Annotated in this window: 54 protein-coding genes (2 of these 54 running past the window's edge); 29 read left to right on the top strand and 25 right to left on the bottom strand. The window is 59.9% G+C overall.

The features are described 5' to 3' along the window. The 4 genes from ada to J1G35_RS09160 form a co-directional block, all read right to left on the bottom strand. Window positions 1-790, bottom strand: the 5' portion of a protein-coding gene (gene ada, locus J1G35_RS09175; protein ID WP_223014733.1) for a bifunctional DNA-binding transcriptional regulator/O6-methylguanine-DNA methyltransferase Ada. The gene continues 257 nt to the left of window position 1, outside the view; the window shows 790 of its 1,047 coding nt (coding positions 1-790); it begins with the start codon at window positions 788-790; its stop codon lies beyond the left edge, outside the window. 76 nt (window positions 791-866) lie between these two features. Then, window positions 867-1,532 carry a DNA oxidative demethylase AlkB gene (gene alkB, locus J1G35_RS09170; protein WP_223014732.1) on the bottom strand — a complete coding sequence of 222 codons (666 nt, stop codon included), beginning with the start codon at window positions 1,530-1,532 and terminating at the stop codon, window positions 867-869. A gap of 4 nt (window positions 1,533-1,536) precedes the next feature. Beyond that, window positions 1,537-1,704, bottom strand: a complete 168-nt coding sequence (locus J1G35_RS09165; protein WP_163001886.1) for a hypothetical protein — start codon at window positions 1,702-1,704, stop codon at window positions 1,537-1,539. Window positions 1,705-1,729: 25 nt separating this feature from the next. Continuing rightward, window positions 1,730-2,032, bottom strand: a complete 303-nt coding sequence (locus J1G35_RS09160; RefSeq protein ID WP_034105160.1) for a DUF1883 domain-containing protein — start codon at window positions 2,030-2,032, stop codon at window positions 1,730-1,732. Between the two features lie 212 nt (window positions 2,033-2,244). Here J1G35_RS09160 and J1G35_RS09155 point away from each other — a divergent pair, with 212 nt between their 5' ends. Then, a complete protein-coding gene (locus J1G35_RS09155) occupies window positions 2,245-2,595 on the top strand; it encodes a hypothetical protein (protein ID WP_053129677.1) in 351 nt (116 codons plus the stop codon). Between the two features lie 21 nt (window positions 2,596-2,616). Beyond that, window positions 2,617-2,847 (top strand): hypothetical protein, encoded by a 231-nt coding sequence (locus tag J1G35_RS09150; protein WP_053129680.1) that lies wholly within the window; start codon window positions 2,617-2,619, stop codon window positions 2,845-2,847. 7 nt (window positions 2,848-2,854) lie between these two features. Here the strand turns inward: J1G35_RS09150 and J1G35_RS09145 are convergent, their stop codons facing one another. Continuing rightward, window positions 2,855-3,136: a hypothetical protein gene (locus J1G35_RS09145; protein WP_053129683.1), complete on the bottom strand. Its 282-nt coding sequence runs from the start codon at window positions 3,134-3,136 to the stop codon at window positions 2,855-2,857. A gap of 142 nt (window positions 3,137-3,278) precedes the next feature. Then, window positions 3,279-3,464: a hypothetical protein gene (locus J1G35_RS09140; protein ID WP_003191311.1), complete on the bottom strand. Its 186-nt coding sequence runs from the start codon at window positions 3,462-3,464 to the stop codon at window positions 3,279-3,281. 310 nt (window positions 3,465-3,774) lie between these two features. On the opposite strand from J1G35_RS09140, the gene galU reads away from it, so the two are divergent. Together galU and gorA are read left to right on the top strand one after the other, a co-directional pair. Beyond that, a complete protein-coding gene (gene galU / locus J1G35_RS09135; protein ID WP_003212579.1) occupies window positions 3,775-4,614 on the top strand; it encodes a UTP--glucose-1-phosphate uridylyltransferase GalU in 840 nt (279 codons plus the stop codon). A 115-nt stretch (window positions 4,615-4,729) separates the two neighbouring features. After that, on the top strand, window positions 4,730-6,088 hold the full coding sequence (gene gorA, locus J1G35_RS09130; RefSeq protein WP_223014731.1) for a glutathione-disulfide reductase: 1,359 nt from the start codon (window positions 4,730-4,732) through the stop codon (window positions 6,086-6,088). On the opposite strand, the gene J1G35_RS09125 is transcribed toward gorA, so the two are convergent. After that, window positions 6,089-7,096: a DNA-binding protein gene (locus J1G35_RS09125; protein WP_223014730.1), complete on the bottom strand. Its 1,008-nt coding sequence runs from the start codon at window positions 7,094-7,096 to the stop codon at window positions 6,089-6,091. A 170-nt stretch (window positions 7,097-7,266) separates the two neighbouring features. On the opposite strand from J1G35_RS09125, the gene J1G35_RS09120 reads away from it, so the two are divergent. The 3 genes from J1G35_RS09120 (at window position 7,267) to ahpF (ending at window position 10,592) form a co-directional block, all read left to right on the top strand. Continuing rightward, entirely contained in the window at window positions 7,267-8,199 is a 933-nt protein-coding gene (locus J1G35_RS09120; RefSeq protein ID WP_223014729.1) for a site-specific integrase, read from the top strand. Window positions 8,200-8,332: 133 nt separating this feature from the next. Then, window positions 8,333-8,896, top strand: coding sequence for an alkyl hydroperoxide reductase subunit C (gene ahpC, locus J1G35_RS09115; protein ID WP_003173835.1), 564 nt, complete (start codon window positions 8,333-8,335; stop codon window positions 8,894-8,896). Window positions 8,897-9,026: 130 nt separating this feature from the next. Next, entirely contained in the window at window positions 9,027-10,592 is a 1,566-nt protein-coding gene (gene ahpF / locus J1G35_RS09110) for an alkyl hydroperoxide reductase subunit F (RefSeq protein WP_223014728.1), read from the top strand. Between the two features lie 62 nt (window positions 10,593-10,654). Here ahpF and gloA read toward each other — a convergent pair whose 3' ends face one another. Further along, window positions 10,655-11,176 (bottom strand): lactoylglutathione lyase, encoded by a 522-nt coding sequence (gene gloA, locus J1G35_RS09105; RefSeq protein ID WP_053129696.1) that lies wholly within the window; start codon window positions 11,174-11,176, stop codon window positions 10,655-10,657. A gap of 198 nt (window positions 11,177-11,374) precedes the next feature. On the opposite strand from gloA, the gene J1G35_RS09100 reads away from it, so the two are divergent. Further along, window positions 11,375-11,911 (top strand): DUF4946 domain-containing protein, encoded by a 537-nt coding sequence (locus J1G35_RS09100; RefSeq protein ID WP_223014742.1) that lies wholly within the window; start codon window positions 11,375-11,377, stop codon window positions 11,909-11,911. Window positions 11,912-12,021: 110 nt separating this feature from the next. Here the strand turns inward: J1G35_RS09100 and J1G35_RS09095 are convergent, their stop codons facing one another. The 3 genes from J1G35_RS09095 to J1G35_RS09085 form a co-directional block, all read right to left on the bottom strand. Then, complete coding sequence (locus J1G35_RS09095) at window positions 12,022-12,387, bottom strand: histone-like nucleoid-structuring protein, MvaT/MvaU family (RefSeq protein ID WP_053129702.1); 366 nt, start codon at window positions 12,385-12,387, stop codon at window positions 12,022-12,024. Between the two features lie 198 nt (window positions 12,388-12,585). Further along, window positions 12,586-14,127: an EAL domain-containing protein gene (locus J1G35_RS09090; protein ID WP_223014727.1), complete on the bottom strand. Its 1,542-nt coding sequence runs from the start codon at window positions 14,125-14,127 to the stop codon at window positions 12,586-12,588. Window positions 14,128-14,171: 44 nt separating this feature from the next. Then, window positions 14,172-15,083: a LysR family transcriptional regulator gene (locus tag J1G35_RS09085; protein ID WP_053129708.1), complete on the bottom strand. Its 912-nt coding sequence runs from the start codon at window positions 15,081-15,083 to the stop codon at window positions 14,172-14,174. A gap of 77 nt (window positions 15,084-15,160) precedes the next feature. Between J1G35_RS09085 and J1G35_RS09080 the strand changes: the two genes are divergently transcribed. From J1G35_RS09080 to J1G35_RS09050, 7 genes are all read left to right on the top strand, one after another. Then, window positions 15,161-16,084 (top strand): DMT family transporter, encoded by a 924-nt coding sequence (locus tag J1G35_RS09080; RefSeq protein ID WP_223014726.1) that lies wholly within the window; start codon window positions 15,161-15,163, stop codon window positions 16,082-16,084. 245 nt (window positions 16,085-16,329) lie between these two features. Continuing rightward, window positions 16,330-17,406, top strand: coding sequence for a 4-hydroxyphenylpyruvate dioxygenase (gene hppD / locus J1G35_RS09075; protein WP_053129715.1), 1,077 nt, complete (start codon window positions 16,330-16,332; stop codon window positions 17,404-17,406). Window positions 17,407-17,640: 234 nt separating this feature from the next. Continuing rightward, the gene (locus J1G35_RS09070; protein ID WP_032885692.1) at window positions 17,641-18,204 is read left to right on the top strand and encodes a fimbrial protein; all 564 of its coding nucleotides are present in this window, start codon (window positions 17,641-17,643) and stop codon (window positions 18,202-18,204) included. 93 nt (window positions 18,205-18,297) lie between these two features. Next, a complete protein-coding gene (locus J1G35_RS09065) occupies window positions 18,298-19,089 on the top strand; it encodes a molecular chaperone (protein WP_262417203.1) in 792 nt (263 codons plus the stop codon). 68 nt (window positions 19,090-19,157) lie between these two features. After that, window positions 19,158-21,842 (top strand): fimbria/pilus outer membrane usher protein, encoded by a 2,685-nt coding sequence (locus J1G35_RS09060; RefSeq protein ID WP_223014725.1) that lies wholly within the window; start codon window positions 19,158-19,160, stop codon window positions 21,840-21,842. 44 nt (window positions 21,843-21,886) lie between these two features. Continuing rightward, complete coding sequence (locus tag J1G35_RS09055; protein ID WP_223014724.1) at window positions 21,887-22,936, top strand: fimbrial protein; 1,050 nt, start codon at window positions 21,887-21,889, stop codon at window positions 22,934-22,936. After that, window positions 22,933-23,682, top strand: a complete 750-nt coding sequence (locus tag J1G35_RS09050) for a molecular chaperone (protein WP_223014723.1) — start codon at window positions 22,933-22,935, stop codon at window positions 23,680-23,682. Before J1G35_RS09055 ends, J1G35_RS09050 begins: the two co-directional genes overlap by 4 nt. A 7-nt stretch (window positions 23,683-23,689) precedes the next feature. On the opposite strand, the gene rarD is transcribed toward J1G35_RS09050, so the two are convergent. The 3 genes from rarD to J1G35_RS09035 form a co-directional block, all read right to left on the bottom strand. Beyond that, the gene (rarD, locus tag J1G35_RS09045) at window positions 23,690-24,571 is read right to left on the bottom strand and encodes an EamA family transporter RarD (protein ID WP_223014722.1); all 882 of its coding nucleotides are present in this window, start codon (window positions 24,569-24,571) and stop codon (window positions 23,690-23,692) included. Window positions 24,572-24,779: 208 nt separating this feature from the next. Then, complete coding sequence (locus J1G35_RS09040; RefSeq protein ID WP_223014721.1) at window positions 24,780-25,790, bottom strand: aldo/keto reductase; 1,011 nt, start codon at window positions 25,788-25,790, stop codon at window positions 24,780-24,782. An 81-nt stretch (window positions 25,791-25,871) separates the two neighbouring features. Then, a complete protein-coding gene (locus J1G35_RS09035; RefSeq protein WP_223014720.1) occupies window positions 25,872-26,774 on the bottom strand; it encodes a LysR family transcriptional regulator in 903 nt (300 codons plus the stop codon). Between the two features lie 102 nt (window positions 26,775-26,876). On the opposite strand from J1G35_RS09035, the gene J1G35_RS09030 reads away from it, so the two are divergent. Continuing rightward, complete coding sequence (locus J1G35_RS09030) at window positions 26,877-27,581, top strand: SDR family oxidoreductase (RefSeq protein ID WP_223014719.1); 705 nt, start codon at window positions 26,877-26,879, stop codon at window positions 27,579-27,581. Between the two features lie 50 nt (window positions 27,582-27,631). Here the strand turns inward: J1G35_RS09030 and J1G35_RS09025 are convergent, their stop codons facing one another. Next, window positions 27,632-28,942, bottom strand: a complete 1,311-nt coding sequence (locus J1G35_RS09025) for an MFS transporter (RefSeq protein ID WP_223014718.1) — start codon at window positions 28,940-28,942, stop codon at window positions 27,632-27,634. Window positions 28,943-29,115: 173 nt separating this feature from the next. Here J1G35_RS09025 and J1G35_RS09020 point away from each other — a divergent pair, with 173 nt between their 5' ends. The 6 genes from J1G35_RS09020 (at window position 29,116) to J1G35_RS08995 (ending at window position 35,248) form a co-directional block, all read left to right on the top strand. After that, window positions 29,116-30,222, top strand: a complete 1,107-nt coding sequence (locus tag J1G35_RS09020; RefSeq protein WP_223014717.1) for a sugar diacid recognition domain-containing protein — start codon at window positions 29,116-29,118, stop codon at window positions 30,220-30,222. Window positions 30,223-30,313: 91 nt separating this feature from the next. Continuing rightward, the gene (locus J1G35_RS09015; protein ID WP_223014716.1) at window positions 30,314-31,453 is read left to right on the top strand and encodes a glycerate kinase; all 1,140 of its coding nucleotides are present in this window, start codon (window positions 30,314-30,316) and stop codon (window positions 31,451-31,453) included. A 102-nt stretch (window positions 31,454-31,555) separates the two neighbouring features. Then, window positions 31,556-32,830 carry an AAA family ATPase gene (locus tag J1G35_RS09010; RefSeq protein WP_223014715.1) on the top strand — a complete coding sequence of 425 codons (1,275 nt, stop codon included), beginning with the start codon at window positions 31,556-31,558 and terminating at the stop codon, window positions 32,828-32,830. Continuing rightward, window positions 32,827-33,546 (top strand): hypothetical protein, encoded by a 720-nt coding sequence (locus J1G35_RS09005; protein ID WP_053129748.1) that lies wholly within the window; start codon window positions 32,827-32,829, stop codon window positions 33,544-33,546. Before J1G35_RS09010 ends, J1G35_RS09005 begins: the two co-directional genes overlap by 4 nt. Window positions 33,547-33,609: 63 nt before the next feature. Then, window positions 33,610-34,674, top strand: coding sequence for a DUF1176 domain-containing protein (locus J1G35_RS09000; RefSeq protein ID WP_223014714.1), 1,065 nt, complete (start codon window positions 33,610-33,612; stop codon window positions 34,672-34,674). A 61-nt stretch (window positions 34,675-34,735) separates the two neighbouring features. Continuing rightward, window positions 34,736-35,248 carry a GNAT family N-acetyltransferase gene (locus J1G35_RS08995; protein ID WP_053129754.1) on the top strand — a complete coding sequence of 171 codons (513 nt, stop codon included), beginning with the start codon at window positions 34,736-34,738 and terminating at the stop codon, window positions 35,246-35,248. Here J1G35_RS08995 and J1G35_RS08990 read toward each other — a convergent pair. From J1G35_RS08990 to ccoN, 3 genes are all read right to left on the bottom strand, one after another. Further along, complete coding sequence (locus J1G35_RS08990; RefSeq protein ID WP_223014713.1) at window positions 35,245-35,937, bottom strand: aspartate/glutamate racemase family protein; 693 nt, start codon at window positions 35,935-35,937, stop codon at window positions 35,245-35,247. The two genes, J1G35_RS08995 and J1G35_RS08990, sit on opposite strands and share 4 nt — an antisense overlap. A 90-nt stretch (window positions 35,938-36,027) precedes the next feature. Continuing rightward, window positions 36,028-36,237 (bottom strand): cbb3-type cytochrome c oxidase subunit 3, encoded by a 210-nt coding sequence (locus J1G35_RS08985; RefSeq protein WP_223014712.1) that lies wholly within the window; start codon window positions 36,235-36,237, stop codon window positions 36,028-36,030. A 1-nt stretch (window position 36,238) separates the two neighbouring features. After that, entirely contained in the window at window positions 36,239-37,666 is a 1,428-nt protein-coding gene (gene ccoN, locus J1G35_RS08980) for a cytochrome-c oxidase, cbb3-type subunit I (RefSeq protein WP_223014711.1), read from the bottom strand. A 194-nt stretch (window positions 37,667-37,860) separates the two neighbouring features. Between ccoN and J1G35_RS08975 the strand changes: the two genes are divergently transcribed. Both J1G35_RS08975 and J1G35_RS08970 read left to right on the top strand, forming a co-directional pair. Beyond that, a complete protein-coding gene (locus tag J1G35_RS08975) occupies window positions 37,861-38,355 on the top strand; it encodes a hypothetical protein (protein WP_223014710.1) in 495 nt (164 codons plus the stop codon). A 133-nt stretch (window positions 38,356-38,488) separates the two neighbouring features. Continuing rightward, window positions 38,489-39,160 (top strand): DUF3313 domain-containing protein, encoded by a 672-nt coding sequence (locus J1G35_RS08970; RefSeq protein ID WP_223014708.1) that lies wholly within the window; start codon window positions 38,489-38,491, stop codon window positions 39,158-39,160. On the opposite strand, the gene J1G35_RS08965 is transcribed toward J1G35_RS08970, so the two are convergent. The 5 genes from J1G35_RS08965 to J1G35_RS08945 form a co-directional block, all read right to left on the bottom strand. Beyond that, window positions 39,157-40,173, bottom strand: a complete 1,017-nt coding sequence (locus J1G35_RS08965) for a DUF3829 domain-containing protein (RefSeq protein WP_223014706.1) — start codon at window positions 40,171-40,173, stop codon at window positions 39,157-39,159. The genes J1G35_RS08970 and J1G35_RS08965 overlap by 4 nt on opposite strands. Further along, on the bottom strand, window positions 40,170-41,717 hold the full coding sequence (locus J1G35_RS08960) for a J domain-containing protein (protein WP_223014704.1): 1,548 nt from the start codon (window positions 41,715-41,717) through the stop codon (window positions 40,170-40,172). The genes J1G35_RS08965 and J1G35_RS08960 overlap by 4 nt, the downstream gene beginning before the upstream one ends. A gap of 131 nt (window positions 41,718-41,848) precedes the next feature. Beyond that, window positions 41,849-43,249 carry a DUF1254 domain-containing protein gene (locus J1G35_RS08955; RefSeq protein ID WP_223014702.1) on the bottom strand — a complete coding sequence of 467 codons (1,401 nt, stop codon included), beginning with the start codon at window positions 43,247-43,249 and terminating at the stop codon, window positions 41,849-41,851. 186 nt (window positions 43,250-43,435) lie between these two features. Beyond that, the gene (locus tag J1G35_RS08950; protein WP_053129783.1) at window positions 43,436-43,801 is read right to left on the bottom strand and encodes a response regulator; all 366 of its coding nucleotides are present in this window, start codon (window positions 43,799-43,801) and stop codon (window positions 43,436-43,438) included. A 193-nt stretch (window positions 43,802-43,994) separates the two neighbouring features. Beyond that, window positions 43,995-47,522 carry a hypothetical protein gene (locus J1G35_RS08945; RefSeq protein ID WP_223014700.1) on the bottom strand — a complete coding sequence of 1,176 codons (3,528 nt, stop codon included), beginning with the start codon at window positions 47,520-47,522 and terminating at the stop codon, window positions 43,995-43,997. A gap of 263 nt (window positions 47,523-47,785) precedes the next feature. On the opposite strand from J1G35_RS08945, the gene J1G35_RS08940 reads away from it, so the two are divergent. The 5 genes from J1G35_RS08940 to J1G35_RS08920 all read left to right on the top strand — a co-directional run bounded on the left by J1G35_RS08940 (window position 47,786) and on the right by J1G35_RS08920 (window position 54,353). Then, complete coding sequence (locus tag J1G35_RS08940) at window positions 47,786-51,283, top strand: response regulator (RefSeq protein WP_223014698.1); 3,498 nt, start codon at window positions 47,786-47,788, stop codon at window positions 51,281-51,283. A 15-nt stretch (window positions 51,284-51,298) separates the two neighbouring features. Further along, on the top strand, window positions 51,299-52,114 hold the full coding sequence (locus tag J1G35_RS08935) for a protein-glutamate O-methyltransferase CheR (protein WP_053130118.1): 816 nt from the start codon (window positions 51,299-51,301) through the stop codon (window positions 52,112-52,114). Then, window positions 52,111-52,710: a chemotaxis protein CheB gene (locus tag J1G35_RS08930; protein ID WP_223014696.1), complete on the top strand. Its 600-nt coding sequence runs from the start codon at window positions 52,111-52,113 to the stop codon at window positions 52,708-52,710. Before J1G35_RS08935 ends, J1G35_RS08930 begins: the two co-directional genes overlap by 4 nt. Beyond that, entirely contained in the window at window positions 52,704-53,897 is a 1,194-nt protein-coding gene (locus J1G35_RS08925) for a hybrid sensor histidine kinase/response regulator (protein WP_053129794.1), read from the top strand. Before J1G35_RS08930 ends, J1G35_RS08925 begins: the two co-directional genes overlap by 7 nt. A gap of 78 nt (window positions 53,898-53,975) precedes the next feature. After that, window positions 53,976-54,353 (top strand): response regulator, encoded by a 378-nt coding sequence (locus J1G35_RS08920; protein ID WP_003217591.1) that lies wholly within the window; start codon window positions 53,976-53,978, stop codon window positions 54,351-54,353. A 73-nt stretch (window positions 54,354-54,426) separates the two neighbouring features. On the opposite strand, the gene J1G35_RS08915 is transcribed toward J1G35_RS08920, so the two are convergent. Beyond that, window positions 54,427-56,097, bottom strand: coding sequence for an ATP-binding protein (locus tag J1G35_RS08915; protein ID WP_053129797.1), 1,671 nt, complete (start codon window positions 56,095-56,097; stop codon window positions 54,427-54,429). Beyond that, window positions 56,094-56,234, bottom strand: partial view of an ATPase domain-containing protein gene (locus J1G35_RS08910; protein WP_053129800.1) — the 3' end only. Its footprint extends 1,362 nt past the window's final position; only the last 141 of its 1,503 coding nucleotides appear in the window; its start codon lies off the right edge, out of view — the gene reads right to left on this strand; it ends in the stop codon at window positions 56,094-56,096. Before J1G35_RS08910 ends, J1G35_RS08915 begins: the two co-directional genes overlap by 4 nt.

The raw sequence follows: 56,234 nt of genomic DNA, 5'->3' as shown, positions 1-56,234 counted from the left end.
GAAGGTCCAGTGGCAGGTCCAGGCCCAGGGCAGGGGCCTCGATAAATCCCACCACTTGGGCGATCAGTTGTTCAAAGCGGCGGTCAGCGCCCACCAGATGGGCCTTGGGGAACTGATCCTGCAGGTCGTGCACCAGTTTGTCCGGCTCATCCCCCAGCAAAATTGCGCAAACGCCACGGGCACTCTGTGCCACCAGGATTGCCCCCAGCGAGCATTGCCCGACGGCAAACAGGATTTCGTTGTTGAGGCCGCCGGCTTTGTAGTCACTGGGCGTCATGCCGAGCACGTGGTCGGCTGACTCATAAAAGCGGCTGTTGGAGTTGAAGCCAGCGTCGTAGAGCGCCTCCGTCACCGAGTGCTGGCCTTTGAGCCCATCGCGCACCTTGCGTGAGCGGTGGGCGCTGGCGTAGCCCTTGGGGGTCAGGCCGGTCACGCCTTTGAACACCCGATGGAAGTGGAAGGGGCTCAGCCCGGCGCGTGCCGCCAGGGTGTTAAGGCTGGGCGGGGTGTCGGCCTGTTCGATATGTCGACAGGCGTCGGCGACCAATTGCGCATGGTGCGCCGCCAACTGGGTCTGGTCCCCGGTCGCTCGTTTGCTGGCGCGATAACCTGCCGCTTCGGCGTGGGCCGGGGTGTCGAAAAACTCGATGTTTTCGCGGCGCGGTATCCGCGACGCACTGCTTGGGCGGCAGTACACGCCCGTGGTCTTCACGCCATAGACGAACAGCGTATCGGCGGTAGGATCGCGGGCGAGGATGGCAGCCCAGCGCGGGTCTTGTTCGGTGGTCATGGTCTGCACTCTTGAAGGCACCCGGGCAGATTAGCGGTGCCTTGGCGACCTGGCACTCCGAAGCTTGCGGTCAAAATCAGCCGGCGGTGCGAAACGTGAGGTTGATACGTTGCGGGCCCATGATCGGGTGTACGCCTTCCTTGATCGGCATCACCCCATGAAAGCGCAGGCGATCAACGCCGCCCCAGACCACCACGTCGCCGTGGAACAGCGAGATCTTTTGGGGCTTATCGCCGCGCTCATGGCCACCGAACAGAAAAATCGCCGCCAAGCCAAGGGACACGGAGACCACCGGTGCGTTGTAGCAGCGTTCATTCTTGTCCTGGTGCAGGGACATTTTCGCCCCCGGCACATAACGGTTGATCAGGCAGGCATCGGGGGCGAAATCGCTGAAGCCGGCGTCGGCCGCGGCCGAGACGGCCAGTTCGCGCAGAGCGTCGGGAAGGGCCGGCCAGGGTTGCTGGCTGCGGGGGTCCAATGGGCTATAGCGATAGCCGTGGGTGTCGGTGGTCCAGCCCAGCGCGCCGCAGCTGCTCAACGCCGCCGACATGGTAAAGCCACCTGGCGTGACCATTTGCCGAAAAGGCGATTGAGCCAGCACGCGGCGTAACTCTGGCAGCAGTCGGTCAATCCAGGGCAGGGCAAAGCCCCTTAGTACGTAGGACTGTTCGCCAATTTGCTCGCGCCTTGGGGGTTTTTGCAAGGCGTCATCGGCGAACAGGTCGGCAGTCGGGCCGGACATTGCCTTACAGCGCCTTGCTCACGTTGATGTCGGTGATTTCATCACTGGCATCGTGGATTTTCGCCAAGGCTTGCTTGGCCTCTTCCACGCTGTTGCTCGTAAGTTGGGCGAACTCAAAGCGGCGTTCGCCGTTGAGCTTGTACTTGATGACGTATTTGGTGGTAGCAGTCACGGCGATTTCCTCTGGCGTGTTCGAGTCAGCTCAGCTTGCTGCTGGTGCGACGTACGATGCGAATCTTGTGGGACAACGCGGGCTTGCGCGTGACGCTGATTGCGCGGCGTGTCACCACGTCCAGGGTGATATTCCAGAACCCGGTGCTGGGTGCCGTGATCTTGGCGGGGAACGTGTCGAACGCGCCACCGTGGTAGGTGTGGCGGCCGCCATTCTTGAAACTGCGAAAATTCGCATCGCTCATCAGGCGGATATTGCAAGTCTGCGAGCATTCGATGACGACGATATCTCCCTCGTTGAGGTGCTCGCGCTGGTGGATGAATTTCATGAGGGTGTCTCCAGAAGGGCTTTTTCTGAAAAATCAGAACGATACGTAGGTTAAGATAGAGTTTATCAGCCCCAGCGCGTTTATTATCGGCTCGTCTTCAACGACGTCGACAATTTAAAACAGTTATTTACCGAGTTATCAGGGATAAATCCTACGTGGGCGGGAGAAAATTACCATCCCCGCTGTCGTAGGGTCTTTATTGGAGGTTTTATATGAAGTGGAGTGTGTTGGTTCTGGCCTTGGCGATAGGTGGGTGTGCTTCGGTTGCAGATATCAAGCAGACCCCGCCGACGTTGGTGGTCATTTCCGGGAAAAAACCCCAGGAGTACGCCGCGTGTGTGATAAACAAATTGTCCGCCACCCGCCGGCCGCCGCAGATTGAACCGCATAAAGACGGCGTACGGGTCATCGTGCCGCAGAAATTTTCCGCCGACCCTTCGGCTATTTTCGAAATTGACGAGCGCTCCAGCGGTAGCAGTATCAAGCTCTACGAGAGCATGTCTAACGTGCCGATCCGCCCGGGTGATGTGAAAAAGGCCGGGGAAGAATGCATTTCCGGCTGATGCCGCTGCGGAAAATCAGATATGAAACGTGAACACGTCAAAGCCCGTCACGCTGATGGGCAAATCTCAGCGACCCATATCATCCAGAACCCCGCCGACCTTGGCGAGTGGATCGTCTTCTTCAAAAAAAGCGGCGGGCGCAGTTTTTTCCTGGTGGACGATCAGGATGAAGTCGAATCCTTTGCTAGCCTGGATGAACTGACCGATATCCTTCGGGAGTTCGGGATCAAGTTCGCCGAGATCCATTTGTAGTCTGCTGTTACTTGCAGACCACCACCACACTGCGACTTTTGAAGTTGCCCACATCCTGGCCCAGGGTCTTGTCGCTTTCTTTCAGCGACGGCGTGCCCTCGGTGCCAACAATGCGATAGCCGGTGCCTGCGCAGGAGGCATCGGCTTTTTCGTAGCAACTGGCCCAGGAGTTGGCTTCGCCTGAACAGTCGATGGTCAGGCCTTGCTCGCCGTTTTTAAGGTAGACATCAGAAGTGGTGGTGCAGCCGGCAAGCGCCAGTACCGCAGTCAGTGCCAGTAGTTTGTTCATGTGTGATCGTCGTCGAGGGTGTGGAAGGGGCGCTGACACTGTCGTGGGGCGTTTTTGGAAGATTATAGCGAACTGCCATCTAGGTACAGGCAAACGCAAAAAAAGCCCCTGACTCGGGGCTTTTTGCGCAGGGCCTGGAGACTTACTTAGTCTTCGGTCGTTTGCTCGACGCGTGGCCCGCTTCATCCACAAACACTTCGGCTACGGCGATCGCCATGCTTTCAGTCTCGAAAACGCCCGCAACGCTGTCACCATGGAAATTGATCAAATGCCAGCCGTCTGCTCGCTTCGTGATCAAGTAGCCGTTTACGCCTTTTGGTTCTGACATCTATTAACAATCTCGTGGTCTGGTTCAAGGGGGTAATGATAGCGCCAAATGTCACGGGGTCGCGCAAGTTATTCCAGGTCGGTGTTCTGTGCTCAAAAGCGTGCTAAAAGGGTTGCAGCCCCTTTAGGGATTAGGAAACGGCCTTTTTGTGCCGTAACCGTTGCATCGCTCTTTGTAAGATCAGCGGAACTTACGCCGACATTTTTTCTCTATGATGACATCGCAACGCCAGCAGGACCCATTGTAAGGTGACTGCGGCCTGATTAGACTGCGCCGAATTCCGTACGCACAGCCCTTTGTAAGGACTTATATGATCAAGAAATGCTTGTTCCCAGCAGCCGGTTACGGCACTCGCTTCTTGCCAGCGACCAAGGCCATGCCCAAAGAGATGCTGCCGGTGGTAAACAAGCCACTGATTCAGTACGGCGTCGAAGAGGCATTGGATGCCGGTCTGAACGAAATCTCTATCGTCACCGGTCGCGGTAAGCGCGCACTGGAAGACCACTTCGATATCAGCTACGAGCTGGAAAACCAAATCAAGGGCACCGACAAGGAAAAATACCTGGTCGGTATCCGCAAGCTGCTGGACGAGTGCTCGTTCTCCTACACCCGTCAGACCCAGATGAAAGGCCTCGGCCACGCCATCCTGACCGGTCGCCCATTGATCGGTGACGAACCGTTCGCCGTGGTACTCGCGGATGACCTGTGTGTGAACCTGGAAGGCGACGGTGTACTGACCCAGATGGTCAAGCTGTACCAGAAATACCGTTGCACCATCGTTGCGGTTCAAGAGGTCGACCCTCAAGAAACCAACAAGTACGGCGTGATTGCCGGTGACGACATTGGTGATGGCCTGATCCGTGTTCGCGACATGGTTGAGAAACCGGCGCCTGAAGATGCACCGTCGAACCTGGCGATCATCGGTCGTTACATTCTGACCCCGGACATCTTCAAGCTGATCGAAGAGACCGAGCCAGGCAAGGGTGGCGAGATCCAGATCACCGACGCGCTGTTGAAGCAGGCTAAAGACGGTTGCGTGATCGCGTACAAGTTCAAGGGTCGTCGTTTTGACTGCGGTGGCGCTGAAGGCTACATCGAAGCAACCAACTTCTGCTACGAGCACTTCTACAAGACTGGCAAGGCTTACTGATACACGGTTGCCTGCCTGCTGTACGCAGCGTAAGTAAAAAGCCACCTTCGGGTGGCTTTTTCGTTTTTCAGCCCCATGTAAGTCGGTATGCTGATGTCCTGCCGAGGAGAGTGAAATGGCCTACGATTTTGACCTGTATGTAATTGGCGCCGGTTCCGGCGGTGTTCGCGCGGCGCGCTTTGCTGCGGGCTTTGGTGCCAAGGTGGCCGTGGCGGAAAGCCGCTACCTGGGCGGTACCTGCGTTAACGTTGGCTGTGTACCGAAGAAACTGTTGGTATACGGCGCGCACTTCGCCGAAGACTTCGAACAGGCCAGCGGCTTTGGCTGGTCACTGGGCGAGGCGAATTTTGACTGGGCGACCCTGATCGCCAACAAGGATCGCGAGATCAACCGCCTCAATGGCATCTACCGCAACCTGCTGGTCAACAGTGGCGTGACCCTGCACGAAGGTCATGCGCGCCTGGTTGACCCGCACCAGGTGGAAATCAATGGCGAGCGCTTTACGGCCAAGCACATCCTGATTGCGACCGGCGGCTGGCCGCAGATTCCGGACATTCCGGGGCGTGAGCACGCGATTGGCTCCAATGAAGCATTTTTCCTTAAAGAGTTGCCCAAGCGTGTGCTGGTGGTGGGCGGCGGGTATATCGCTGTTGAGTTTGCCGGGATTTTCCATGGCCTGGGCGCGCATACCTCGTTGCTGTATCGCGGCGATCTGTTCCTGCGCGGCTTTGATGGCTCGGTGCGTACGCACCTCAAGGAAGAGCTGACCAAGCGCGGCCTCGACCTGCAATTCAACGCCGATATCGAACGTATCGACAAACAAGCCGATGGCAGCCTCAAGGCCACCTTGAAAGACGGTCGCGTGCTGGAGGCTGATTGCGTGTTCTATGCCACTGGCCGGCGTCCGATGCTGGATAACCTGGGGTTGGAAAATACCGGCGTCAAGCTGGATGAGCGCGGTTTCGTCCAGGTGAACGACCAGTACGAGACTACCGAAGCGTCGATCCTGGCGATCGGTGATGTGATCGGCCGCGTGCAGTTGACGCCGGTGGCGCTTGCCGAAGGTATGGCCGTAGCGCGTCGTTTGTTCAAGCCAGAGCAATACCGCCCGGTGGATTACGCAATGATCCCGACCGCGGTATTCAGCCTGCCGAATATCGGTACGGTCGGCCTGACGGAGGAGGAGGCGAAGAAGGACGGGCACACGGTGCAGATCTTCGAAAGCCGCTTCCGGCCGATGAAGCTGACTTTGACCGACTGCCAGGAAAAAACCTTGATGAAGCTGGTGGTCGACGCCGACACCGACAAGGTCTTGGGTTGCCACATGGTCGGTCCGGACGCGGGCGAGATCGTCCAGGGGCTGGCGATCGCGCTCAAGGCGGGCGCGACCAAGCAGCACTTCGATGAAACCATCGGCGTGCACCCGACGGCGGCGGAAGAGTTCGTCACCATGCGCACGCCTGTGGCGGACTGATCAGGCTGGCGGTGTTGTGTCTGGCGCCGCTGCAACGGCGGCGGCCAGGCGCAATGCTTCGATAGTGGCATGGGCCTTCATCAGGTCCAGTTCCAGGCGCTTGTTGGTGTGTCCGTGCTCAGTCAGCGCTTGTTGGCGTGACTCATTTTCCAGCAGGGCTACCCGCAGGCGCTCCTGAAGCAGCGTGCGCTCGCTGTCGATCTGGCTCACTTGTTCGCTCAGTTTCAGTTGCTGGGCGCGGTCTTTACGGATGTCTTCCTGCAGCGCGGCCAATTCTTTTGCTGTCACTCGATGCTCGATCAATAACCGCTCGTTGTCGCGATGCAGTTGGGTGATCTCGTCCTGGCGAACCATCGCGCTTTGCTGGGCTTGGCGCAGTTCTGCCTGTACCTGCTGCAACTGGCCTTCGTGGCGTCGCTGTTCCTGCTCGCGCTGCTCCTTGATCGCATTGCGGTAGTGCTCCAGCGCCTCGCGGGCGTGCAGGTGCTTTTCTTCCAGCGAGCGAATCTGTTCGTCCTTGTCGTTGATCCGTAGCTCGTAATCGCTGCAGGCCTGGCTGAGCCCGGCGTTGCGGGTTTGCTCGGTTTGCAGGCTGGTGCTGGCGGTTTGCAGCGCGGCACTTTCCTCTGCCAGGGCGGCGGCCTGGATATCGAACTGCTGCTTGAGTTCGCCGTGAGCTTCTTCAAGCGCTTCTATCTGGGCGAGCAGGGCGGTTTTTTGCTGTTCGAACTGCGCCTGGGCCAGGTCAATCGGCTCTTGAGCCTTTTCTTTCAAGCGCTGGGCCAGTCGCGCAACCAGTTCGCCCAGCTCGTCGTCAATCGGGGCTTCGGTGATGGTCAGGCGGGTTTCGCTGTCGTCCAACTCCTTTAAATAGCGGTGGATCGTGGTTTTCGAGCCGGTATTGCCCATCTCGATGCGTACCGCGTCGATGCTGGGGTTCTCGCCGCGGGCAAGGATCGCCAGGCGTGCCGTTTGAACTACTGCTTTATTGATGCCGCCGCGAGCCATGGGGTCTCCGTCGATTTAGTACTGTGGTATGTATTATGTAGATACGTACCATATCACGAATAAAAATCCGTTTAAATTCATGATTTAACAGATGGGATATTGGCGTATTATCCCGTGTCATCAGCGTCTGCAACGCTTATACCTCTGCCAGCAGTACGAATAGGCCTCCCATGAGCGATCTGGATCGTTACCTCAACGCCGCCACCCGCGACAACACGCGCCGTAGCTACCGTGCGGCCATCGAACACTTCGAAGTCAGTTGGGGCGGATTTCTGCCGGCTACCAGCGACAGCGTGGCGCGTTACCTGGTGGCGCATGCCGGCGTGCTGGCGGTCAACACTCTGAAGCTGCGGCTCTCCGCCTTGGCGCAATGGCATACCAGCCAGGGCTTTCCCGACCCGACGAAAGCGCCGGTGGTGCGCAAGGTGCTTAAAGGGATTCGAGCGGTGCACCCGGCGCAGGAGAAGCAGGCCGAACCATTGCAGCTCAGGCATCTGGAGCAGGTCGTGGCTTCCCTTGAAACGGAAGCGCGCGAGGCAGGCGAGGCGCAGGACTCACCCCGATTGCTGCGCGCCAAACGTGACACTGCGCTCATCCTGCTGGGCTTCTGGCGCGGTTTTCGTAGCGATGAATTGTGTCGATTAAGCGTCGAGCACGTGCAAGCCACGCCCGGTGCCGGCATCAGCCTGTACCTGCCGCGCAGCAAAAGTGACCGCGATTACCTTGGCAAGACCTATCACACCCCGGCACTGCTACGCCTGTGTCCGGTGCAGGCCTACAGCGAATGGCTCAGCGCGTCGGCCCTGGTGCGCGGTCCGGTATTCCGGGGCATTGATCGCTGGGGCAACCTGGGCGAGGAGGGCTTGCACCCCAACAGCGTGATCCCGCTGCTGCGCCAGGCGCTTGAACGTGCCGGCATCGCCGCCGAGCAATACACCAGCCACTCGTTGCGCCGGGGCTTTGCCACCTGGGCCCATCGCAGCGGCTGGGACTTGAAGTCGTTGATGAGTTACGTCGGCTGGAGCGACATGAAATCCGCCATGCGCTATGTTGAAGCGACGCCCTTTCTCGGCATGACATTGGCCACTCAACCGCTGCTTTGAGATTTCTTCTATTAATACCGTCACCTGATAGGGAAAACCAATCGTCAGCATCAGGTTTGCCAATGAGCCATCCGCCGAGAGAGTGGGTAGGATTCACCTCATCAACTTCTTAACCCCTGACGGAGAGTCAACGATGCCTATCATCAACAGCCAAGTAAAACCGTTCAAAGCTACCGCATACAAAAACGGCAACTTCGTAGATGTGACCGACGCTGACCTGAAAGGCAAATGGTCCGTGGTGTTCTTCTACCCAGCCGACTTCACCTTCGTTTGCCCAACCGAGCTGGAAGACCTGGCTGACAACTACGCCGAATTCCAGAAACTGGGCGTCGAAATCTACAGCGTGTCCACCGACACCCACTTTGCCCACGCTGCCTGGCACAACACTTCGCCAGCCATCGGCAAAATCCAGTACACCATGATCGGCGACCCAACCCTGACCATCTCCCGCAACTTCGACGTACTGATCGAAGAAGCTGGCCTGGCTGACCGCGGTACCTTCGTGATCAACCCAGAAGGTCAGATCAAGATCGTTGAACTGAACGACGGTGGTGTTGGCCGTGACGCTTCCGAGCTGCTGCGCAAAATCAAGGCCGCTCAATACGTGGCTGCCCACCCAGGCGAAGTCTGCCCAGCCAAGTGGAAAGAAGGCGAGGCCACTCTGGCTCCGTCCCTGGACCTGGTCGGCAAGATCTAAGTCTGTGAAGACGTATCAAGGGCGGAACTCCGCACTTAAGTAAGCTGCATCCGCCCTCAAAACGCCCGGGCGAGAGTCGCTCGGGCGTTTTTTTGTCTGCAATAAACCGAATTAATAGGAAATCGCCCGTATGTTGGACGCCAATCTTAAAGCTCAGTTGAAGTCATACCTGGAACGGGTCACCCAGCCGATCGAGATCGTCGCCTCCCTCGAAGACGGCGCGAAATCCCAGGAAATGCTTGCCCTTTTGCAGGACGTAACCAGCCTCACCACGCTGATTACCCTGAAGACCGATGGCGATGATGCGCGCAAGCCATCGTTCTCCATCAACCGCCCGGGTGCCGATATCAGCCTGCGTTTCGCCGGCATCCCCATGGGTCATGAATTCACTTCGTTGGTGCTGGCCCTGCTGCAAGTCGGTGGCCACCCGTCGAAGGCCAGTGTCGAAGTGATTGAACAGATCCGCGCCCTTAAAGGCGAGTTCAGCTTCGAGACGTACTTCTCGCTGTCCTGCCAGAACTGCCCGGACGTGGTCCAGGCGCTGAACCTGATGGCCGTGCTCAACCCGAACATCCGCCACGTTGCTATCGACGGCGCGCTGTTCCAGGCTGAAGTCGACGAGCGCCAGATCATGGCAGTGCCGAGCGTCTACTTGAACGGTGTGAACTTCGGCCAGGGCCGTATGGGCCTGGAAGAGATCCTCGCCAAGCTCGACACCAGCGGGATTGAAAAAGCCGCCGAGAAAATCAGCGCCAAAGAGGCCTTCGATGTGCTCGTCGTCGGCGGTGGTCCAGCCGGTTCCGCAGCCGCCATCTACGCCGCACGTAAAGGTATTCGCACCGGTGTTGCCGCCGAGCGCTTTGGCGGCCAGGTGCTGGACACCATGTCCATCGAGAACTTTATCTCGGTACAGGAAACCGAAGGGCCGAAACTGGCCAGCGCCCTGGAAGCCCACGTGCGTCAATACGACGTGGACATCATGAATCTGCAGCGCGCCAGCAGCCTGATCCCAGCGAAAAACGCCGGTGACCTGCACGAAATTCGCTTTGAAAGCGGTGCGACCCTCAAGTCCAAGACGGTGATCCTGGCCACTGGCGCCCGCTGGCGCGAAATGGGTGTGCCGGGCGAGCAGGAATACAAGGCCAAGGGCGTGTGCTTCTGCCCGCACTGCGACGGGCCGCTGTTCAAGGGCAAGCGTGTGGCGGTGATCGGCGGCGGTAACTCCGGCGTTGAAGCGGCCATCGACCTGGCCGGCATCGTCAGCCACGTGACCTTGCTGGAGTTCGACAGCAAGCTGCGCGCTGATGCGGTATTGCAGCGCAAGCTGTACAGCCTGCCTAACGTTGACGTGATCACCAGCGCGCTGACCAGTGAAGTCAAAGGCGATGGCCAGAAAGTCACCGGCCTGGCCTATAAGGACCGCGATACCGGCGAGTTCAAGACCATCGACCTGGAAGGTATCTTTGTACAGATCGGCTTGCTGCCCAACACAGACTGGCTCAAGGGCACTGTGGAGTTGACCCCGCGTGGCGAGATCATTGTCGATGCCCGTGGCGAGACTTCACTGCCAGGTGTGTTCGCCGCTGGTGACGTGACGACCGTGCCGTACAAGCAGATCGTGATCGCAGTAGGCGAGGGCGCCAAGGCTTCCCTGAGTGCTTTTGATCACCTGATCCGTACCTCCGCCCCGGCGTAAATACTGGCCCGCAAATGAAAACCCCATGAGTGATCATGGGGTTTTTTGTTGTGCGCTAAACCTTACAGCGGCGCTGGCTGGATGATCTCTACCCAGTACGCATCCGGGTCCTTGATGAACGCCAGGCTTTTCATGCGGCCATCGGTCAGACGTTTCTGGAAGTCGCAGCCCAGGGCTTCGAAGCGTTCGCACGCGGCGACGATATCGGGCACCGAGATGCAGATATGACCGAAGCCGCGTGGGTCGGTGTTGCCGTTGTGGTAGGCGAAGTCGGCATCGTTTTCGGTGCCATGGTTGTGAGTCAGTTCCAGGATGCCTGGGATCGACTTCATCCATTGGGTGCGCGCGGCGGCGTCGGCCGGGATCTGGGATTTGTCCACCAGGGCCAGGAAGTACAGGCTGAATTCGGCTTCCGGGAAGTCGCGCTTTTCAACCAGGGAAAAACCCAGGACGCGGGTGTAGAAGTCCAGGGACTTGGTGATGTCCTTGACCCGCAGCATGGTGTGGTTGAACACGAAGTTCGAGGTGGCGGTGTCAGGTTGGGCGGTAACGCCCGGGAAGGTGTTCAGTTCGTGCAGGCTCATGGGCCCTCCAGAAAAAATGGGGCAAACGCGGCTCCAGGTGAGAGGAGCGTTCCCTTGGCTTGCGGCTGGCGTCCGTGCAGCCGGGCCATGATACGCAAGGCTCGCCTGCTGCGCCAAATGAAAAAGCTCACGCGGCGCTTGCGAGCGGCAGGTGGCGGGGCTCACACTTTGTCGCTTGAACCTTGGGTGTCTTTTGCAATGATCGAATCTCGTACAGCACTGCTGGGTGCTCTGTGTTTGTTGTTGGCCAGCCCCATTGTGTGGGCGGGCGACCCGGAAATTCATTGGCCCAGCGGCTGGCAAGTCGAGGAGGTGATGCCCGACGGGCAAGCGCCAGTGACGCCGCAGCCGGTTTCGCGCCAGCGTGCAATCAAGAACGATGAAAATGGCAACACCCTGATGGTCATGGAGTTGACGGGCACGCCCATTGCGACGGGGCATAACGTTAATCTTCAGGGCGTATTGCTGGAGATGCGCAAGTCCATCCAGAAAGATTTTGCCCGGGGCGGTTACCAAAGTGTATGCAGCAAGATGCACCCGACAACATTGAGTCGTCTTGAGGCCGTGGAAACTACCTGTGTGATTACCGAGAACGGCCGGCACGTGCTTTCACAAACATTGGTGGGGGCTGTTGATAGCGATAAGGCGTATGTCTTTTCATACGCGGGTCAAGCCGACGCTTACGAAGCCAGCAAGGATGAAGTCAGTTCGGTGCGCGACAGCCTCAAACTTTAAGTGCGTCTTGCCTGTCGATTTTGAACAAAATGAAATGTTATTTAAGTTCAGTTTCGAACCCTTGAATAAAAAGCCCCGCATGTGCGGGGCTCTTTTTTAGTGCGCTGTGATCAGCCGCGAAGCCAGGAATCTACAGTGGCAGCGCCGTACTGTTCTTTCCACGCTTTGAGGCCACGATGGTTGCCACCCTTGGTTTCGATCAGCTCGCCGGTATGTGGGTTGTGATACACCTTGATCACCCGCGCGCGGCGCTGTTTGGGGGCGCTGGCGGTGGCGGCGCTGGTCTTGCCCGGGTTTGGATCAAGGATCAGGATAATGTCACGCAGGCCTTTGCCGTAGGTTTTCATCAGCCCTTGAAGCTTTTCTTCAAATTCGATTTCTTTTTTCAGGCCGGCGTCGTTCTTCAGGGATTCCAGCTGGGCCAGCTGCTCTTGAAGGGCTTTTTCTGCTGCGCGAAATTCGGCGAGTCTGGACAAAATCTGTACTCCAATAGTGTAGTTGGCTGATATCAACTGCAGACAAAGCTATAAGCCAATAGCGTTAAGGCGACTCACAGAAGAAGTCGTCCTGCGAGTTCTGCACAGGCCAGAAAAATTGTAGTAGTTAATCCGCTACGAGTAAATCAAGTCTTTTGTCTTATTAACATTATTTCAACCCTGCAAGTGCGTGGCTATTCAATGGCTGGCCAGGGTCTTAATGAATTCATCGCAGGGTAGTGGCCTTCCAAACAGGTAACCCTGGAGGAAATCCACACCATGAGCGGCCAGGTATTCACACTGTTCGGCGGTCTCCACGCCTTCTGCAACGACGCCCAGGTCCAGCTTGCCGGAGAGTTCGATGATGCTGTCCAGAATATGCCTCGATAGTGCATCTGCACCGATCATGGCGACAAAACTCTGGTCGATCTTCAAGTAATCAACATTGAAGTTACGCAAGTAACCCAGACTGGAGTGGCCGGTACCAAAGTCATCGATAGCGATCATCACGCCCAGTGCATGCAACGCATCGAAGAGTCTGCGGGTGATATCGGTGGGCTCGATCAGCTCGCGCTCGGTCAGTTCCAGCACCAAGGTCACCTGGCCTGGCGCGAAGGCGGCGAGGAATTCACGGCAGTCCTCCACCAGCGCAAGGTCGTGGCAATGGCGTGCAGTGATATTCACACCGATATGGAACCCAGGGCTGAACCGTGTTGCATGGGGCGCCAGCTGTGCTGCGGTCTGGCGCAGCAGGGCGCGGGTCATCGGCACGATCAGGCCGGAGTGTTCCGCCAGCGGGATAAACAGGTCGGGCCTGACCAAGCCTTCCTTGGGGTGCTGCCAGCGCATCAGCACTTCGCAGCCGGCCCATTCGCGGGTATCACCGCGAACCACCGGCTGAAAGTACGGGATGAACTCATTGGCGCCCAGCGCCCGTTGCAGCTCATGGGTGGGGGCAGAGGAACGCTTTTGCAGCCAGTGCGCAAACAGCCCCGCGAGTACGCCAAAGAACACCACCAGGCTGAACAGGGCGGGGTAGCGAGCCTGCATATAGCGCCACACTTCCCCGGCCGGCATGCCGGCGTCGACGCTGTAGGGGTAGCGCTCGGACGCCAGATGATGATGGGCCACGGCAAATACCGGGACTGCGGTCTCGTGCACTTTGCCATCGGCGCCGAGCCAGTGAGGTCCCACTTGCAGTACAAGCTGCGCATAGCGGCTGATCAGGCGCAGGGCGTTGGTCAGGTGATAGCCGTCAATCGAGGCAAACGCGGCTTTGTCGCCTTCGACCAATCGGTAGACCAACAACGCGGTATCCGGCGTAACCGGATTGCCGCTCATTAACCACAGGCGCCCATCGACGTAGTCATCCGGGTTCACCGGCGATTCGTAATTGCTGCCGAACAGCGAGCTGCAATAAATGTTTTTCTGCCAGGATAAAATCGTCGCCCGCACAAACGGCCAGCGCGTGACCTGCTCACGCAGCGCCAGTTGCGCGGCACTGTCACACGGTTGTCCGGCCAGTGGCAGCAAGGCCTGGGCGGCGAGGGCGGTATTGTCGAGCATCAGGTCGAATTGACGTACGGCTTCCTGGGCGGTTTGCGCCGTGCTTTGTTCAAGGGTGCGCTCGGCTTGCCAATACAGGATGACCACGCCCAGCAGGATCGGCAGCAACCCTGACAGCACACTGATCGAGTAACGGGTGAAGGGCTTTCGCGGGCCTTTGACGGTGAAGGGCATGAGTTCCAGGCCGTTTTGCGCAGAGGGGTTGACCGGCAGGCCGGTCAGGAATGCTTCGATGATAGATGGCCCGGTTGAAATTTGCTCGCCTTACCCAGGCTTTGCGCAATCTCGATAAACGCCAGGGTGGCCGGTGACGACTGCCGGCGATCAAGCACCGCCAGGCCAATCTGGCGCGGGACTCGGGGTGAAAGCGCTCGCCTCACATAGCGCGAGTCCTGTGCCTGGGGCAGCGACGCTTCGGCGACGATGCTCAGGCCGTCCCCGCGGCTGACCGCTTCCAGGGTGCTCAGCAGTTGCGCGCAGCGGTAACGGACCTTTGGCCGCAGTTGGCTGGCGTCGAACAGGCGGGTGACCAACTCCGAGGAGCCGGCTTCGGTCAGGATAAAGGCATCGCCACACAGGTCCTCCAAGGCCAGTGTGTCCCGCGCAGCCAATGGATGATCTGCGGGCAGCAGCGCCACCATCTGGTCCTCGAACAAGTCAAAGGTGTCAAAGCGCTCCTGTTCCAGCACCACAAAGCCCACATCGATCCGTCGCTCATCCAGCCACTGCAGCACCTGGCGGTCGGGGCCTTCGTCCACATGCACCTCAATCCCCGGATGCGCGGCGCGAAATTCGCTGAGGATGGCGGGCAGCAGGCGAATCGACGCGGTTGGTCCGAATGAGCCGATGCGCAACGTACCGCGCCTCATGCCGCGGGCATCGGCTGCCTCCTGTTGCAGGGTATTGGCCAGGCCAAGCATGGCACGCGCACGTCCCAGTAATTGCTGGCCGATGTCGCTCGGTTCTACCAGCGACTGATGGCGCCGAAACAACTCCACACCCAGTTCCTGCTCCAAGGCCTTGATGGCATGGGATACCGCCGATTGGCTGATACCCAAGCGGTGGGCCGCACTGGTGAAACCTTGCAACTCGGCAACCAGTGAAAAGATTTCCAATTGGGTAAGTGTCATGAGTAAAAGCTCATTTTACGATGATCGGTTATTAGCTGAAGAATACGCGAATTCTCCCGTACCTTGAGCCCATCCTCATGCGCCCTGCCTCTGATCGCCTGACTTATTGCAAACTCGCCGCCGTCACCATGATCTGGGGCGGCACCTTTGTCGCCGGTCGCTTCCTGGCCGATCACCTCAATCCGCTGCTGGCCGCCAGCCTGCGCTTTATCCTCGCCAGCCTGGCGTTGTTGCTGTTCATGGCCTGCGCGCGTATTCGCCTGGCACGCCCGAACCTTCGGCAGCTTGCGCAATTGGCGGTGCTGGGGTTCTTCGGGATCTTTTTCTACAACCTGTGCTTTTTCTACGGGTTGCAGTACATCAATGCGTCGCGGGCTTCGCTGATCGTCGCGTTGAACCCGGCGGTGATCGGCCTGGCGAGCTGGCTGTTATTCAAGGAGCGGCTCAGCCGGATCAAGCTGCTGGGTATCCTGCTGTGCCTGGGCGGTGCCGGGACGGTCATTGTCAGCCGTAACCCGCAGTTGTTGCAGGCCACCGCCGATGCCTGGATCGGCGACCTACTGATCCTTGGCTGTGTGGCAGGGTGGGGCGTCTATTCGCTGTGTGCCCGTGGGCTCAACCAAAGCCTGGGGCCATTGCAGACGGTGACCTGGTCGGTGCTGTTGGGCACGTTGATGCTGACCATCAGCGCATGGGCCACGGCAAGCGTCAGCCTGGAAGCGCTTGGTCACATAGCGATGACCCAGTGGTTGAGCCTGGCCTACCTGGGCGTTTTGGGCTCGGCGCTGGCGTACATCGGTTACTACGACGGCATCCGGCGCATCGGCGCGACGCGCTCCGGCGTGTTTATCGCCCTCAACCCGCTGACCGCCGTGATCTGCGGTGCGCTGCTGCTGGGCGAGCAACTGACCGCGCCCATGCTGGTGGGCGGGGCCGTCATCCTGCTGGGCATCTACCTGTGCAACAAACCCCTTGCACAGGCCAGGGCAATGGGGATTTGATAAGAGTACGGACAAATACAGTTACGCTGTGTAGAATCGATTTACGCATACAAGAATATGGACTTGCGCTCACGCAAGCCTCGGCCGTCAGAGACTGATGTAATCATGAAGCTACTCGGCTCCCCCCTCATCTTTGGTGACTTTCTCGCCCGCAGCGTGCGAGGCCTGTCTTGTGCGCCGCCGTTCGACCTCATCCTTGCGCGCAAATAACCACTTGCTACCCACAAGAATGATGAGGCACCGACATGACTGACCAATACGAAAACCCAATGGGCCTGATGGGCTTTGAATTTATCGAATTCGCATCGCCGACCCCAGGGACCCTGGAGCCGATCTTCGAGATCATGGGCTTCACCAAAGTCGCCACCCACCGCTCCAAGAACGTTGATCTGTTCCGCCAGGGCGAGATCAACCTGATCCTCAACAACGAGCCCAACAGCATCGCCTCCTACTTCGCGGCCGAACACGGCCCGTCGGTATGCGGCATGGCGTTCCGCGTCAAGGACTCGCAAAAAGCCTACAATCGCGCGCTGGAACTGGGGGCCCAACCCATCCATATCGAGACCGGCCCGATGGAGCTGAACCTGCCGGCCATCAAGGGGATCGGCGGCGCGCCGCTGTACCTGATCGACCGCTTTGGTGAAGGCAGCTCGATCTATGACATCGACTTCGTCTACCTCGACGGCGTGGAGCGTAATCCGCAAGGCGCCGGCCTCAAGGTCATCGACCACCTCACCCACAACGTGTACCGAGGGCGCATGGCCTACTGGGCCAACTTCTACGAAAAACTGTTCAACTTCCGTGAAGCACGCTACTTCGATATCAAGGGCGAATACACCGGCCTGACCTCCAAGGCCATGAGCGCCCCGGACGGCATGATCCGCATCCCGCTGAACGAAGAGTCGTCCAAGGGCGCCGGGCAGATCGAAGAGTTCCTGATGCAGTTCAATGGTGAAGGCATCCAGCACGTGGCGTTCCTCACCGACGACCTGGTCAAGACCTGGGACGCACTCAAGAAGATCGGCATGCGCTTCATGACTGCGCCGCCGGACACCTACTACGAAATGCTCGAAGGCCGCCTGCCGAACCACGGCGAACCGGTGGATCAGCTGCAGGCGCGTGGCATCCTGCTGGACGGCTCGTCCATTGAAGGCGACAAGCGCCTGCTGCTGCAGATCTTCTCGGAAACCCTGATGGGCCCGGTGTTCTTCGAGTTCATCCAGCGCAAGGGCGATGATGGGTTTGGCGAGGGCAACTTTAAGGCGTTGTTTGAGTCGATCGAGCGCGATCAAGTCCGCCGTGGCGTCTTGACCGCCGACTAACCATGTAAGGCCTGGCAGGCTGTTCGGGCGATTCAAGAACATGCTCCGTATCGAAAGGTACGGAGCATTTTTTTTGTCTGCCAAACACCTCCGAAAGATCTTGCAACAGACAATTCCTCGGGGCTGTGGAACAAAGTTTTACGAGACTCCCACCCATGGATGACGCAAGAGCTGATCCTCTCCTGCGTCACAAGTGTGCGTTTCGCGACCCCAAATTTTAAGGAAAGACTGATTATGACAAAACATACTCTGGCGGCTGCAGTGCTGGCTTTGTGCGGCTTCGCTGCCAGCTCCGCTTATGCGGCAGACGGTACCATCACGATCACCGGCTCGGTCAGTGGCACTACCTGCACCATCAGCGGCGGTACCGGAGCCTCGCCAGGTTCAGGTGCCAACTTTCCGGTAGTTCTTGATCGCGTGCAAACCTCGGCCCTCAAGGCGGCAGGCGATACGGCCGGCAGCAAGCGCTACTTTGTCTATGTGGGCGGCTCGGGCGGATGCCCGAACGGTACCAAGGTCGCCGTACGTTACGAGCCAACCAGCCCAGGCATCAACCCGGCAACCGGCAACCTGCGTAATACCGCCACAGCAACACCCGCCTCGCGGGTGGAGGTACAAATTCTCGATGGCGCTTCCAACACGCCAATGGACTTGCGCGTAGGTAACAACTCAACCGTTGCCACCGTGACCAATGGTCTGGCGACCTTACCGTTCTACGCACGCTACATCGCCAACGGCGGAGCGGCAGGCGCGGGTAATGTCACCAGCAGCGTGCAGTACTCGGTCACCTTTCCTTGATGCAGCCGCGCTGATGACCATTGCGTTTGTTGCCTGAGATCCTCGCTCGACCCTGCGGTCGGGCGCAGGACAACTGTTTTCAAGGATTACCCGATGCAGGATTTACTGATGTTCTTACGTCATCGCGTGGTGTCGGTCGCGCTGAGCTTGGCCTCGGGCATAGCCTCGCATGTGGCGCACGCGGGGGTAGTTATCGACGGTACTCGACAGATTTACCCCGAGCAGCGACGCGAGGTCACCCTACGAGTGACCAATGATGACAAACACGCACCCCGTCTGGTCCAGGCGTGGCTGGACGCAGGTGATGCCGAGGCCGCGCCGACACTGAGCGACGTGCCTTTTGTGATGTCTCCCCCGGTATTTCGCCTGGACGCCGGCAAAAGCCAGTTCATTCGCTTGTCCTACACCAAGGCACCGCTGCCAGCGGATAGAGAGTCGCTGTTCTGGTTGAACGTACTTGAAGTGCCTGGCGCTACCAATGAATTTGATCCCACGCTGGAAGACAGCCAGCGGAATCACTTCAAGTTCGCGTTCCGTATCCGCACCAAAGTGTTTTTTCGCCCGGCGCAGTTATCTGGAACACCCGAGGAGGCGCCAGGGCTGTTGCGCTGGTCCCTGGAGCCGGTCGCCCAAGACAACGTGATACAGGTGCACAACCCATCGGCGTATCACGTCACCTTCAATGACATTGCCCTGCTTATGGGCTCCCATCCCGGTGCGGAAAAATTGTCCCTGCCGGAGGGGATGGTGGAACCGGGAGGCACGTTGAAGGTGCCGGTGCCGAACGCCGCGAAGGTAATACCCGCCGATGCGCGGGTGCATTTCACCTACATCAACGATTTCGGCAGCTTTTCATCGGCGCAGCCTGCTGTGCTGCATCGCTGAACACGTCCCCGGAACGTTGCTGATGGCAAGCAAACGTACATTTCTCAGCGTCCACTGAAGTCATAACTATGCCTAGTCACATCCAAGTACGGGTGCATCGTTGCGCCCCGATTTTGCCATTCCAGCATCGCAAGATGATGTTGGGCGGTTTGATGAGTGCGGCCGTAATCGCAAGCGATGCCGCGCTTGCGTCTGAGCTGAGCTTTGATCTGAACGCGTTCTCCAGTGGCCTGGCGTCGTCGGTTGACATATCACGGTTCAATACCAGCAACCAGATGAGTCCTGGCCTATACCGCATAGATATCGTGGTCAACGGCCAGTCCTTGGGACGCAGGGAGGTGGAGTTCGTCGCGGCCCATGCAAACACCGGTGCGCAGCCGTGTTTGAGTCGCGAAGTATTGGAAAAAATCGGTATCGCGATGGATAAAGTCGATACCGATGCCCGTGGGCGCGAGCTCGCGAACCCTGCCGCAGCCGGCCAGTATTGCGGTGACCTGGGGCAGTGGATTCCGATGGCGTCCAGCACGTTCGATTCAGGTGCCCTCGAGTTGGCCGCCAGCGTGCCGCAGGCCTACATGAACCGGACGATGCGCGGCTACATTGACCCCGATTTGTTGGATGAGGGCATTACCGCCGGGCTGCTCAATTACAACTTCAGTACCAGTGCGGTCACGGCAGGTGAAGGTGACGGTCGCACTTACCTGGGCCTCAATGCCGGGATCAATCTGGGCGCCTGGCGCTTGCGGCACCAGGGCGCCCAGGCTTGGAGCAACCGCACAGGCTTTGAGACTTATCAGAACACGTCCACTTATGTGCAGCGCAGCATCATCCCCTGGCAGTCACAACTGACCCTCGGAGACACCTTCAGCAACGGACAGATTGTCGACGGGGTACGCGTGCGGGGTGTAAGCCTGGCCACCGACGACCGCATGCGCCCGCAGACTCAGCAAGGCTATGCACCGCAGGTACGCGGTGTCGCCGACAGTAATGCAACGGTCACGGTCAGCCAGAACGGCTACACCATTTATGAGACGACAGTGGCGCCTGGCCCCTTTGTCATCAGTGATCTGCATGCCACGGGTTATGGCGGTGATTTGATCGTCAGCGTGACGGAAGTCGACGGGCGTCGAAACACCTTCGTGGTGCCGTACTCGGTGGCCCCGGAGTTACTGCGGGCAGACACGACAAAATACAGCGTCACTTTGGGGGAGGTGCAGCAAAAGGGCATCGATGCCAAGGGCGCGAATGTCTTTCAAGGCACTCTGCAACACGGCTTGACCAATGACTTGACGGTGTATGGCGGCGGCAGTCTTTCCAAAGGCTACGAGCAGGGCAAGGTCGGTATTGCGCTGAATACGTCCATCGGTGCCTTCTCGTTGGACGGCGCTACCTCGCATACCCAGGTAGCTGGTCATGGACGCCTGTCCGGCCAAAGCCTGGGCGTGGGCTACAACAAAAGTCTGCCCGCCTCGGGTACGCATTTTGCGCTGGGTGCATACCGGTTCTCTACAGAGGGTTACCTGAACCTTCCGGACGCACTGAATGTGCGTGAAATCGCCCGCCAGTCCGGTGATGTCAACGGTTATGCCCGGCAAAAAAGCCGGCTCGACCTGACCATCAGCCAGCAGTTGGGCATAGGCACCTTGAGCCTGTACGGCAGCTCTGTCGACTATTGGGGCGGGCGGGAAGGGCGCCAGGTTTCATTCACCGCAAGTTACGGCTCGACCTGGAACAAGGTCAACTGGAACCTCTCGGCGCAGCGCTCAAGGGTCCAAGACACGCGACAACTGACCCAAAGCGAGCTCAGTGACGATGTGTTTTTCGGGCGCATCGGCCAACCCGGGCGTATCGATAACCGCTACATGCTGACGCTATCGATGCCGCTGGGGAGCGAGCCGAGGTCGCCGACCATCAATACTTCGCTGTCTCGGGACACCGGCGATACACGGGGCAGCCAGCAGCAGGTGGGCATCAACGGCTTCCTGGGCGAGAACGCCGAGTTCGACTACGGTGTTTCCGCCAGCCGCGCGACCAGTGATCACTCGGGTTCCAGGCAACTTAACACCCATGCTGGGTACCGCACCGGCTCCGCCAGCGTGCGTGCGGGCTATGGCCAGAGCCACGACAGATCGCAGCTTTCATTTGGCGCCGATGGGGGCGTCGTCGCTCACGCCGGGGGCGTTACGTTTTCGCAAAGCCTGGGAGAGGCCTCGGCGCTGGTTCATGTGCCGGATGCCGAAGGCGCAGTGTTGGGCCACGACGGTGTCACACGCATCAATAGCAGCGGCTATGCCGTGGTTCCTTCACTCAGGGCGTTCCAAAACAATACGGTGAGTGTTGATCCGCAAGGCATGTCCATGGATGTGGAGCTTCAAGAGTCGAGCCTGAATATCGTTCCAACCCTCGGTGCAGTGCAATTGGTGGAGTTCAAGACCGTCAGCGGGCGGGCGGTGATCGTCCAGGCCAAACAGCAGAATGGTAAGCCGCTGCCATTTGCGGCTCAGGTTCTGGACCAGCAAGGCCTGGAAGTCGGCGTAGTGGGCCAAGCCAGCAAAGCTTTTGTGCGCGATATCCCGGCTGCCGGCACGTTGATCGTCAAATGGGGTGAAAAAATTTCTGAACGATGCGACGTCCACTATCAGATGGCTGCGCATGCAGCGAACAGCCGCCAGCAAGACGTCGACTATCTCCAAGGGTTGTGCGTACCCAGCTCGGTTCGCCAAGTAGCCGGCAGTATTGAACGGCACCCGTGAATATTCGGTGCCACATCTGTGGGGCACCAGCAGAGGACTTTTGTATGAACTTATCTTGGCTTGCTGCCTCGACGTTGGGCGGCTGGATGCTAGCGATGCAAGCGCATGCTTTTTCAGGTGGGGATTGTTATCCGCAAGGGGCAACGGCGATCAACATTGCTCCCATCATCCCCCCGACCAACCCTCAGGTCGGGCAAGTGATCGGTTTGCCGGGAGGCTATCCCTTCAATGCACCGGCAAGTGTCATGCAGTGCCGTTACAACTTCTGGAGCGATTTCCACTGGGTAACGGCGACGATCAACGCGGTCAACTCCAGCTCCACTGGCAGGACATTCAACGCCAACGGTGTGTCCATGCCAGTGTTCGCCACAGGCGTGCCCGGGGTTGGGTTTGCAATGATGGCCCGCGACCCGAATCATGGCTTCGCCGCCGTCGGCCAATCGGCAGCATCACTGCTCAGGGTGAAGTATCCCAAGCCAGTTGTTTGGGGCCTGCAGGGACGGCTTTACCTGGTGGCCACGGGAGGGGCGATTTCTCCGGGGACTGTGCCCACACGCACTGTCGCGCATTACAGGGTGCAAAATACCAATACCTCAGCGCCTGGGTATCACCCGGTCAATATGCAGGCGCTGATCATTAGCCCACCGCTCAAGCCGACCTGCCGGGTTTCGACGCCCTCCATCGCGATGCCTTTGGGAAGCGTACCGGTTACGGCGTTCCGTGGCGTCGGCAGTCACGCCGGTAGCGTAACCCGCAATATCACGCTCTTCTGCGAAGGCGGCACCGGGGGCACGCGTGATGTGTTTATCACCGTCACTGACCATACCACCCGCTCGAATCGCAGCGATGTGCTGTCCCTGACCGCAAGTTCCCAGGCCAAGGGCGTGGCCCTGCAGTTGGTACGCAGCGGCAACATTCTGGTTCGTTACGGTGCGGACTCCTCAAGCGTGGGCAACACCAATCAATGGCGGGTGGGTACGACGGGCAATGCTACGGTGCAAATTCCGCTGACTGCGCGCTATATCCAGACACAACAGACGATCGCGCCAGGCAGTGCAAATGGCGTGGCAACGTTCACGATGAGTTACCGATGAGCCGGACGTTCCTGCGAAGGCTCAACGTGATAGGGCTGCTGATAGCGCTGCAGGTGCCTCTGGTTCAGGGTGAAATCGTCATCGACCGTACCCGAGTGATCTATCCCGCTCAGGCCCGCGAAGTAACGGTCAACCTCACCAATGAAGCGGATGGCCCGCGGCTGGTGCAGGTATGGATCGACGCCAACGATAGCGAGGCGTCACCTGAAAACAGTGATGTGCCGTTCACTGTCACTCAACCGATTTTCCGCATGGAGGCCGGCAGTGGACGAGCGCTGCGCGTGCTCCATCGATCGTCTTCACACACGAACGAGGACCTGGAATCAGTGTATTGGCTCAACGTGCTTGCGATCAGGCCGACAGGCGAGTCCGCTGTGCAAAATAACCAGGTGAATCTGGCATTTCGTACGCGGGTTAAATTGTTCTTGCGGCCGAGCCAACTAACGGGTTCGGCGGCAGGCTCGGGCAATGCCTTGCAATGGCAGCTAGTTACCGGGGATGAGTCGACGCTACACGTGAATAATCCCGGCGATTACCACGTCACGCTGTCCGGCATCGTTGTAACGCTCGAAGGCGTTGAATACCACAGCGAAGACCCACCGATGATCGCGCCTCGATCCAACGCCGTCGTGGCGATGCCAAGGCTGCCCCACGGCGGGGCGGGCAGCGCTGCACTGCGCTTCACCACCCTCGACGATCAGGGTGCAACCCAAACGCATTCGGCGCTGTTGGGCAATTCCAAGTGAAGACCGGTCAAGCCCTGCGCTGGCGTACCAGGTGCTTGAACCCTTCGAACACTAGCACCATGACTGCGATCCAGATCGGGATGTAGGTCAACCATTCGCCGGCCTTGATGCCTTCACCCAGCAGCAGCGCCACCACCAGCAACAGCACCGGCTCGACATAACTGAGCAGTCCGAACAGGCTGAACGCCAGCAGGCGGCTGGCGATGATGTAGCTCACCAATGCCGAGGCGCTGATCAGGCCCAGTATCGGGATCAGCGCATACAACTTGGGGTGGGCATCCATCACCGCAAAGCCCTGTTCGCCGCTCTGCACAAACCACCAGGCCACCGGCAGCATCAGCGCCATGTCCAGCCACAGTCCGCCCAGGTGGTCGGTCTTGAGGTATCTGCGCGCAATGAAATACAGCGGGTAACCGATGATCACCACCAGCGTCGCCCAGGAGAACCCGCCGGCCTGGAACAACTCGTTGAGTACCCCGAGGCCGGCAAAAAACACCGCGATCTTTTGCAGGTAGGACAACTGTTCGCCCCATACCAGGCGCCCGGTCAGCACCATGGTCAGCGGCAGCAGGAAATAACCGACCGACACATCCAGGCTGCGGCCGTTCAGCGGCGCCCACATGAACAACCACAACTGCACGCCCAGTAAGGCGGAAGACAGCACCACACCGACGATCAGCCGGGGTTGGGCCGCGAGCCTGCGCAACAAATCCCACACTCGCCGCCACTCGCCGCTGACGATCATGAAGACGGTCATGCACGGCACGGTCAGCAACATGCGCCAGCCGAAAATTTCCAGCCCGCTCAATGGCGTCAGCAATGACGTGAAGTAATACATCACGGCAAACAACACCGAGGCCGACACCGATAACACAACACCTTTAGACACGCTGTCCTCGCGAAAACCGATTTCAAAACAGTAGGGGGGATTTCAAGAGGGGATTATGGTGCTTTTGAAGCCGGAGGGGTGCGCTATTTTGGGGCGTTTTTCCAGGCAAACCTCGTCGCCAGTTATTGGGGCTGCTGCGCAGCCCAACGCGGGGCAAGCCCGCTCGCCACAGTAAGCCCGCTCCGCACCCCTAACTTGGCCAATCAGCCTAAGCGCGCGCCACCCGGCCCGAGACAAAGTGGCCCACATCATTGAACCCCGGCGTAGACGAATGTCCCGGTGTCACCAGCGAATCGATAAACGCCTCATCCTCAGCCGTGATCTTCACGTCCAGTGCGCCGGTGTAGGCATCCCACTGCGCCTCGGTGCGCGGCCCGACAATCGCCGAACTCACCGCCGCGTTGTTCAGTACCCACGCAATGGCAAACTCGACAATCCCCACACCGCGCGCCTGGGTGTATTGCTGAATCTGCTGGGCAATACGCAGCGATTCCATGCGCCATTCGGTTTCCAGGATGCGCTTGTCCTGGCGTGCCGCGCGGCTGCCGGCCTCCGGGGTGACGTCCGGCGCGTATTTACCGCTGAGTACGCCACGCGCCAGTGGGCTGTAAGGCACCACGCCCAGGCCGTACGCGGCGGCGGCAGTGATCTGCTCGACTTCAGCCTGACGGTTGACGATGTTGTAGAGCGGCTGGCTGATCACCGGCTTGTCGACGCCCAAGCGCTCGGCGATGCGGATCACCTCGGCAATCCGCCAGCCGCGATAGTTGGACAGGCCCCAGTAGCGGATCTTGCCCTGGCGAATCAGGTCGCCGATGGCCGATACCGTGACGTCCAGCGGTGTGTTGTGGTCTTCGCGGTGCAGGTAGTAGATGTCCAGGTAATCAGTGTCGAGCCGGGTCAGGCTGGCTTCCAGCGCGTTGAAAATCCGCTTGCGGCTCAAGCCGCTGCGGTTGGGCAGGCCGTCCGGTGGGCCGAAACCGACTTTGGACGCCACCACCCAGTCCTGGCGATTGCGGGCAATGGCCTCGCCCACCAGTTCTTCGGAGCGCCCGCCGGTGTACACGTCCGCCGTGTCGATAAAGTTGATGCCCTGGTCCCAGGCCTTGTCAATGATGCGCAGCGAGTCCTCGGTGTTGGTCTGTTCGCCAAACATCATGGTGCCCAGGGTCAAGGCACTGACCTTCAAACCGGACTGGCCCAATGTGCGGTAAATCATGCAAAGCTCCTTGCGGCTGTGAGACGTGACCTATGCAATACCAGACTCGCAGGCTCTGGAACAAGCCCTGCGCGTGTTTCTTCATGCACTCAGCAAGGCCTGGCAGCGCACTTGTAGAAACCGATGCAGCACTTTCACCCGCTCCGACACCTGCAGGCGATGAGGGCACATCAGGTTGAATGGGGTGGGTTCTCCCTGCCAGTCCGGCAGCAGATGCACCAGGCGTCCGGCCTTGAGATCCCGGGCGATATCCAGGTTGGCCTTGTAGGCAATGCCGTGGCCAGCCAGCGCCCAGCGCCGCACAATTTCGCCGTCATCGCTCAGGTAGTCGCCGGTCACGTCTACTTCCTGCAACGTGGTGCCTTGGCGAAAGTACCAGGTGCTGTTAGCCCGGCCCTGGCGCATGTACCGCAGCGTGTTGTGCTGCGCCAACTCCGCCGGTGTGCGCGGCGTACCGTGGCGGGCCAGGTATTCGGGGCTCGCACAGGCCAGGCGTTGGTGATCCGGCACCACCGGCAGCGCCACCAGGCTGGAGTCACGGGGGACGCCGAAGCGCAGGGCGATATCGACGGTATCGCGGAACAGGTCGGCATTGCTGTCGTTAAGCAGCAATTGCAGGCGGATGTGCGGGTGTTCCAGCTTGAACTCATCCAGCCAGCCCAGGACCACATTGCGGCCAAAATCCGAGGGCGCGGCCAACTGCAACAGGCCGGTCAGGCCCTGGCTCTGCTGCTTGAGCGCTTGCTCGCCTTCGGCCAATGCGGCCAGCGCTTCGCGCACGCTGTCGAGGTACCGCCGGCCTTCTTCGGTCAGGCGCATGCTGCGCGTGGAGCGTGCCAGCAGGCGAATACCCAGGCGGGTTTCCAGGCGCTTGAGGGCGATGCTGGCCGCCGCAGGCGTCAGGCCCAGTCCGCGTGCTGCCGCAGACAGGCTGCCCGTATCGGCGGTGCGCACGAAGACTTCAAGGTCGAGGATTGAGCTCATTTGTAAAAATCCTTTAAAGATCTTGTCGTTTTACCGGGATTTTTCGCCGATTGCCAAGCTGGGAAGATGAACGCTCACTTTCTGACCCAGGACACTTCTTCCATGACTTCTTCCCTCAACGGTAAAACAGTCATCGTGATCGGCGGCAGCAGCGGGATCGGCGCCGCCGTGGCCAAGGCCGCCGCCGCTCGTGGCGCACAGGTGGTATTGGCGGGGCGGCGTGTGACGTCGGGCAGCGAAAACGGCCTGCGCAGCGAACCTGTGGACGTCACCGATGCCGCCTCCCTGCAACGTTTGTTCGAGACCGTCGGGCGTTTTGACCATCTGGTGTACACCTCCGGCCCCTCGGTGCGCGCCAAGACCTTGAGCGAAACCGATCTGGACGAGGCTCAGGATAACTTCAACGTGAAACTCTGGGGGGCGCTGCGGGCGATCCAACAGGCGCTGCCTTTCCTCGATGAGCGCGGCAGCATCAGCCTGACGTCCGGGCAACTGGGGCGCAAATTGGCGCCGGGCCAGTTCATCAAAGTCGGTATCAACGCGGCCACTGAAGCCCTGAGCAAGCAGTTGGCCAAGGAGTTGGCGCCGCGTCGCGTCAACGTGGTGAGTCCCGGCGTGATTGATACCCCGGCGTATGCGGGGTTGGCCGAGGACCAGCGCGTGGCGATGTTTGCCAAGGCGGGTGGCGCGTTGCCGGTGGGGCGCGTGGGGCAGGCAGAGGAAGTGGCGGCGGGGTATGTGCTGGCCATGGAAAATGGCTACATGACCGGTGCTGTCATTGATATCGACGGCGGCGGGCTGCTGTAAACACGGACTGATTGTGGGAGGGGGGGCAAACCCCTCCCACATGTACCGCGTTATACCTTCAAGGTCCGCGTCATCCGCAACGCCAATACGCTACCCGCCACAATCACCGCCGCCAGCAGGTACAGCGCCACATCCGTGGATCCGGTGGCATCCTTCACAAAACCGACGATATACGGGCTGAGGAAGCCGGCCATCTGGCCCATGGAGTTGATCAGCGCGAGGCCACCGGCCGCTGCACCGGCACTGAGCATGGCGGTCGGCACCGGCCAGAACATCGGCAGGCCGGTGAGGGCGCCCATGGTGGCGATGGTCAGGCCGAGGATGGCAATAGCCGGCGTGGTGGCGAAGTTCACAGCGATCACCAGGCCGATGGCGCCCATCAACATCGGCACGACAAGATGCCAGCGGCGCTCTTTGCGCAAGTCCGCCGAGCGACCCACCAGCAGCATGAAGACGGCGGCGAGCAGATACGGAATCGCACTGAGCCAGCCGATCACCAGGTTATCGCTGAAGCCCAGGTTCTTGATGATCGACGGCAGCCAGAAGTTGATGGCGTACACGCCGCTCTGGATGCAGAAGTAGATCAGTCCGAATGCCCAGATCGCCGGGTTCTTGAACACTTCACCGAGTGAATCGGTGCTGGTTTTCGGCTTGTTCGCCAGGTCGGTGGCCTGGTCGGCTTCCAGCACTGCGCGCTCGTGGGGCTTGAGCCACTTGGCGTGGGCAAAGCTGTCGCTGAGGAGGAAGTAGGCGAGGGCGCCGAGGATCACCGTCGGGATGCCTTGCAGCAGGAACATCCACTGCCAGCCCGCCAAGCCACCTTGGCCGGCAGCGAAGTGGTTGAGGATCCAGCCGGAAAACGGGCTACCAAGCAAACCGGACACCGGGATCGCCGACATGAACAGCGCCATGATCCGCCCACGGCGGAACGTCGGGAACCACTGCGAGAGGTACAGCACCACACCGGGGAAGAAGCCGGCTTCAGCCGCACCGGTAAACAGGCGCAAGGTGTAGAAATGCGTCGGCGTGGTGACAAACAGCAGGCAGGTGGACAGCGTGCCCCAGACGATCATCATCAACGCAATCCAGCGCCGCGGACCGAACCGGGTCAGCGCCAGGTTGCTCGGCACGCCACACAGCACGTAGCCGATAAAGAAGATCCCGGCACCCAGGCCGTATACGGTTTCGCTGAATTTCAGTGCATCGAGCATCTGCAACTTGGCAAAGCCAACGTTGACCCGGTCGAGGTAGTTGAACAGATAGCAGATGAAAATGAAGGGGATCAAGCGCAGGGTAACGCGCTTGTAGATGGCGTTTTTATCGTCATCGGTGGCCAGTGTGGCAGCGGCGCTCTGTGACATGGGAATCTCTCTTTATTATGATTTTTCGCGATGCGAGGGTAACGTTGATCGCCCAACGAGTCTCGGTCACGTGGCGGGGTGCTGTCTTTGTGCTTGCGCACAGTGATGGATACTTTGCGCTGTGCCGATGAACAACCACGCTTTTGAGGACTTTCTTTCAAGGAGATGGCCGCATGTTCGAGCTGGATCATGACCTGGCGCAGGATATTGTCGATAGGACCATGGCGATCCTGCCCTACAACGTCAATGTCATGGACAGCCAAGGCCTGATCCTCGGCAGCGGCGAACCCGAGCGGATCAACACCCGCCACGAAGGAGCACAATTGGTGCTGGCCAATGGTCGCGTGGTCGAGATCGACGGCCAGACTGCCAAGCATCTCAAGGGCGTGCAGCCGGGCATCAACCTGCCGCTGATGCACGATCAGCGCTTGATCGGCGTGCTGGGCATCACCGGCGAGCCGGAGGGCTTGCGCACGTACGCCGAGTTGGTGCGCATGACCGCCGAGATGCTGGTCAGCCATCGGCATCAGCAGGTCGAGCAACAATGGCGGCGCCAGCGGTGTGACGATCTACTGGCCTTGTTGCTGGCCGACGGTGGCGACTCACCGCGCCTGGTCGATGAAGCCCAGCAATTGGGGCTCAAGCCGCAGATGACGCGCACGCCGTACCTGTTCGAACTGGGCGTGGGGCAATCGGCGGACGCTCTGAGCGCTTGGCTGACGTCGCGCTACCCGGACAGTTGGTGCGTCAGCTCGGCGCAGTTTTCCCTGTTATGGTGCCGACCTGCTGCGGTGCCAGTCGACAATCCGCGCCTGCTGGACAAGCTCGAAAGCCTCGGCTGGAACATCCTGCGCGTGGCTGTGGGCGGACAGGCCGATGGTCTGCCGGGCCTGCGCCGTTGTTATCGGCGCGTCGGCGACTTGCTGGCCTACGGTCGCGATGTGCTGCCGCAGTCGCGGCTGTTGACCCTCAACCGTTACCGCTTGCCCGTGATGCTCTGGCGTCATCGCAACGACGATGCCCTCGACGAACTGCTCAACCCCTTGCGCAAGGTGCTGGCCAAGGACAATAACGGGCAATTCCTCGCCACGCTGCGCAGTTGGTGCGAACACGACGGGCAAAGCCAGGCCTGTGCCGATGCCCTGGGCATTCACCGCAACAGCCTGCGCTACCGCATGGAGCGCATCGCCGAACTCAGCGGCGTCGACCCGTTGACCCTGGATGGCATGCTGGCGCTGTACCTCGGCGTGCAGCTGTTGCCCCAGGCTTTGTCGGAATGAACAACAAACCTTACCCGCACTTGTGCATCGGACCGGCGTCATCGGCGGTGCCAACTGGCAGCATGGGCGTCATAAAAACCGGAGAAAGCCCATGAAAATCATCATCGCCCCCGACTCGTTCAAGGACAGCCTGAGTGCCGAGGGCGTCGCCCAGGCCATTGCCGAAGGATTGGCGCAGGTCTGGCCGGATGCACAGGTGATCCAGTGTCCGATGGCAGATGGTGGTGAAGGTACGGTGGATGCGGTACTCGCGGCCTGTCACGGCCAATTGCGCCGCCAGGCCGTGCGTGGGCCTCTGGGCGCTGCGGTTGAAGCGCGCTGGGGCTGGTTGGCCGACAGCCACACCGCAATCATCGAAATGGCCGAAGCCAGCGGCCTGCAGTTGGTCCCTCCAGGCCAGCGCGACGCATGCACCACCAGCACCTATGGCACTGGCGAGCTGATCCGCGCGGCCCTGGACCTGGGTGCCCAGCGCATCATCCTGGCGATTGGCGGCAGCGCCACCAACGATGGCGGTGCGGGTGCGATGCAAGCCCTGGGTGTGCAACTGTTCGACGCTGCGGAACAGGCCTTGCCGCCCGGAGGCCTGGCCTTGTCACGGCTGGCGCATATCAACCTGGAAAAACTCGACCCGCGCCTGGCCGAGGTACGCTTTGAAATCGCCGCCGATGTGAACAACCCACTGTGCGGCCCTCACGGCGCCTCGGCGATATTCGGCCCGCAAAAAGGCGCCAACCCCGAGCAGGTGCAACAACTGGACGCCGCCCTCGGCCACTTCGCCGATCACTGCGCCAACGTCCTGCCCAAGGACGTGCGCGACGAACCCGGCAGCGGCGCCGCCGGCGGCCTGGGTTTCGCCGCCAAGGCGTTCCTCGGTGCGCAGTTCCGCGCGGGCGTGGAAGTCGTCGCCGAACTGGTGGGACTTGACGAGGCCGTCCGCGGCGCCGATCTGGTCATCACCGGCGAAGGCCGCTTCGACGCCCAGACCCTGCGCGGCAAAACCCCCTTCGGCGTGGCCCGTATCGCCCGGCAACACAGCGTCCCGGTGATCGTCATCGCCGGCACCCTGGGCGACGGCTATGAGCAGATGTACGCCCATGGCGTGGATGCAGCCTTCGCCTTGCCAAGCGGCCCGATGAGCCTGGAGCAGGCCTGCAGCGAGGCCCCGCGTTTGCTGCGCGAGCGCGCGGCGGATATTGCGCGGGTGTGGCGCGTGGCGGCGCGGGGCTGATAGAGGCAGACCTTGGCGTCGTGACAGATCTGTCGATAATTACTATGATCCGTGCTTACTTTGAAGACTGGCTGACCTGGCCGGGCACGTTGGAAGCCGATCATGCAGATCAAGCGTTTTACTCTCGTCAATTTCCGCGGTATCGAGCACATGGAGCTCGATTTCGAGGGTAAGAAGACTGTCGCTTTGGTGGGCGTCAATGGGGTGGGTAAGTCTTCGATTCTGGATGCGTTGGCGATTATGCTTTCGAAACTCACCGCTCGGATATCGGCAGAGTCATCCCGATCTCGTGCGATTTCGAAAGATGACATCAAGGTTGGCGCCGATTTCGCTCGGTTAGATGTGTCTGCCACACTTTATAATGAAGATGTGGGTTGGGCTGTATCGTTGAATCGAAAAGGTGGTACGCATTCCAAGGACCGAGCCAGTGATTTGGCACGCCTCAATAAAGTCGCATTTGCTATCAGTGAACATGTTTTTGATTACGAAAACCTGCTTCGAGGCTCTACCATCGAGCTGCCCCTAGCTGTTTATTACGATGTGCATCGAGCTGTGGTAGATGTACCTATCCGTGCCCGTGACTCAGCAATCAAATCAATTACTGATGCCTATGATGGCGCCCTAGGACGTAGTGGCGCTGATTTCAACAAGTTTTTTATGTGGTTCCGTAACCAGGAAGATGCTGAGAACGAAAGTAGTCGTGACTCTCCTGGGTATCGTGATCCTGAGCTTTCTGCTGTTCGTCGAGCTATTGAGGCATTCACAGGATTTAAGGATGTCAGAGTTCGCCGCAAGCCCACCTTGAGAATGACGGTTTTAAAAGGTGATTTCGAATTCAACGTTTTACAGCTATCTGACGGTGAGAAGTGTCTCTTGGCGATGGTCGGGGATTTAGCACGCAGACTCGCAATATTAAATCGCGATGTTCGTGATCCCCTTAAAGGAAAAGGGGTCGTCCTTATTGATGAGCTAGATCTTCACCTACATCCAGGCTGGCAACGCACTGTCGTAGCAAATTTGGAGAAAACATTTCCCAATTGCCAATTCATCGTCACTACCCATTCCCCGCAAATACTTGGAGAGCTTCCTGCCGAGTCTGTAATGTTGTTGAAAGACGGCCAATACCTCGGGCACCCAGAGCGTTCTCTGGGGCTGCGCAGCGGTGAAGTCATCGAAGAGTTGATGGGAGGATTGGCCCAAAACCAAAACGTCAGCCAGCAACTCAGAACAATCTACCGTGACCTCGACGATGACAATCTTGAATCCGCCCAGGCTAAACTCGCGAAATTGCGTGAAAAGGTCGGCAAAATCCCCGATGTCCTTGAAGCCCAAGCCAGTATTGACTCTCTGAGGTCGCTAGAAGAGGGCGGCGCGTGAGGTCTATCAAAAAAGGCGCCGAGCCACGGGCGCTGATTGAATGGAAAAGAGAAAACCGCAATACGCCGCATAACCTCTACTACGGCAGGGGCAGCAGCTTCCCGAGTGAGCACGTTCGTCAGGCACTCCTGAAGGAGCAGTTTCATTTGTGCGCCTACACCTTGCGGCGGTTGCCCACTGCGACCGAATGCCAGGCAAAGGGGCAGGGCACACAATTCAGCTGCCACATTGAGCATGTCCTTGCACAAACGCATCACGAGGCTGACAGCATCGCCTACGACAATTTGGTGGCGTGTTATCCATCCAGCCAAACCAAGATGGCTTGTGGTTATGGTGCCGTGGAAAAAGCCGACTACGATGTGGCCCGAAAGCCCTTCGTTTCTCCGCTGTCAGCCAATGTCGAGCGCCAGTTTCGATATTCCAGTGATGGCTACGTAGAAGGTCTGACACCTGACGCTGTTGCCACCGTCGAGGTTCTTAAACTCAATCACCCAACGCTGGTAAACGATAGGGCCGCCGTTATTAGAGGTCGATTGCGACCACGCGGCACTCCGATCACTGCCGCTGCTGCCCGGCGCCTGGCAGACGACGTCAATTCACCCGATGCCCAGCATTGCCTTCCCGAATACTGCCAGGCACTCAAGCAACAGGCTGAACGTCACGCACAGCGTCTCGAAAAGTATGCAGCCCGTGTTCGCGGCCAAGCCAGGCCCTGAGTACTACCGTCTTAAACAGTGAACATGGGACAATCCGCGTCTTTTTCGACACGGAGAGTCCCCATGCTGCGCCCCGTCCTCCTGGCTCTGCTGCTGACCGGCACCGCCACCCATGCCTTCGCTCAACCGCCGGCTGAAACCGTGCCGCTGCTGCGGGAAATCAAAAACTGGGTCACCGGTTGCGACAACCTGCGCAATTGCCATGCCCTGAGCGCGCCCAGTGGCGTCGATGAAGAAGACTACAGCTCCCTGACCTTGCATGTCTGGCACCAGGCCGGGCCTGAAGGGTACCTGCGCCTGCGCCTCGACCATCGCGGCGAAGCGCTGGACCTGTCGACCTTGCTGTTGGACGGTCAGCCGCTGGGCCTGGAGCTGACCCGGGATTTGCACGTAGAGCTGGACGATCAGGGCGGTGATCCCGAGGTGCAGTCTTACGGTGTGATCGAGGACGCAGCGGCGCGGCGCTGGTTGCAGCGTTTGCGCAGTGGCCAGCGCCTGCAATTGCCGGGGGATGAGCAGGCGCATGTGTCGCTGAGCGGCCTGAGCGCTTCGCTGCTGTTGATGGATGCGGTGCAGGGGCGGGTGGATAACGTGACGGCGCTGGCACGCCCCGGAAAAGCTCCGGCCAGTGAGGTGCCGCCACGCTTGCCGACGCCAGTGTTGCGCAAGTTCCCTGCGCCGCCGGCGTTGACCGCGCAAGAACAGGCGGGCCTCGTGGCCGCTGCATTGCAGGCCGTCACGCCGGAGGAGGGGGAGCCCGAGGCAAAGGCCGGGGCGCTGACGGCACAACAGGCGATGACGGTGGTGCGTTACGACTGCGTGGCCTACAACTGTGAGTTCGATGTGGTCAGCCGCCAGCGTCAGGCGCCCTATGCCCAAACGCCGCTGGAGCTTGAGCCCTTACCCCTGGATGGCGCCGCGCTGCAAGGCTCGGTGGGGTATGACGAAGCCACTGGCACCCTGAGTTATTTCTACAAGCAGCGCGGGATCGGTGACTGTGGCGGCGGTGGCGTCTGGGTGTTTGACGGCAAGGCGTTCCAGCTCAGTGAGTTTCATATGATGCCGCGCTGCACCGGTGTCGGTTACGGCGATTGGCCGTCGTTGTGGACGACTGCGCCATCGCCCTAGCCAGGGGGCGGGCATGGCCTCTACACTGGCCGGCCACTTGTATTTCAAAGGATGAAACACAATGCACACACCTGAACCCCACATCGTGATCCAGCGCTTCACCGAGGCCCACCTTGACGGTGTGGCGGCGCTTTATAACGAACCGGCCGTGTGCCGGCAGGTGCTCCAGATGCCGTTCCAGTCGGTGGATGTCTGGCGCAAACGCCTGGTCACCGACAACGAACGGCGCCTGCAACTGGTGGCGGTGCACGGCGGTGAGGTGATTGGGCAACTGGGTCTGGAACAGTACCTGCGGGTGCGCCAGGCCCATGTCGGGTCGTTCGGCATGGGCGTGGCGACGGCCTGGCAGGGCAAGGGCGTCGGCTCGCGGTTGTTGACGGCCGCGCTGGACGTGGCCGACAACTGGATGAACCTGCACCGGGTGGAACTCACGGTGTACGCCGACAACGAAGCCGCGCACCACCTGTACCGCAAGTTCGGCTTCGAGGTCGAAGGGCGCTTGCGTGACTACGCCCTGCGCGATGGGGTGTTTGTCGACACCCTCAGCATGGCGCGCCTGCGCAAGTCGGCTTAACCCTCCAGCGCAAACGCCACCGCAGCCTGCGCATGCAGCTCGGTGGTGTCCAGCAGCGGCAGGTCGCTGTGTTCGGGCTTGACCAACAGGCTGATTTCCGTGCAACCGAGGATGACCGCCTGGGCACCCCGTGCAGCCAGGGCGTCGATGACCCGCAGGTAGACCTGGCGGGACGCATCGCTGATCACGCCGACGCACAACTCCTCATAGATGATCCGGTGCACGGCGCGGCGCTCATCCGCGTCCGGCACCAGCACGGTGAGGCCCTGGGCGGCCAGTCGCGACTTGAGAAAATCCTGCTCCATGGTGAACGCGGTGCCGAGCAAACCGACGGTCAGGGTACCGGCTGCCACCGCCGCCGCAGCGGTCGCATCGGCGATATGCAGGAACGGAATCGACACCGCCGCTTCGATACGCGGCGCCACCAAATGCATGGTGTTGGTACACAGCACCACGCACTCGGCGCCGCCCGCCTGCAAACGGCGCGCGGCGTCTTCCAGGATCAGCGCGGCGTCATCCCAGCGCCCGGCATGCTGGGCTTGTTCCACCGGGCCGAAGTCCACGCTGTACATCAACACTTGCGCCGAGCGCAGCGGGCCGAGTTGATCACGCACGCGCTGGTTGATGATGCGGTAGTACTCGGCGCTGGACTCCCAGCTCATGCCGCCGATAAGGCCGATGGTGCGCATGCGATGCTCCTGACAGGGAAAGTCGCTTCACCTTACCCATCGGCCGCTGAATAGTCATACGCAGTTGCCCGCAAAATGACCGGAGCAGTTTCACATGTCCAGGTTGACCCAGCTCGGCCGGGGTTGCTCCGCTGCAACTGCCTGGATGGGTTTCCCCGTGGCTTGCTCAACGCGCCGCGCCACCTCCGGGTCGTCAGCGAACGGCAACATGCTGGCTTCGTCCAGGCTCGTCTCGGATTGCCCACGCAGGCAATACTCCACCGCAGCGTACAGGCACACCACAATCAGGAAGCCCCACATATCAGGCGATCCGCGCATCAAGCTGGGCCACGCTCAGGTCTGCAACCCGCACGGTGCGCCAAGTGTTGTAGGCCATCAGCAACATGCCCGTGAGGAAAAATACTCCCCCCGCAAACCGCACCACAAACCCCGGATGGCTGGCCTGCAAGGCTTCGACAAACGAGTAGGTGAGGGTGCCGTCGTCGTTTACCGCGCGCCACATCAGGCCTTGGGTAATGCCGTTGACCCACATCGAGGCGATGTACAGCACCGTGCCGATGGTCGCCAGCCAGAAGTGCAGGTTGATCAGCGCCACGCTGTGCATCTGCTCGCGGCCGAAGACCTTGGGGATCATGTGGTACAGCGAGCCAAAGGTGATCATCGCCACCCAGCCGAGCGCACCGGCGTGTACGTGGCCGATGGTCCAGTCGGTGTAGTGGGAGAGGGCGTTGACGGTCTTGATCGCCATCATCGGGCCTTCGAAGGTCGACATGCCATAGAACGCCAGGGACAGCACCAGGAAGCGCAGGATCGGGTCGGTGCGCAATTTATGCCAGGCGCCGGACAAGGTCATCATGCCGTTGATCATCCCGCCCCAACTGGGCGCCAGCAGGATCAGCGACATCGCCATGCCCAGCGACTGCGCCCAGTCGGGCAGCGCGGTGTAGTGCAAGTGGTGCGGGCCGGCCCAAATGTACAAGGTGATCAAGGCCCAGAAATGCACGATGGACAGGCGATAGGAGTACACCGGCCGCCCGACCTGTTTGGGTACGAAGTAATACATCATCCCCAGAAAGCCGGTGGTCAGGAAAAAACCGACGGCATTATGCCCGTACCACCACTGCACCATCGCATCGGTCGCGCCGGAATACACCGGGTAGGACTTGAACCAATCCACCGGGATTGCCAGGTGATTGACCACGTGCAACATGGCGATCACCACGATAAAGGCGCCGAAGAACCAGTTGCCCACGTAGATATGTTGGGTCTTGCGCCGTACCACCGTGGTGAAAAACACAATGGCGTAGGCCACCCACACCACGGTCATCCACACCGCGCCGGAGAACTCGATCTCGGCGTATTCCTTGGTGGTGGTGTAGCCCAGGGGCAGGCTGACCAGCATGATCACGATCACCGACTGCCAGCCCCAGAAGGTAAACGCGGCGAGGCGGTCGGAAAACAGGCGCACCTGGCAGGTCCGTTGCACCGCGTAATAGCTGGCGGCAAATTGCGCGCTGCCGGCGAAGCCAAAGATCACCAGGCTGGTGTGCAACGGCCGCAGCCGGCCGAACGTGGTCCAGGGCAAGTCCAGGTTCATCTCGGGCCACACCAGTTGCGACGCGATCCACACCCCCATGGCCATGCCCACCACACCCCATACGAGGGTGGCGATCACGAATTGGCGGACGACTTTATAGTTATAGGCCTGTTCGATTGTTGCGGTGCTCATGCTCAGTCCTCCCACGGTTCCAAGTGGCGGGCACTGTAGGAAACGCGGGAAAAACAAAACAGGCTCAGAAAAAGCTCATTACAGCGGATCAGTCGACAAGCACGCCCACTGGCCTGTCAGCGTTAATCGTACGGTGAGCGGCCGCATCTGCCATGATCGGGCATCGCAATCTGGCACACCCAAGGAAATCCGCAATGGACGATGTACAGCAACTGGGCGAGATGCTTCGTCATTACGCCGATAGCGAAGCGCACAAGAAGCAGCAGTTCGATGTGCAGTCGGCGCGCTGGGCACAAAAGCTCGACGAGTTGTTCGGGCAGATCGAGCAATGGCTTGAGCCGGTCAAAACCGTCGGCTTGCTGGAGGTGCACCGTGAAGCCTATGTCGCCAGCGGGCCGAGCGTGCCGGTGGAGACCTCGACCTTCAAGACCCAGAAGCTGCTGGTGCAGATCACCGGTAAAACCGTGGAGTTCGTGCCCGAGGTTATGGGGGTGGGTGGCTTGATCTCGGTGTCGGTGATGGGCTTGACCGCTGCCCGTCATGGCAGTGTATCGCTGGTACTGCCGGCCGACAAAAACGACTGGCTGTGGAAGAAAACCAATGGCCTCAAAGACCCGGACACCTTTGGTTTCGACGCCAACTTCCTGGCCACGCAGTTGCAGAGCCTGATCCCCCGCGAACGCGGCTGAGGGCGACCGCTTCGTACAGCGTTGAGGGGGGCTGCGGGTGTGTCAAACATTGGGTGCAAATAAGCATTTTTTGCCCAGGATTGGCTATACCTACAGCTCAATGCCTCAATGATGATCGCCAAGGAGTTCAATGATGAAACTAAGGCTAATGATCAGTACGCTGTGCGTCGCGTCAATTGCTATGGCTGGCTGCGCCAGCAAGGTCACCCAACCGGACGAGTACTCGGGCTTTCTCTCCGACTACAGCCAACTCAAGGAAGCCAAGTCGCCGTCGGGGGCCGAGGTGATGCGCTGGGTCGACCCCAAACTGGACCTGAGCCGCTACACCGCGGTGTACATCGAACCGACGCAGTTCTACCCCAAGCCCCAGGCCACCGCGAAAATCCCCGACAGCACGCTCAATGGCATCAACACCTACTTCAACCAGGCGCTTAAGCGTGAGCTGGGCAAGTCACTGCTCCTGGCCAACGGGCCCGGCCCCGGTGTGATGGTGGTGCGCGCGGCGATCACTGCCGTCAGCAGCAAGACCGAAGGCCTGAAACCCTATGAATTCGTGCCTGTGGCCCTGGTGGCGGCGGCGGTGAGTACCGGCGCCGGCATCCGCGACCAGGAAACCACCCTCGGCACCGAGGCGCAGTTCCTCGACGGCGCCAACGGCACGGTGCTTGCCCAAGTAGTGCGAAAAGGCACGGGCAAGCCGCTGTCCAACGACTCGCAGGTGATGAAGGCCGATGACGTGAAAGGCGTGATCGATGGCTGGGCGTCGGACCTGCATCAGTCGTATGTGAAGCTGAAAAAACACTAAAACCCATTGCGTGCCTGGCGGTTGTAATAGCTGAGCAGGGCGTCGTAGCGACGGGTGACGACGTAGTAGTCGTCACTCAGTTGCTGTGGCGCAGCATGCGCCAGCCAATCCTTGTGCAGCGTTTGCAGTGCCTCAAGGTACGCGTCGACATTGGGCTTCACGCTGTACCAGAGGTAAGCGGCGTCACCATTACGGTCTTTACGCGGAAGGCTGTTCAGGAACGCCTCACTGCCATCGCCGGCCTGCTGCACGCTGTTGGTCAGTGCCGCCAGGGCCTGCGGCGTAAGGCTGGCGTTGCGTACACCCTGGTCGATCTGGTTGACCGCCTGACGCGCCACGATCATGTAATTGAGCACATGCCAATGCAGGTCCTGACCGAAACGCGCCTCCAGCAAGGCCAGCTGTGCCCGGCGCAGGCGCTGTTCTTCACGGTCCAGGGAACGGCGCAGCTCGGCGGATATCGAGGTGTAGTCGGTGCCCTTGCTGATCAGCTCTTTCCTGAGCAATGCCTCCATGTTTTCGTTGAAAAGCCGTTTATAGGCCGCCGACTGGGTGGTCGGATTCGATGGTGCGTTATCCGTGGCGATGGGCGTAAAGATATCCAGGCTCGCCACGAAACGGTCGGTCACCCCGACCAAGCGGCTGCCGGGCTGTTGATGTTCAAGTTTTAGGCTGATCCTGGGGCCGCAGATGTCCTTTTGGATCAGCCGCGCCCGGGGCTCGGTGGTGTCGCCGAACTCGTCGCGATTATTGGGGTAGGCGACGGCCGGCAGGTCTGGCTGTCGCTCGTTGCGTTCAGGGGTGATGAGCCGGTAGTACGTCAGCCGAGTGTCTCGGTCGACTCGGTTGACGCAATCGATGATCGGCGCCAGGGCGCTGGCGGTTGCGGTTTGGGGGCCGTCGCGCTGGTTCCACCACAACTCGACCAGGTGCACTTGCTTGCCTGCAGATGCAAGGCCGAAGAGCCCCATGACCAGTGCAATACCCAAGGCAATAAACCAATTGGAATTCATCGTCCGGCCTCCTGGCCATACCACTGTGCCTGGGTCGCGGGGGCCTGGCAGTGTTCTGCGCTACGCGGCATGCGGCTGCACAGGCGTTCGGTCCACTGTTGCAGGCCCTGGTTGCGGGTGACCCGGTACTGGTTGTCATACAGCTTCAACCCGGCGAAAACGCTGATAACAACAACCACGCAAAATACCCTGGTCACCTTTGCCCATCGCGGCTGTTCGGCGGTCCAGGGTGTATGCCTGTTCGTAAAAGGGCGTTTGACCAGGCCAATGACAGCCAGCACGGCCACCAGCGTGAGGCCGGCGAGTGGGTTGAACAGGTAGCTCAGCAGCGCCACCAACACCATGCCGGGCAGCAGGTCGCGCAGCGGCAACAGCGGCAAATGTGTTGGGCTTAAGCCCCGTGGCAGGCGTTGGCTGAGGTGTTCGTCCTGCACGCGGTATTGGTGCGCCAGCGGGCGCCAGATATGCCAGGCCAGTCCGGCACCAACCACCGCCACCAGTGACCACAGCAGTCCTTTGCCCACCGTGGGCAGCAGGTTACCGGCCAAGGTCTCGGCATTCACCAGGGTCCCCGCCACGCAACTGAGCACCAGCGCAACGATCCAGGGCCAGGTGTCCAGGGCCGAGTCCCAGCCTTGCCAGAAATAAACGCTGCCACCGGGCATGGCTTCGACCAACGCGACATGGTCAGCGTAGAGGGTTGCGCTGAGGCGTTGGCACGCTTCCCAGTCGCTGTCGTTGAAGCGCTGGGCAAAGGCGCGGCGCTGGCCCAGGCTCATGGGCGCCAACAGCAGCCGCGCGGCGCGTTGCTGCGGGCTGTTGGGCGGTTCGGCGGCCAGCGCGTATTGGTGGGCGAGGAAAATCGGGCCTTGCTGGCGTTGCAACAGCCGCGCCCAATCCTCCGCCGGGCAGTCATGACCGGCGCCGCCATGCCAGTGCTGGCCGGCGCACACCGCGTCGAACACTGCGCTCGACCAGTAGTGACTCTGTGCAAGCAGGCGGGCCAGCCAGTGGTTGAACCACTCGGCATGGGGATGATTGTTGACCCAGGGATGCTCGGCGCGCGCGGCATAGGCAGTCAGGAACGCGGCCTCGTCCTGTTGCTCCAGAGCCTGGCGCAACGGGTTCTGTAGGGCGCTGCGGTGCTTGCGCTCGAGCTTTTCGATCAGCTCGTCGGGCAACTCCAGGCGTTGCCAGGCCGTCAGCCAGTTGAAGGTTTCAAAGGCCCAGCGGGCTTCTTCGGGGGTGAGATGCCCCTCGATAGCGCGCAGCAATAGATGGATTTCAAAGTGCAGCGCACTGCCATTGGCCATTGCCGCTTGATACTGCCCGCCCAGGCTAGCGCCCTGGGTTTCGATAACGACTTCGTCAGCGTCCTGCCGGCTTTGGCTCCACTCCAGCGCAGCCTCGTAGGCTTCGCGCAGGCGCTGGAAACCTTCGGGGTCGTCATCCGGCCGGGTTTTCTTCAGTAGCGCCGCATAGGTGCGTTTGATCGTGCGGCTATCGGCATCCGGCGCCAGGCCAAGGACATTCCAGCAAGTCATGTGCAGTGCAACTCCTTAGGCAATCGCGCGCACATTACCGGTTTTACGGGTTGATAAACCAGCGGTATCAGGGGGTAGCGCTCGCGGCAGGACAGGCCCGGTCCAGCCCTGCGGCGACCGGGCACGTGGTGTTACTTCAGTGGCGTCAACGGCGGCAGCTTCCACTGGCCGTTACCCACTTCAGGCTTGGGCAGGTAAATCCGCAGTACGGCGTAAAACGGACCCGGTGGGGCCGGCAGCCAGTTGCTCTGCTCGGCCTTCGGTGGCTCGTGGTGCTGCAAAGCCAGGGTAAGGCCACCGTCGGCGTCCCGCTTGAGGCTGGAGAGCATGCGCGAGTTGATCAGATAGCGTTTCTTGTGGTTGGGCACCAGTTGCTTGGTCTTGGCGTCATACATGGTCAGCGACCAGAACGCGTCGGCTGGTGGCAGTTGGTCCTTGGCGAAGTGCACGGTGTAGCTATGACGTGCGCCGTTGGCGGGCTTGCCTTCGCTGTCGACGACGTAGCTCAGGTGCGCGGCTTCATCGCTGGAGTTGCCGAAAATCCGCAGGTCGGCGCCGGCATAGCGGTACAGGTAGTTGTTGTTCAGGTGGTCGCGGCTGCCGTACAAGTCGCCATTGGTGACCTGGTGCGTGTCGAGCTTGTCCTTTTTGAACGCGGAGAACTCGGCGCGGGCATCGGAGATCCCATCATCCAGGGCCTTGCGCTGTTCGGCGGTCAACTGGTTGACCTTGAAGGGCGCGCCTGGCGCAATGCCGATCTTGGCAAAGCGCGCCAGCAGGTCTTTCTCACTGTCCTGGGGCGCGGCGAAGGCCAGCATGAAGTTCAGGTAGCGAAACAGCTGCGGGCCTTCGGTCATGGCCGCCATCGGCTTGGGCCACTCGACCTTCGGCGCCTTGGGCGGTGCGGCTTGTTTGACGTAGTTACTCAAGGACTGCACTTTGTAGCCGTTCTGGATCTGCTTGACCTTGTTCAGGTCCTTCTCGTCGAACAACTGCGTGCGGTACAAGGCATAGGCAATGTTGCTTTCGCTGTACACCACGCGATCCACGTCGACCGGCTGCTGACCTTTCCAGTCAGGGCCGGCGATCATGTAGTGGCCGCCATTGTTGCCGGTGCTGCGGGTGCCCAGGTAGGCGAAGTTCTGGGTATAGAGGTCGATCAACTGCACCGAGTAGTAACGGTCGTCTTCGATCTTGGGCAGCGTCAGGACCTGGGGCTCGCTGCGCAGGTCCAGCCAGACGAAGGAGTAGGGCGTGTCCGGGTTCGGGGTGACGCCGGCGCTGTCCTTGGGGGTGAAGACCTGGGCAGTGTTGCCGATGTGATTGAACGGTGCCTTGAAGTTGGCACCGCCCTTGTCGACGGCCTGGGTGTAGAGCGTCTTGTACATCTCCACCACCGGGAAGCCATACAGGTAGGCTTCTTTGGCAATGGCACGGGCTTCGCTGGGCGTGGCGGTGAAATCAGCCCAGGCGCCGGTACTCATGAGTATCGAGAGGCTCGCCAACAGCAGGCGCGTCGGTTTTCCAATCATGTTGTTGCGTCCTTCCAAAGTTCGTTTGACTGACGGGGAATAAAGGCGACGAGTTTCCTGTTTTATTTCCCGAACGTCACGTTAATCCCTGCGAATAACGTGAACTCATCAATGCCGACCTCTACGGCGACTTGAACCTGCTTATTCCTGCCTCGCCTGGCTGGGTGGTGCTATACCGGCGACGGGTCAGGCGGCAGGCAGCATCGACTTGACCTTGTCGCGCAATTGATCAATGGAAAACGGCTTGGCGATCACCTGCATACCTGTGGGCACATCGATGTTCTCGGCATAGCCGCTGGCAAACAGGATAGGCAGGGTGGGGCGCAATTCACGTACCTTGGCCGCCAATTGCTTGCCGTCCATGTCCGGCAGGCCGACGTCGGTCATCATCAGGTCGATGACCTGAGCGGTATTTTCAACGGTCTTCAAGGCTTCTTCAGCGTCGGCAGCTTCAAGCACCAGGAACTCCAACTCTTCGAGCACATCAACGATCAGCATACGCACGATGGCATCGTCTTCGACGACAAGGATGGTGGAGGAGACTGCGGACATAATGAGGGTTCCCGAAAAAATGGAGGTGCAGGTCTTTAGCGGTTGAAAGACCATGCTCTAATGAGTCGCGTCAATCTCGGCAAGTTCCGTTGGCGCGCGCATTGTGACGGGTATAACGGAAAATGTCCCGCCAGCACAGTGAGTGTACGCAGGCTGCCCCAGCCTGTTGCAGGGCTGGGGTCAACCCGTTGAGTCACGCCGGCAAAGGCTCGGATACCATCATTGAAACTGCAAAACTGTCGATCTTGTCTGTGACGATGTGATTGGGGTGGAAATAGCTCACGTGGAATTGCCGGATGCCCTGCGTCGACATCCACGGCTGTAGCGTAGCGCCCATTGCGCCACTGTTTAATGTTTTTTCAATGCCGGCTTGCATGGACTTCGCATTGTCAAACTTGACCAGCCCGCCATTGGGTTCGAAGAAAAACCATTCCTTGCGGCCATCCTTGACTCTGATGCCCGCCAGCATGGCGTGATCTTGCGTGCTGATTCTCACGTATTTGGTGGTTGCGGACGTGCTCAGGTCGTCAATGATCTGCTGATGCGTAACCAGTGAGGGAGCGCCGTTTATATGGAACGTCTCCTTTTGGTTCACGGCATCCTGCAGCTTTTTTATATCGTGATTGAATTTAGCGTGCAGTGAAGAGGGTGATTGCGTGGTGGAGGCCCTGCGAAGGTTTTCGAGGAATACGGTTTCGTCACCGCGATGCAGGGCGAGTGCCATGGCGTTCACCATACCGGCGCAGTCGCCCTTGGAGGCCAGGTCAACACGGGCAAGGTAGTCTGCTTGGGCAAAGCGATCGATGGAAACGCCGGGGCCAGCGACGTCGCTGGCAAGTTGGTGGCTGAAGTAACGGCCGACTTCCATTCTTTCCTTCTTCATCTCCCTGGCCAGAACCCCCATTTCTTCCGGCGTCCGGCCGGGTTTTGCGGCCAGCTCGACCAATGCTGGAAAGCTACGTTTTCCAGCGTAATCCGACAGGTCATCCAATGCGCCGCTTCGATACCCTTGGTTGAATTTCGACAGGGTTGCGGGGGTTCTCGCGCTGGCGATATTCGCTCCTACGCTGATCAGGTGTGCATCTACGCTGGCATCGAACAGACCGTTGCGCAGGGGCGAGAAATTCCCGATGGGCGGGCCATAGGGCACGTTTCGAAAAGGGTCATAGCTATACCATTGGCCATTTTTCAGCACGGCGACGCCTTCGACGCTCTGCTCTGCGACCTTATAGGAGCCGATCAGCGTCGGGCCATATTCCTGGTTGGCCGCCTTCAGCAAGTCATAGCTTCCCGATGGGCCTCGGACCTTGTTGATCAGCGCCTGCCCGGATTCATTCAGAAATCTGGCCCCACGGGTGGCCAGCCCGGCGGTTCCTGTCACCAGGCTCCTGGCTCCGCTCAAGGGGTTGAGCGTGCTGATAAGACCACTGCCGATGACGCGCGCGCCCTGCAGTGCCTTCACAGACGCGGATGTCGCGGATGACGCCACCTTGGCTAACTTTGCGCTCGCGCCGTAACCTGCGGTCACCAGCCCGAACGCATCCAGGCCAAGGTCGACAATGCCTGAGTCATAGTCACCGTCGCGAAAATTGACAATGGCCGATCTCAAGGGAATCAAGTTGAGAAAAAACTGCCTGACGCGCTCATCGCCGTCTTTCTGCTCATCGAATGTCGTGACTCCCTTGGCTTGCCGCCATTGGCCCTGACCGCCGATATCAAGGTGCTCAAGAAAAGCGTCCGCCAGGTAGTGGGTGCGGGACGAGGTAAAGCTTGAGGGCGCAATCGCCGGGTTGTCCCGGGGTTGCTCGCTTCCATGGCGGTCATGGTGTTCAGGGGTGAAGTGTTCCACTTTGGTCAAGAGACTGCCGTTGCGCCAAGCCTCCCCGGTGATAACTGCCTCCTGGCGCTTGACGATGCGTCTGTTGTTGAGGTCGATCTCATAAACACCTACCTCGGGTTTTCCATCAACTTGCCTTTCAGTTCTTACCAGCAATTGATTGAGTTTCGAATCGAAGCCAGGAGGGTTGAAAAAACCGGTGTCAATCTTGTATCGGTTGTACTGATAAAAATCGACTTTACCGAACTCCAGGTTTTCCCGATCTTTCAGCGGAAGTTCGCAAATCAGGTGTTTTACCTGGGTCTGCACACCTTCTTTAAGTGATGCGACCGCCGCCTCGTATTGCTCCATGAATATCCCGTTGACGTTAAGTCTGGGCTGCTCGTTAATCGCGTCGATGGGGAGTTCAGGATCGTCGGTTTTCCACCTGACGTTGATACCCATCATGGCCATATCCAGCATTGAGTGCTTGCCGTCCAATTGCTTGGATTTGTCATCGGAGACGGTTGAGAGACTTTTCGATTCAAACGCAACGCCTTCGCCAAAGTGTTCCTTGAGCTTTTCCAGGGCGATGGCTTTTCTACTTGGAATCTGCGCAGTGATTGATTTGGACGCCTTGATCCTGGCACTTAACTGCTCATTGAACGCGGTCCGGACGCGGTCCACTTCCTGGGGGGTGTAGAGGGCATCGTCCTTCTTCACGACCAGGCCATGGGTCACGCCCCAGTCCAGCAACAAGGTTTTGGTGATGTGTTCCGCCGGATCATTCAAGGCTTGTGCGGCACTCATGACCTGGCCGTAGCTCATCTGTGCTGCGGTACCCGGTGCGTGCGCTTCGACCTTGGCCACCGCAAGGCAGAAACTCACCCAGGCCTGGCTGCCGTTGACCACCGTGTCGGGGATGTCCTTGACCAGGAGTTGAGGCGCTGTGCGTGACAGCAACAGGTGGGTGGCCAGCTTGGCCGAGGCTTGCGTGGCCCGGCCCTTAGCCACCAGATGCTCGCTGAGTCCGGTGACGATGGCTGACGGTGGCTTGCCCCAATAGTCGGGGTGGCCCAAATCAAAGCCGGCAATTGAATGCCTGGCGGGCGACTCGACAGATTCACGATCAAGGCTGACGTGGAGGGCGGTCAGCACGTAATCGCTGATGCTCGTGGGCGTGGCAATCCCCCCCAGCCCTTCCTGAATGGCTTGCCCCATCGCCTGGGCCTTGGAGGATTTGAGCAGGGTATCGAGCGCCTTGCTCGGATCTTGCAGTTCGACATCCGACAGCGCGCTGGCCCTGATCAGGGCCCCCAGCGCCCCTTTGGCCAGCTCAGCCCGGGCCAGCGCAGGCTCTGTCTGGGCATTACGGCGCAGGATGCTGGAATCGACGATGCCCCGTACGTTGCGTTGCTGTTCCTGGGTCAAGGGCAGGGGCCAGGACAAGCCCCCGCCGAGATCGCCCAACGGCTGCTCCAGGGCTCTGGCCTTAGCTGCGTCGGCCAAGTGAATCAACTCCGCTCGGGTTTCAGGGGTAGGTAAATCATGCTGCTTGATAAAGCTTTCCAGGCTGACGGTGGACTCGCTGCCCAATACGCTGGACGGGTGAAAAGTCGAGCGTGGATCAATGCCAGTGTGAGCGGCCTTCAAATGTGCCAACACCGCCTGGGGTGTCGCATCCTCTGCCAGGCTCTTCGCGGCGTCGGTGAGCTGTTGCGCCAGGTTCTTCCAATTCTGCGAGTTCCCCTGCGAGCGTGCCTCTGGCGAAAGCGGCTGCGGCTCAACCGAGAACAGGTGTGCAGGGGAGGCGGCCGGGTTGCTATGGGCGGGTGTGGCCTGCGCGGGTGGAACAGCGTGATCGATAACCAGTGGGCGTGGCTGGAGGCTCAACGAGGACTTCATCTTCATTACCTTTAGTGGACTGGCCCTGCCAGGGCCTGATTCGGGCTTGAACTGAGTGTCGAGATCGCGCCAAGGTGTTCCCGCAGCAATGGGACCGGAATCGTCAGAAATCGTATGCATAAAACGCCGCAGCCGACCAGGTGTGGGTGGCGGGAAGTCTGGGTGTTCATGGGTTTAAACCTCAATACGCATCAGAAACGTAGCCCTCTACTGGCACTTTGGGGCAAACTCCCGGTTTTTCCCTACTTGGCCAAGGCATGCCCATGACTCCCGCGTCGTCCGTCGATGAAAAGAGCTTTCGTACACTGCTCAGCCGAAATGTAGCGTTGCCCCTGGGCGTGGGCGTGCTCAGCGCGGTGTTTTTCGTCATCCTGATCACCTACCTGTTGTCGGTGATCCAGTGGGTCGAACACACCGATCGGGTCATCAATAACCTCAACGAGTCGTCAAAGCTGACGGTGGACCTGGAAACCGGCATGCGCGGATTCCTGATCACCGGCGACGAGCACTTTCTCGACCCGTACGAAGTGGCCAAGCCGCGAATCATTGCCGATCTGCGCAATTTGCAGGACCTGGTCGCCGACAATCCGCAGCAGGTGGATCGCCTCAAACGCCTGGAAGCGTTGCAACTGGAGTGGAACAAATACGCCCAGTCGATGATTGATATGCAGCGCGAGAGTGGCGACTACCGCGGCGCGGTCAAGGCCGGGCGTGGCAAGCGCCTGACCGACGAAATTCGCAAGGAATACGAGGATGCGGTGGCTATGGAGCAGCAGTTCCGTATCACCCGCAATCAAGAAGTCACCCGCACTACGGTGCTCAGCGTCACGCTGTACCTGGCCTTTGTATTGGGCTTGAGTGGCTTCCTGGCGTATCGGGGTCGTAAAAATTTATTAGAATTATCAGAGAGTTACAGCGAGAACCTCGCGTCGCAAGAGAGGATCGCGCTGCGCCTCGAACAGCAGGCCTGGCTACGCAATGGCCAGACCGAGCTGGCTGAACAGGTACTTGGCCAGCTCACCCTCAACATGCTCGGTCGCAATATCCTGCAGTTCTTCGCCCAATACATGGGCTCTGTGGTTGCGGCGCTGTATGTGCGCGAAGAACATGGCGGTCTCAAGCGCGTGGCCACGTACGGCTTCTCCCGCGAGCAGGAGCAGCAGGAGCAGTCGATTTACAGTGATGAGGGCATCGTTGGGCAGGCCGCCCAGCTCGATCGCCTGATTCGCCTGGACGACGTGCCGGTGGATTACTTCAAGGTCAGTTCCGGCCTGGGCGAAGGGAAAACCCGCAGCGTACTGGTGATGCCCACCAGCGATGACGACCGCGTCAATGGCGTGATCGAGCTGGGATTTTTGCGACCGCTGAGTGAGCGTGATGTCGAATTGCTGGAGTTGATCGCCGGCAATATCGGCACCTCTATCGAGGCCGCGCGTTATCGCCAGCGTTTGCAGGAAGTGCTGGCCGAGACCCAGCAGCTCAACGAAGAGCTGCAAGTGCAGCAGGAAGAGCTCAAGACCGCCAACGAAGAACTCGAAGAGCAGTCGCGCATCCTCAAGGAATCCCAGGCCCACCTGGAAACCCAGCAGGCAGAGCTGGAGCAGACCAACGAGCAACTGGCCGAACAGACCCAGATCCTGGCCGACCAGCGCGATGCCATGGACCGCAAGAACGTTGAACTCAACCAGGCCCAGCTGGAGCTGGAAGACCGCGCCGATGAATTGCAGCGCTCCAGCAAGTACAAATCCGAATTCCTCGCCAACATGTCCCACGAACTGCGCACGCCGCTGAACAGTTCTCTGATCCTGGCCAAGTTGCTGGCGGAAAACCCCCAGGAAAACCTCAGCGCCGAACAGGTCAAGTTTGCCGAGTCGATCTATTCGGCGGGCAATGACCTGCTCAACCTGATCAACGACATTCTGGATATTTCCAAAGTAGAAGCCGGCAAGCTGGAAATGCGCCCTGAGAATTCCAGCGTGACGCGCCTGGTCGATGGCCTGCGCGGGATGTTCGAACCGCTGGCCGCCGACCGCAAGCTGGGGTTCCAGGTGCAGGTGCAGGAAGGTGCGCCGATCATGCTGTTTACCGACCGCCAGCGCCTGGAGCAGATTCTCAAGAACCTGCTGTCCAACGCGATCAAGTTCACCGAACAAGGCGAGGTCAGCCTGTCGGTGTCCCGTGCGCCGGGGGAAGGCATTGCCTTTACCGTGCGTGATTCGGGCATCGGCATTGCGCCGGACCAGCAGGAAAGCATCTTCGAAGCCTTCCGCCAGGCCGATGGCACCACCAACCGCCGCTATGGTGGCACCGGCCTGGGCCTGTCGATTTCCCGCGACCTGGCCGCGTTGCTCGGCGGTTACATCAGCGTGACCAGCGAACCCGGTAAAGGCAGCACCTTCACCCTGGTACTGCCGGAGCAGTATGTCGAACGCGAGGATGATGCCGCGCCGATCGAGCAACCGCGCCAGGTCGTGGCCGCCCCCGCGCCCAAGCCCATCGCGGTGTCACCGCTGCCAATCGCCGACGCCAAGCAGATCCCGCGCTTTGCCGACGACCGCGACAAGGCTCCGTTCGCCACCCGTTGCATCCTGGTGGTGGAGGATGAGCCGAACTTTGCGCGCATTCTGTTCGACCTGGCCCATGAACTGGGTTACCAGTGCCTGGTGGCCCATGGTGCGGACGAGGGCTACAGCCTGGCCGAGGAATTCATTCCCGACGCGATCCTGCTCGACATGCGCCTGCCGGACCATTCCGGGCTGACCGTGCTGCAACGCCTCAAGGAGCACGCCAACACCCGCCACATCCCGGTGCATGTGATTTCCGTGGAAGACCGCGTCGAAGCCGCCATGCACATGGGCGCCATTGGTTATGCGGTAAAACCGACCACCCGCGAAGAGCTCAAGGACGTGTTTGCCCGCCTGGAAGCCAAGCTGACCCAGAAGGTCAAGCGCGTGCTGCTGGTGGAGGATGATGACCTGCAACGCGACAGCATTGCCCGCCTGATCGGCGATGATGATATCGAGATCACCGATGTTGGCTATGCCCAAGCCGCCCTGGAGCTGCTGCGCACCAACGTCTACGACTGCATGATCATCGACCTCAAGCTGCCGGACATGCTCGGCAACGAGTTGCTCAAGCGCATGGCCACCGAAGATATCTGCTCGTTCCCGCCGGTAATCGTCTACACCGGGCGCAATCTGACTCGCGATGAAGAAGCCGAACTGCGCAAGTATTCGCGCTCGATCATCATCAAGGGCGCCCGTTCGCCAGAGCGCCTGCTCGACGAAGTCACACTCTTTCTGCACAAAGTCGAATCCCAGCTGTCCCATGATCGCCAGAAGATGCTCAAGACCGCTCGCAGCCGCGATAAGGTCTTCGAGGGGCGCAAGATCCTGTTGGTGGACGACGATGTGCGCAACATCTTCGCCCTGACCAGCGCCCTGGAACACAAAGGTGCCGTGGTGGTAATCGGACGTAATGGTCGCGAAGCCATCGAGAAACTCAACGAAGTCGACGATATCGATCTGGTGCTGATGGACGTGATGATGCCGGAGATGGACGGTTACGAGGCTACCGCCTTGATCCGCCAGGACCCGCGCTGGAAGAAGTTGCCGATCATCGCCGTGACGGCCAAGGCCATGAAGGACGATCAGGAGCGTTGCCTCGCGGCGGGCTCCAACGACTACCTGGCCAAGCCGATCGACCTGGATCGCCTGTTCTCGCTGATTCGCGTGTGGCTGCCGAAGATGGAACGTATTTAAGTGGAGCGACGTTTTTTGGAGAAGAGCAGCGATATTGAGCTGCGCCTGTTGATCGAGGCGATTTACCTCAAGTACAGCTACGACTTTCGCGACTACTCCGGTGCGTCGGTCAAACGTCGCGTGGCCCATGCCTTGCGCCAGTTTGACTGCGCGACCATTTCTGCGCTGCAGGAGCGGGTGCTGCACGATCCGGCAGCGTTCATGCAGCTGCTGCAATTTCTGACGATCCCGGTGAGCGAGATGTTTCGCGACCCTTCGCACTTCCTGGCGATCCGTCAGGAAGTGGTGCCGCTGCTCAAGACGTATCCGTCGATCAAGATCTGGATCGCCGGCTGCAGCACGGGGGAGGAGGTCTACTCCATGGCCATCCTGTTGCGTGAAGAGGGGCTGCTGGAGCGCACGATCATCTACGCCACGGACATCAACCCGGCGTCGCTGGATAAAGCCAAGCAGGGCATTTTCTCGCTGGAGAATGTGCGCGCCTACACGGCCAATTATCAGCAGGCCGGGGGGCAGCGATCATTTGCCGACTACTACACGGCGGCCTACGATTACGCCATCTTCGACAAGACGCTGCGCGAAAACGTGACGTTCGCCGACCACAGTCTGGCGACCGATAGCGTGTTCTCAGAAACTCAATTAATTTCATGTCGTAACGTATTGATTTATTTCAATAAAAAGTTGCAGGATCGGGCGTTCGGATTGTTTCATGAGTCGCTGTGCCATCGCGGCTTCCTGGTGCTGGGCAGTAAGGAAACCCTGGATTTTTCCGCCTACAGCAAGCAGTTCGAACCCTTGGTCAAGCAGGAACGGATCTACCGAAAATCATGAACGACGTTGCAGCCAACCCGATTCGCGGGATTGAAGCCATCGTCGTCGGCGCTTCCGCCGGCGGCGTCGAGGCCTTGCTGAATATTTTTGCCGCGCTGCCTGACACCTTTGGCCTGCCGATCGTTGCCGTGCTGCATCTGCCGGATGAGCGCCGTAGCCAACTGGCGGAAGTCTTTGCGCGGCGCCTGGCGATTCCGGTGCGGGAAGGGCAGGACAAGGAGGTGATCCAGGCGGGCACGTTGTATTTCGCCGGTCCCGGCTATCACCTTTCCGTAGAGCATGACCGCAGCCTGTCCCTGAGCCAGGAAGATCGGATACACCATTCCCGGCCGGCCATCGATTACCTCTTCGCCTCCGCCGCCGATGCCTATGGCAAGGGCCTGATGGCGATTCTGCTGACCGGGGCCAACCAGGACGGCGCCCACGGGATGGCCCATGTCAAGCAATCGGGCGGCACCACAGTGGTACAGGACCCCAGCGAAGCGCGGATTGCCGTGATGCCGCGGGCAGCCCTGGCCCTGCATACACCTGACCATATTCTGACCTTGAGCCGCATTGCCGCATTGCTGGCTTCCCTGGAATCCTCACCATGTTAAGTACTGTCCAGGCCAAACTGCTGATCGTCGACGATCTGCCGGAAAACCTGCTGGCCCTCGAAGCGCTGATCAAGCGCGAGGATCGCCAGGTCTTCAAGGCACTGAGTGCCGACGAGGCCTTGTCCCTGTTGCTGGAGCACGAGTTCGCCATGGCGATTCTCGACGTGCAGATGCCCGGTATGAACGGCTTCGAGCTGGCCGAGTTGATGCGCGGCACCGAAAAAACCAAGAACATCCCGATTGTGTTCGTCAGTGCCGCCGGCCGTGAGCTTAATTACGCGTTCAAGGGCTATGAAAGCGGCGCTGTAGACTTTTTGCACAAACCGCTGGATATCCACGCGGTCAAGAGCAAGGTCAATGTGTTCGTCGACCTGTATCGCCAGAGCAAGGCGATGAAGCAGCAAGTGGAGGCCCTGGAGCGCAGTCGCCGCGAGCAGGAGCTGTTGCTCACTCGCCTGCAGGCTACCCAGGCCGAGCTGGAGCAGGCGGTGCGCATGCGTGATGACTTCATGTCGATCGTCGCCCATGAAGTGCGTACGCCGCTTAACGGCCTGATCCTCGAAACCCAGCTGCGCAAGATGCACCTGGCGCGGGACAATGCCGCCGCGTTTACCCTGGACAAGATGCACGCCATGGTCGACCGCGATGAGCGGCAGATCCAAAGCCTGATCCGCCTGATCGAAGACATGCTCGACGTGTCGCGCATCCGCACCGGCAAACTGTCGATTCGCCCCGGGCGCTTCGACCTGGCGCAACTGGTACGCAACCTGGTGGAGAACTTCGCGCCGCAAGTGGCGGCGGCGGACTCGTCCATGCAGCTGGTGGCCGAAGAGCCCGTGGAAGGCAACTGGGACGAATTCCGCATTGAGCAGGTGGTCACCAATCTGCTGACCAACGCCTTGCGCTACGGGGCCAAGAGCCCGGTGGATGTGCGCGTGTATGCCGAGCATGGCGAAGCCAGAGTGGAAGTGCGTGACCGCGGGATCGGCATCAGTGAAGAGAACCAGAAGCGCATTTTCCAACAGTTCGAGCGTGTCTCGGCCAGCCAGGTAGCGGCCGGACTGGGCCTCGGGCTGTTTATTTCAGAGCAGATCGTTGCGGCCCATGGCGGCACCATTGAGGTTGAGAGCCGGATAGGCGAGGGCGCCTTGTTTCGGGTGTGCCTGCCCCTGGAACCGTCGGCATGAAATCAATCGTCACCCCGACGCAACCTCTGCGTGACCCCATGGTCGTAATTGCAGCAATTGACCGGACAAAGGCTTCCCATGAGTGAAGATGCACAAGATGTCGTTCTGATCGTCGAGGACGACGAATCCATTATGTTTGTGCTGGGTGAGTACCTGGCTGGCCTCGGGTATCGGGTGTTGAAGGCGATCGATGGCGAGCAGGCCTTCGAAATCCTGGCAACCAAGCCGCACCTGGACCTGATGGTCACCGACTACCGCCTGCCGGGCGGCATTTCCGGCGTGCAGATCGCCGAGCCGGCGATCAAGTTGCGCCCGGAGCTGAAGGTGATTTTTATCAGCGGCTATCCGCAGGAAATTCTCGACTGCAACAGCCCGATCACGCGCAATGCACCGATCCTGGCCAAGCCGTTTGATCTGGATACGTTGCAGGAGCATATCCAGCGGTTGTTGGCGTAAGGTGAGCCAGTCCCAGTCTGATGGCGTATCAGGCTCTCACGAGCCTGAATGACGCTATTGGGCTAATAGTCATTCACGCCCGGATCATCTCCCGCACCTTGGCGGTCAACAAATCAAAGGTGAAGGGCTTGGTGATCAACTGCATACCTGGATCCAGGAACCCGCCACGCACCGCCGCATGTTCGGCATACCCGGTAATAAACAACACCTTCAGGTCCGGGCGAACCTGCCTGCCAATCTCTGCCAGTTGCCGTCCATTCATCCCTGGCAGCCCCACGTCGCTGATCATCAGGTCAATGCGCTGGCCGGACTCGATGATGGGCAATGCAGTGTCAGCATCCCCCGCTTCGACAAACGCATAGCCCAGCTCGCTCAATACCTGGCTGACCAGCACGCGCACCGCCGGGTCGTCCTCGACGATCAGCACGGTTTCACCGGTAGTGGCGACGGGCAGCAGGGCAGGGTCCAACGGCGTGTCCGCAGTGACTTCACCGATAAAGCGCGGCAGGAACAGACTCACCGTGGTGCCTTTGCCCACCTCACTGTGCAGGGTGACATGCCCGCGTGACTGGCGCGCAAAACCGTAGATCATCGACAAGCCCAGGCCGGTACCCTGGCCGATGGGCTTGGTGGTGAAGAAGGGGTCGAATACCCGGCCAAGCAGGCTTTCCGGTATGCCACAGCCGGTGTCGCTGACGCTCAGCTCCACATAGTCGCCGGGCGTGAGTGTGCCGTAGGCGGCGGTGAACACGCTGTCAAGGTGGCGGTTGCTGGTATCGACAATCAGCCGGCCGCCACCCGGCATGGCATCCCGGGCGTTGAGGGCCAGGTTGAGCAGGGCGCTTTCGAGTTGATTGGGATCGGCTTCGGCGGTCCACAACAGAGGGTCGAGGCGCATGTCCAAGACGATGCTTTCGTTAAGGCTGCGTTGCAGTAACTCGCCCATGGACGTGACCAGCTGGTTGATCTGAACCGGCTTGGAATCCAGCGACTGACGCCGCGAGAACGCCAACAGGCGGTGGGTCAGGCCGGCGGCGCGGTTGGCGGAGGTCACGCCGAGGTCGATCAGGCTGTCGAGGTCGTCCAACTTGCCGCGGGACACGCGCCGTCGCAACAGCTCCAGGCTGCCGATGATGCCGGTCAGCATATTGTTGAAGTCGTGGGCGATACCGCCTGTCAACTGGCCGACGGCTTCCATTTTTTGCGACTGGCGCAGGGCTTCTTCGTTGCTGCGCAACTGCGCCGTGCGCTCCTCGACTTGCTGTTCAAGGGTCTCCAGGGTGCGCTGCAGGCGCAGTTCGCTTTCGCTCAGGTCGATCAGCCTGTCGCGCGCATCATATTGCCGGCGCCGGCCGCGCAGGGCGGCGCTCACCAGGCTGATCAGCGTGACCGGATGGAACGGCCGCTCCAGGAAGGTTACATTGCCCAGCAAGCCGCTGAGGTGGGATGAGCCGTTCTGCTCGGTACCGCCATGGTGGGTCATCAGCACGATCGGCAGGTCAGACCATGCGGGCTGCTGATGCAGATGTTCCAGCAGGGGTTCGAGGTCCGCGCCACGCAACGCTTCGGCCGCAATGATCAACAGGCCGGCGCCTTGTTCCAGGGCTTCGCACAGCACCGTCAGGTTGCTGGCGATGACCCCGCTGTAGCCGGCCTCGTTGAGCATCATCAGGGCCAACGAGCCGTCACGGCCCATTGGCGCCAGGACGATTGCGCGCTCGGATAGAGGGGAAATCGCCGTCACACGCCCTCTTCCTTGAGCAAAGGGGAGCCCGCGCCCATGTAGGTCGGGATCCCGCGCAAGACACCCTGGAAGTTATCCAGCGGCTCACCGACGGTCATGCCGCCGCTACCGATACGGTATTCACGGATAGTCGACTC

It is taken from the genome of Pseudomonas sp. SH10-3B (assembly GCF_019891415.1).
Classification (GTDB): Bacteria; Pseudomonadota; Gammaproteobacteria; order Pseudomonadales; family Pseudomonadaceae; genus Aquipseudomonas.
The sequence above is the reverse complement of the archived record's forward strand: the minus strand, read 5'-3'. Positions and strand labels throughout refer to the sequence as shown.

Excerpts from the sequence above, each read along its gene's own strand:
- alkB (WP_223014732.1), bottom strand. The coding sequence starts at position 1,532 with ATGTCCGGCCCGACTGCCGACCTGTTCGCCGATGACGCCTTGCAAAAA.
- J1G35_RS09160 (WP_034105160.1), bottom strand. The coding sequence starts at position 2,032 with ATGAAATTCATCCACCAGCGCGAGCACCTCAACGAGGGAGATATCGTC.
- J1G35_RS09155 (WP_053129677.1), top strand. The coding sequence starts at position 2,245 with ATGAAGTGGAGTGTGTTGGTTCTGGCCTTGGCGATAGGTGGGTGTGCT.
- J1G35_RS09150 (WP_053129680.1), top strand. The coding sequence starts at position 2,617 with ATGAAACGTGAACACGTCAAAGCCCGTCACGCTGATGGGCAAATCTCA.
- J1G35_RS09145 (WP_053129683.1), bottom strand. The coding sequence starts at position 3,136 with ATGAACAAACTACTGGCACTGACTGCGGTACTGGCGCTTGCCGGCTGC.
- J1G35_RS09140 (WP_003191311.1), bottom strand. The coding sequence starts at position 3,464 with ATGTCAGAACCAAAAGGCGTAAACGGCTACTTGATCACGAAGCGAGCA.
- galU (WP_003212579.1), top strand. The coding sequence starts at position 3,775 with ATGATCAAGAAATGCTTGTTCCCAGCAGCCGGTTACGGCACTCGCTTC.
- gorA (WP_223014731.1), top strand. The coding sequence starts at position 4,730 with ATGGCCTACGATTTTGACCTGTATGTAATTGGCGCCGGTTCCGGCGGT.
- J1G35_RS09125 (WP_223014730.1), bottom strand. The coding sequence starts at position 7,096 with ATGGCTCGCGGCGGCATCAATAAAGCAGTAGTTCAAACGGCACGCCTG.
- J1G35_RS09120 (WP_223014729.1), top strand. The coding sequence starts at position 7,267 with ATGAGCGATCTGGATCGTTACCTCAACGCCGCCACCCGCGACAACACG.
- ahpC (WP_003173835.1), top strand. The coding sequence starts at position 8,333 with ATGCCTATCATCAACAGCCAAGTAAAACCGTTCAAAGCTACCGCATAC.
- ahpF (WP_223014728.1), top strand. The coding sequence starts at position 9,027 with ATGTTGGACGCCAATCTTAAAGCTCAGTTGAAGTCATACCTGGAACGG.
- gloA (WP_053129696.1), bottom strand. The coding sequence starts at position 11,176 with ATGAGCCTGCACGAACTGAACACCTTCCCGGGCGTTACCGCCCAACCT.
- J1G35_RS09100 (WP_223014742.1), top strand. The coding sequence starts at position 11,375 with ATGATCGAATCTCGTACAGCACTGCTGGGTGCTCTGTGTTTGTTGTTG.
- J1G35_RS09090 (WP_223014727.1), bottom strand. The coding sequence starts at position 14,127 with ATGCCCTTCACCGTCAAAGGCCCGCGAAAGCCCTTCACCCGTTACTCG.
- J1G35_RS09085 (WP_053129708.1), bottom strand. The coding sequence starts at position 15,083 with ATGACACTTACCCAATTGGAAATCTTTTCACTGGTTGCCGAGTTGCAA.
- J1G35_RS09080 (WP_223014726.1), top strand. The coding sequence starts at position 15,161 with ATGCGCCCTGCCTCTGATCGCCTGACTTATTGCAAACTCGCCGCCGTC.
- hppD (WP_053129715.1), top strand. The coding sequence starts at position 16,330 with ATGACTGACCAATACGAAAACCCAATGGGCCTGATGGGCTTTGAATTT.
- J1G35_RS09070 (WP_032885692.1), top strand. The coding sequence starts at position 17,641 with ATGACAAAACATACTCTGGCGGCTGCAGTGCTGGCTTTGTGCGGCTTC.
- J1G35_RS09065 (WP_262417203.1), top strand. The coding sequence starts at position 18,298 with ATGCAGGATTTACTGATGTTCTTACGTCATCGCGTGGTGTCGGTCGCG.
- J1G35_RS09060 (WP_223014725.1), top strand. The coding sequence starts at position 19,158 with ATGCCTAGTCACATCCAAGTACGGGTGCATCGTTGCGCCCCGATTTTG.
- J1G35_RS09055 (WP_223014724.1), top strand. The coding sequence starts at position 21,887 with ATGAACTTATCTTGGCTTGCTGCCTCGACGTTGGGCGGCTGGATGCTA.
- J1G35_RS09050 (WP_223014723.1), top strand. The coding sequence starts at position 22,933 with ATGAGCCGGACGTTCCTGCGAAGGCTCAACGTGATAGGGCTGCTGATA.
- J1G35_RS09040 (WP_223014721.1), bottom strand. The coding sequence starts at position 25,790 with ATGATTTACCGCACATTGGGCCAGTCCGGTTTGAAGGTCAGTGCCTTG.
- J1G35_RS09035 (WP_223014720.1), bottom strand. The coding sequence starts at position 26,774 with ATGAGCTCAATCCTCGACCTTGAAGTCTTCGTGCGCACCGCCGATACG.
- J1G35_RS09030 (WP_223014719.1), top strand. The coding sequence starts at position 26,877 with ATGACTTCTTCCCTCAACGGTAAAACAGTCATCGTGATCGGCGGCAGC.
- J1G35_RS09025 (WP_223014718.1), bottom strand. The coding sequence starts at position 28,942 with ATGTCACAGAGCGCCGCTGCCACACTGGCCACCGATGACGATAAAAAC.
- J1G35_RS09020 (WP_223014717.1), top strand. The coding sequence starts at position 29,116 with ATGTTCGAGCTGGATCATGACCTGGCGCAGGATATTGTCGATAGGACC.
- J1G35_RS09015 (WP_223014716.1), top strand. The coding sequence starts at position 30,314 with ATGAAAATCATCATCGCCCCCGACTCGTTCAAGGACAGCCTGAGTGCC.
- J1G35_RS09010 (WP_223014715.1), top strand. The coding sequence starts at position 31,556 with ATGCAGATCAAGCGTTTTACTCTCGTCAATTTCCGCGGTATCGAGCAC.
- J1G35_RS09000 (WP_223014714.1), top strand. The coding sequence starts at position 33,610 with ATGCTGCGCCCCGTCCTCCTGGCTCTGCTGCTGACCGGCACCGCCACC.
- J1G35_RS08995 (WP_053129754.1), top strand. The coding sequence starts at position 34,736 with ATGCACACACCTGAACCCCACATCGTGATCCAGCGCTTCACCGAGGCC.
- J1G35_RS08990 (WP_223014713.1), bottom strand. The coding sequence starts at position 35,937 with ATGCGCACCATCGGCCTTATCGGCGGCATGAGCTGGGAGTCCAGCGCC.
- J1G35_RS08985 (WP_223014712.1), bottom strand. The coding sequence starts at position 36,237 with ATGTGGGGCTTCCTGATTGTGGTGTGCCTGTACGCTGCGGTGGAGTAT.
- ccoN (WP_223014711.1), bottom strand. The coding sequence starts at position 37,666 with ATGAGCACCGCAACAATCGAACAGGCCTATAACTATAAAGTCGTCCGC.
- J1G35_RS08975 (WP_223014710.1), top strand. The coding sequence starts at position 37,861 with ATGGACGATGTACAGCAACTGGGCGAGATGCTTCGTCATTACGCCGAT.
- J1G35_RS08970 (WP_223014708.1), top strand. The coding sequence starts at position 38,489 with ATGAAACTAAGGCTAATGATCAGTACGCTGTGCGTCGCGTCAATTGCT.
- J1G35_RS08965 (WP_223014706.1), bottom strand. The coding sequence starts at position 40,173 with ATGAATTCCAATTGGTTTATTGCCTTGGGTATTGCACTGGTCATGGGG.
- J1G35_RS08960 (WP_223014704.1), bottom strand. The coding sequence starts at position 41,717 with ATGACTTGCTGGAATGTCCTTGGCCTGGCGCCGGATGCCGATAGCCGC.
- J1G35_RS08955 (WP_223014702.1), bottom strand. The coding sequence starts at position 43,249 with ATGATTGGAAAACCGACGCGCCTGCTGTTGGCGAGCCTCTCGATACTC.
- J1G35_RS08950 (WP_053129783.1), bottom strand. The coding sequence starts at position 43,801 with ATGTCCGCAGTCTCCTCCACCATCCTTGTCGTCGAAGACGATGCCATC.
- J1G35_RS08945 (WP_223014700.1), bottom strand. The coding sequence starts at position 47,522 with ATGAAGTCCTCGTTGAGCCTCCAGCCACGCCCACTGGTTATCGATCAC.
- J1G35_RS08940 (WP_223014698.1), top strand. The coding sequence starts at position 47,786 with ATGACTCCCGCGTCGTCCGTCGATGAAAAGAGCTTTCGTACACTGCTC.
- J1G35_RS08930 (WP_223014696.1), top strand. The coding sequence starts at position 52,111 with ATGAACGACGTTGCAGCCAACCCGATTCGCGGGATTGAAGCCATCGTC.
- J1G35_RS08925 (WP_053129794.1), top strand. The coding sequence starts at position 52,704 with ATGTTAAGTACTGTCCAGGCCAAACTGCTGATCGTCGACGATCTGCCG.
- J1G35_RS08920 (WP_003217591.1), top strand. The coding sequence starts at position 53,976 with ATGAGTGAAGATGCACAAGATGTCGTTCTGATCGTCGAGGACGACGAA.